Origin of the sequence: Salinimicrobium sp. TH3, from assembly GCF_026676115.1 — a bacterium.
Taxonomy (GTDB): Bacteria; Bacteroidota; Bacteroidia; order Flavobacteriales; family Flavobacteriaceae; genus Salinimicrobium.
On sequence record NZ_JAPONB010000010.1, the window covers coordinates 1 to 57,671 of the forward strand.

Genomic DNA, 57,671 nt, shown 5'->3' on the forward strand with positions numbered 1-57,671 from the left:
AAGGGTTTTTTTATGCCCTAAAACCACCCCGGCCTGCGGCCACCCCTCCTTAAAAAGGAGGGGAACACTACAAAAGTCCAATCTGGAAACGAATGTCAACTCCCCTCCCTTCCAGGGAGAGGAAGTCCGCCACTTGGCGGACGGGGAGGGTCTTACTTCCCCAGAGATTATAACTAACCCAGAACTATTAGGTTCCATGCAACACCCCGACCTTCGGCCACCCCTCCTCAGAGAGTAGGGGAACACTTAAGCAACAAGTTGAATTGGAAACGAATCTCAGCTCCCCTCCCTTCCAGGGAGGGGAAGTCCGGCATTTAGCCGGACGGGGAGGGTGTTCTTTCTTCAAAGTTAAATTCAGGAAAGTAACGAGGGAAGGGTCTTACTTCCCCAGAGATTATAACTAACCTAGAACTATTAGGTTCCATGCACCACCCCGGCCTGCGGCCACCCCTTCTCACACTACAGCGGGGAACTTTACTTCTTCAGTAATGGTACTGGCTTTGATTTTTTAGTTGCTGGACAATACAAAAAAAGCCCGATCTTTTAGATCGGGCTTTACAATATGAATAGAATCCTTGTTCTTAATCCCTCAAAATACTTCTGGAAATAACGATCTTTTGGATCTCTGAAGTCCCTTCATAGATCTGCGTGATCTTTGCATCTCTCATCAACCGCTCTACGTGATATTCTTTCACATATCCATTTCCACCGTGCACCTGTACAGCTTCCACAGTGACATCCATTGCAGTCTGGGAAGCGAATAGTTTTGCCATGGCTCCAGATAGATCATAGTTCTCTCCATTGTCTTTGTCACATGCAGCTTTCATCACCAGGTGACGCGAAGCTTCAATAGAAGTATGCATATCTGCAAGTTTGAAAGCAATTGCCTGGTGGTTCATGATCTCGGTTCCAAAAGCTTTTCTCACTTTGGAATATTCTCTCGCAAGTTCGTAGGCTCCGGCTGCAATACCAAGAGCTTGTGCAGCGATTCCAATACGTCCTCCGGAAAGAGTTTTCATTGCAAATTTAAATCCGAAACCATCCTCGCCAATCCTGTTCTCCTTTGGAACTTTTACATCATTAAAGTTCAAGGAATGAGTATCGCTTCCGCGTATTCCCAGTTTCTGCTCTTTTGGACCAATTTCAAATCCTTTTGAGCCTTTTTCAACAATAAAAGCGTTTATTCCTTTATGTTTTAACTCGGGATGAGTTTGGGCAATTACAATGTAAAAATCTGCCGTGCTACCATTTGTGATCCAGTTCTTGGTACCGTTCAATACATAATGGTCTTCCTTTTCTATAGCCGTTGTTTTCTGAGAAGTGGCATCACTTCCGGCTTCTGGTTCAGAAAGGCAAAATGCACCAATAGATTCTCCTGTGGCTAATTTTGTAAGGTATTTTTGTTTTTGCTCCTCATTTGCAAATTTCTCCAGACCCCAGCAAACAAGTGAATTATTAACCGACATTACTACAGAAGCAGATGCATCGATCTTGGAAATCTCTTCCATAGCAAGTACGTAAGAAACGGTATCCATACCGCCTCCACCATACTCGGGAGAAACCATCATTCCCAGAAAGCCCAATTCCCCCATCTTTTTAATCTGCTCCTTCGGGAATTCCTGTTTTTCGTCTCTTTCAATCACTCTGGGCAGCAATTCATTCTTTGCGAAATCCCGTGCCGCATCGCGAATCATTATATGTTCTTCTGTAAGCTTAAAATCCATTCGGTATATTTTTTAAAAAATGTTCGATTTTGGTAGCCAAAGATACCCTTTTAGTGGCATTTTTTCAATTGAGTTGGCTATTTTTACCCCAATGAACAAAAATAACTATAACGTTGTAGGAGTTATGTCGGGAACGTCCCTTGATGGCATAGACCTGGCGTATGTGAATTTCACTTCTTCTGAAGGTTGGTCCTACAAAATTTTGGCTGCGGAAACAGTTCCCTATCCTTCCGAATGGCAGGAAATACTTTCTGAAGCAGTCAACTATGATGACATACAGCTGAAGGACCTCAATGAGAATTACACGCAGTTTCTTTCAAAAGTCATTACAGAATTTCTTTCCAAAAATGACATTTTTAAACCTGATGCAATTTGCAGTCATGGTCATACCATTAAACATGAGCCCGAAAACGGGTTTACTTTCCAAGTAGGAAACCTTCCGGCCCTGGCTTCAAACCTTGGACACACCGTTGTTTGTGATTTTAGAGTACAGGACGTAGAAATGGGCGGGCAGGGGGCTCCTCTAGTACCCATCGGTGATGAATTGTTGTTTGGATCTTATAACTATTGCCTCAACCTTGGAGGATTTGCGAATATTTCGACCAAACCAAATGGAGACCGATTGGCCTATGATATTTGTGCGGTGAATACGGTTTTAAATTATCTATCTCAAAAGATTGATCTTCCCTACGATAGGGATGGGGAGATAGCAGCCTCGGGAGAACTCAATGAAGAACTATTGGAAGAGCTTCAGAAATTACCTTTTTACGGACTTCGTCCTCCAAAATCTTTGGGGATCGAGTGGGTAAATAAATACATTTTTCCACTTTTAGAAAGGTATGAAAATTCTATTCCCTCTTTGCTTAGAACCTATACCGAACATGCTGCGGAAGTAATTTCGAACGAATTACGGGATACTTCCGAAGAAAAGGTTTTGGTAACCGGCGGTGGTGCGTTCAATGATTTTCTTATTAAAGAAATTCAAAGGCGCACAAAATCTGAAATAATTATTCCTTCAGCAGAAGTAGTGAATTATAAAGAGGCTTTAATATTCGCCTTTTTAGGAGTGCTGAAGTTGAGAGGGGAGAACAATGTTATGAGCTCGGTTACCGGAGCCTCAAAAGACCATTCTTCAGGAGTAATTTTTTTTCCAAAAGGATGAGATAAATCAAGATGTTGCGAAAATTAGTTTTTTATATTTGCCTCAATATTTAATAAGATTATGAAAGAATTATTGAATTTATATCAGAATAAAGCACCTGAAATTGTTTTTAATTGGAAAGATCCAGAAACTGAAGCCGAAGGCTGGGTGGTAATCAACTCTTTGCGCGGTGGTGCTGCAGGTGGTGGGACCAGGATGAGAAAAGGCCTTGATATGAACGAGGTGCTCTCCCTGGCAAAGACCATGGAGGTTAAATTTACCGTTTCGGGACCTGCTATAGGCGGCGCGAAATCGGGAATAAATTTCGATCCAAATGATCCCCGTAAAAAAGGTGTTTTGGAGCGTTGGTATAAAGCAGTATCTCCACTTCTAAAAAGTTACTATGGTACTGGAGGAGATTTGAATGTCGACGAGATCCATGAAGTTATCCCGATTACCGAAGACTCAGGAGTTTGGCATCCGCAGGAGGGGGTTTTTAATGGACATTTCAAACCTACAGAAGCCGATAAGATCAATAGAATTGGACAACTGCGCCAGGGAGTGATCAAGGTGCTTGAAAATAGCAAATTTTCACCCGATGTTTCCCGAAAGTACACCGTGGCCGACATGATCACAGGCTATGGTGTGGCCGAAGCCGTGCGTCACTACTATGATATTTATGGTGGTAATGTGCAAGGCAAAAAAGCAATTGTGCAGGGCTTTGGTAACGTAGGTTCTGCCGCTGCCTATTACCTGGCCCAGATGGGCGCAAAAGTGGTTGGAATCATTGACCGTGAAGGTGGATTGATAAATGAGAACGGTTTCTCCTTCGAAGAGATCCGGGTTTTGTTCCTTAACAAACAGGGCAATGCGTTAAAATCTGCAAACCTTATTCCTTTTGAGGAGATCAATGAACGTGTATGGTCTTTAAATGCTGAAGTTTTTGCTCCTTGCGCCGCCTCCCGGCTAATTACAAGGGAACAGGTAGATAAGATGGTGAATTCGGGACTGGAAGTCATTTCCAGTGGCGCCAATGTACCTTTTGCCGATGAAGAGATCTTTTTTGGACCCATAATGGAATATACAGATGAGCGCATAAGCGTGATACCCGATTTCATCGCTAACTGTGGAATGGCAAGAGTATTTGCTTATTTTATGGAGCGCAGAGTTCAAATGACAGATGAGGCTATCTTCAACGACACCTCAATTACTATTAGAAATGCTATTCAAAATACCTTTAACCATAACAGCAGTAAAACCAATATCAGCAAAACTGCCTTTGAAGTTGCTTTAAAAAAGCTGGTATGATGCTATAGCAATGGTAAGCCTTTTAATTGTCATCTTTATTGTTGGATATTTGGCAATAACGCTGGAACATCCACTACAACTTGATAAAGCGGTTTCTGCCCTCCTAATGGCCACCATTATTTGGGCAGGAATCGCTTTCGGTTTTAATAACGGGATCCTTTCTATTGTAGATTATCATGGGGAAATTTTTAATGTAACTAAAGGGGACCTGGCAGAACAAATGTGGGGATTTAAAGCAAATCTCATGCACCACTTTAGTTCCATAAGTGAGATCCTGTTTTTTCTTATTGGGGCAATGACCATTGTGGAGATAATAGATATTCATCGGGGTTTTGCTATAATAAAGAAAACTATTGTCACTACAGATAAAAAGAAGCTGCTCTGGGTGCTCGGTGCTCTGGCCTTCATTCTTTCTGCAGTTATTGACAATTTAACTGCCACGATCATTCTTGTTACGCTGCTGCGCAAGCTGGTTCCCAAACGGGATTACCGGGTATGGTTCGCTGCGCTCATTGTAATTGCCGCCAATGCGGGGGGAGCCTGGTCGCCAATTGGTGATGTGACCACAACAATGCTCTGGATCAATAATAAAGTAACTGCGGCAGGCCTGGCAGAGCATCTCATAATCCCTGCACTATTCTGCTTTATACTTCCTTTTGCTGCAGCTATGCGGCTTAAAGCATTTAGGGGAGAAACGGTTTTAAAGAAAAAGGTGATAGATGATGATTCGGAAAGGTTGTTAAGTAGCCGAAAAATGCTTTACGCAGGTTTGGGTGCTATTCTTCTGGTTCCAATATTTAAGGGAATTACAGGTTTGCCGCCCTATGTTGGTATGCTGTTTAGCCTAAGCCTTGTTTGGTTGCTTTCAGAATATGTAAAGCCGGTGAAGAATATCAGCAAAAACGAGAAGAATTTATACTCCACTCATAAAGCCCTTTCTAATATTGAATTTTCGAGTATCCTGTTCTTTTTGGGAATATTACTGGCAGTGGCGGGACTTGAAAGCCTTGTTTTTGGAACTCTTCAGGGGCGGCAGGTTGGGACACTTTTTTATGCGGCCAGTCAGCTTTCACAGGCGATTCCAAGTATGGATGCTGTGGTGGTAATTCTAGGGGGACTTTCAGCAGTGATAGATAATGTGCCGCTGGTAGCAGCTTCTATGGCCATGTACGACTTCCCTGTTGATGACCGGACCTGGCATTTTATAGCCTATAGTGCAGGTACAGGAGGTAGTCTTCTTATCATAGGTTCTGCTGCGGGAGTAGCTGCTATGGGAATGGAAAAGATTAACTTTATGTGGTACTTAAAAAACATCGCACCCCTGGCTTTACTGGGATTTCTAGGGGGAGCTGTTAGTTTTATCGTGCTTACTCATTTCTTCTAGATTTATATTCTGCTTTTAGGTTGCATTAAATCAAAGGCTGTTTATCTTTACAATTAAAATTGGATTCTCACGTTACATAAAAAACCACATACACAAATGCTATACTTTATTCAGGAGGATGGTCTTGCCCAGGCGGCACAGGAGACAGAACCTATAGTTGAGGAAAAAACCCTTTCATTGTTTGATTTGTTTCTTAGCGGCGGAATTGGAGGACAGGTTATCATTCTCATCCTTTTCATATTGCTGTTTGCAGCCATTTATATCTATTTCGAAAGATTGTTTGCTATTAAAGCTGCTTCAGAAACCGACAGTAATTTCATGAACCAGATCAAGGACTCCGTTTTACATGGCAATATTGAATCGGCACGAATTCGATGTGCCCAGGCTAACTCGCCTGTAGCACGACTTACAGCCAAGGGGCTTGACCGCATTGGAAGTCCGCTCGAGGATATTAACACAGCGATTGAAAATGCAGGACGTCTTGAAGTTTATAAACTGGAGAAGAACGTGAGTGTACTTGCAACTATTGCAGGTGCCGCGCCTATGATTGGTTTCCTCGGAACAGTGATAGGGATGGTTATTGCTTTCCACGAACTGGCTACCAGTAGCGGCCAGGCAGAAATGGGAGCTCTGGCTGAAGGTATCTATACAGCGATGACTACCACGGTTGCAGGTCTTATTGTAGGTATTATCGCCTATATTGGGTATAACCACCTGGTGGTTAAGACAGATAAGGTAGTGCATCAAATGGAGGCTACGGCTGTAGATTTCCTTGACCTTCTAAACGAACCTGTATAGTATGAACTTAAGAGGCAGAAATAAGATCAGTCCCGAATTCAGCATGAGTTCCATGACAGATATTGTATTCCTGTTGTTGATCTTTTTTATGCTCACCTCGCCGGCTATTACTCCGGAAGCTCTTGATCTTATCCTTCCAAAGGCTAAGGGAAAGACCACGAACAAACAGAACGTGGCAGTGAGTATCACAAAAGACCTTCAGGTTTATATTGATAAGGAGAGAGTAAGTAGCAGCTCTTTGGAATCCAGGCTTAAAGAAGTCCTGGCAGGGGTGGAAGAACCTACCATTATATTACGAGCCGAAGAAGGTGTACCAATTGAAAAGGCTGTAGATGTCATGGATATTGCAAACCGGAACCGCTACAAGATCGTGCTTGCAGTAAAACCCGAATAAACATTCTCTGCTTTATCATTTTTGGTAATTGTGGAACTATGTTTGCTGAATAAAATCTAGAAAAAGAACAGAGTGAAATACCTGGAAACAGAATACGAAAGAAAGTCGATGGCAATCACAGTGGTTCTCCACGTATTGCTAATCCTGCTATTGCTGTTCTTTGGCTTCACTTATCTCGACCCACCACCCGAAAATGGGATAGCTATAAACTTTGGAACTTCAGAGGTTGGTTCGGGCATTGAACAGCCAACCGAGCCTGTTAAAACAGCGCCTCAACAAACCAGTTCTCCGGTAACTCCTGTGGAAACCAATATTAAGGAAGAAGTGGTTACCCAGGAAGTTATTGAAGCTCCAGTAATAGAAAAGAAGAAAGAAGAAAAGGTCGTGCAAAAAGTGGAAACCCCTGTGAAAAAGGTGGAAGAGCCAGTAAAAAAACCCGATCCCAAACCTTCTAAATCTACTACAGATGCCTTGAGCAGTATTCTTAACGGCCCTGCTAATGATGGGCAGGCGAGAGGAGGAGAAGGTAATGATGATGTTGCAGGTGATAAAGGCAGCCCCGACGGTGATCCTAATGCGAAGTCATATTACGGTACAGGAATGGGACTTGATGGCGACGGGAACTATCGACTTGGCGGTAGAAAAGCTCTCAATAAGGAAAAATTTGTACAGGATTGTAATGAATCGGGCCTCGTAGTGGTTCAAATCGAAGTAGACCGAAGTGGTGCTGTAACACGTGCCATTCCGGGGGTAAAAGGCACAACCAATAACGCTACCTGCCTTACTGATCCTGCAAAAAGAGCTGCCCTTGCTACCCGCTTTAACAGTGATCCCGATGCTCCCGCGAAGCAGGTGGGCACCATTATTTACAACTTCAAACTTACCGAATAACTTGATGACCTATACAGAAACTGTTGAATGGATGTTTCAACAGTTGCCCATGTATCAACAGGTTGGAAATAAAGCCTATAAGGTGGATCTTTCCAATATACATAAGTTGATTGCACAGCTGGGAAATCCTCACCATAATTTTAAGACCATTCACGTCGCCGGTACTAACGGCAAAGGTTCCGTTTCTCATATGTTGGCTTCCGTACTTCAGGAAAGCAACTATAAGGTGGGTCTATACACCTCTCCTCATTTAAAGGATTTTAGGGAAAGGATTAAGATCAACGGGGAGATGATTTCCCAGGAGGCAGTGATTGATTTTATTCATCATAATAAAGCCTTTTTTGATACCGAAAGTCTTTCTTTCTTTGAAATGACCGTGGGAATGGCTTTTGAATACTTCTCAAATGAGAAAGTTGATGTTGCTGTAATTGAAGTTGGTCTGGGCGGAAGGCTGGATTCCACCAATATTATTTCTCCTGAAGTTTCTGTTATCACAAATATTGGTTTTGACCATGTGAACATCCTCGGGGATACCCTGGAAAAGATCGCTGCAGAAAAAGGCGGGATTATTAAGCAAGGGACACCGGTTGTCATTGGCGAGTACCATGAAAATACTTTTCCTGTGTTTAAAAGGCTGGCTGAAGCAAATAACGCCCCTTTTTACCTTGCTGAAGATTTTTCCGGTAAACCATTCCTTTCAGATCTTGAAGGACATTATCAGCAAAAGAATATCCGCACCGTTTCCATGGCTCTGGAGGTGCTGAAGGGTCTTGGATGGGAACTTACAGAGGAAGCTGTGGAGAAAGGTCTCAAAAATGTCATTTATAATACCGGCCTTAGAGGAAGATGGGAGGTGTTGCAGGAAGAACCGAAGGTTATTTGTGATACTGCACATAACAAAGAAGGGCTGGTTTATGCGATGAAGCAGTTACAGGAAGAAGAGTTTGAAGATCTACACCTAATAATTGGGGTGGTGAACGACAAAGACCTGGACGCAGTGCTGCCGCTTTTTCCAAAAAATGCAAAATATTATTTTTCCCGACCAAATGTTCCCCGGGGTCTTGATGCCAAAGAACTTCAAAAAAAGGCAGCCGAAAATAGCCTTTTTGGAAGCTTATATAATTCAGTTTCTGAAGCTTATAAAGCTGCGCTGGAAGCCGCTTCGGTTAAGGATATGATCTACGTTGGAGGTAGTACTTTTACAGTTGCAGAAATAATTTAATTTTTTTGAAAATATTCTTTGCAGAATTGAAAATGTGGTCTATATTTGCATCCGCATTCAGAGAGGTACACGCCTTAAAAGATGCGAAAGTTCATAAACAGGTTAGGGCAATTAGCTCAGTTGGTTCAGAGCACCTCGTTTACACCGAGGGGGTCGGGGGTTCGAATCCCTCATTGCCCACAGATTTTTTAAAGGCTTCCTCTTGGAGGCCTTTTTTGATTTCAAGGGTGATTAGCTCAGCTGGTTCAGAGCACTACCTCGACAAGGTAGGGGTCACTGGTTCGAACCCAGTATCACCCACTAAAGTGGGAACTTTCAAGTTCCAAAAAAATACAAAATCCAAAATATCTGCAAACCTAACAGGTCTCCAAGACCTGTTAGGTTTTTCGTTTTCTGACTACCTGTCTTTGGGGCGAGGTTGTGGCTCATTATAAGTAGAATTTAGGTGTTGGTCACTGGTTCTCCCGATAGCTATCGGGACAGTATCACCCACAATTTAATATATAGAAGTTCTATAGACCTTGAGTTTATGGGACTTTTTTGTTTTTAAAGGTTTCTTTACTTGAACTCCTTTAAAGCTGCATTTAAGCGCCTTAATTTAAGCGTGAACTGGGTAGTGTATATAAATCTATGGAGAGCTGTGAAACATGCTTGGAACAACAATTAAATTCAAAGAGATCCTTTGTGCCAAAAAATAGAGACCTCACAGGTTTTAAAAACCTGTAAGGTCTGTTTGAAGGTGAATATTATCTTTTCCGGCGTTTTTTAAATGTCCTTTCAGGCATCAGATATTAAATCAATTCCATTACCCTTTCCAGGGCCATACCTCGAGATCCTTTTATCAATATAGTACCGGCATTGAATTCTGATGGCTGAAACCAGGCCCTAAAAGCTTCAAAACTTTCAAATTTTTTGATCTTTTGAGAGGTGGTTTCTGTCTGGCTAAAATTGGAACCTATTGCGTAGACTTTATCTACAGAAGAGGTGGAGTAGTCGTCCAGTAATTGTTGATGTTCTTTTTTAGCTTCGGGACCCAATTCAAACATGTCTCCTAAAATGGCAATTTTTGGAGAGCCATCCATCCCGCCTAGGTTTTCCAGAGCTGCAGCCATACTGGAAGGATTGGCATTGTATGCGTCCAAAATGATCCTTCGGTTATCTTTTAGAATGATCTGTGATCTATTGTTCTGCGGACTGTATTCTTTTATAGCTGCAATGATCTCTAAGGATGGAATTTCAAAATATGTGCCCACGGTATAGGCAGCCGCCATATTGGTGCCATTGTAAGCACCTGTGAGCTTACCGCAGATCTTTTCTCCTTCTACTTCGATCCCTGCATATGAATCTTCTCTAAAATATTTTAGGGTAACATCGGCTTTTTCAGAAGATCCAAAGCTGAAAACATGTGGATAGGAGGTTTCTTCTTTTTGAAGTGGATCATCCAGGTTCAGGAAAAGCAACTTTTTATGCTCTTTTAGATGGTCATACAGTTCCTTCTTGCCCTTTATTACGCCTTCCACGCTTCCGAAGCCTTCAAGATGGGCTTTACCAAAATTGGTGATGTAACCATAATCTGGCGTTGCGAGACTGCACAGGAATTCAATTTCCTTTTGATGGTTGGCACCCATCTCTACAATACCAATTTCGGTCTTTTCATTCATGGAGAGAAGGGTAATTGGTACTCCAATGTGGTTGTTGAGATTTCCTGTAGTAGCCACAGTTCTGTACCTTTTTGAAAGAACTGCATTAAAAAGTTCTTTGGTGGTAGTTTTACCATTGCTTCCGGTAAGGGCAAGGATTGGGATTCCCAGGTGTTTCCTGTGGAATGATGCCAATTGCTGCAGTGCTTTAAGGCTGTTTTCAACCTGCAGCAACCTTTTATCTTCATTTGAAAGATTTTCGTCAATAACTGCATATAATGCTCCTTTTTCGAGAGCTTCAGCAGCAAATTCATTGGCGTTGAAATTTTCCCCTTTCAAGGCAAAGAAAATACTGTCCTTCCTGATCTTTCTTGTGTCGGTGCTAATTCCGGAGCTCTTTAAAAAAAGCTGGTGGAGTCTATCTATGTTCATAAAATAAAGCTATAAAAAAAGCCCTAATCAAATTAGGGCTTTCACATTTATATTTTCAGGAATATTAATTCTTTGCTGTCTTGTTTTTGTTGAGAGACTTGGAGCCTACTCGTGACATTGCATTTCTAAATCCAATATAATCTGTCGCCATATCCTGCGGGAAATATCTTCTTTGTGCAGGGTCCAACCAGTATGCGCGGTCTCTCCAGCTTCCGCCTTTGTAAACCCGAACGTTGTCATCTATAAGCGTTGTGCGGCCTGTTGAAGTGTCATACTCGAGGCTTTGACCGCCAACACTGTCTACAGTGGCAGTGTGAACCGGAGAATTATACATCCTTTTATTTGGGTCTGCCATATCTTCGTCCCCAAAAGAATCATAGTATCTTGATGATTTCCTGTCACCATCTCTAAAGTTTCTTTGATCGCTTTCGTTGAAATTTGTACGAAGGTAAGTATCTTCGGGTGTGATAGGCACCGTCTTTATTTCTCCCGGAAGATTTCTTGCCACTATTCTTCCATTGCTCAGGGTGTCATATTCAATTTCATCTACCCCAAGTACTTTTACGGTACCATCTTCGGTAATAGCGTGCTTGGTGTAAACGTTACCACGATAGTAGTTGAAGTCGTTGAATTCATCGTCTACGATTGGGCGGTAAACATCGGCAACCCATTCGGCGACGTTTCCGGCCATGTCGTACAGTCCGAAATCATTTGGTTCATAAGATTTAACTTCGGCAGTGATATCGGCACCGTCATCGCTCCATCCTGCAATTCCGCCGTAATCTCCATCGCCTTGCTTGAAGTTTGCCATTTGATCCCCACGTTTTCTAGCGTCACCGCTTCGTGTGTACTGGCTGTCCCATGGATATTTTTTTCTTCCGCGGTAAACATTGTAATTTCTAATCCCTACCAGTGCAAGGGCGGCATATTCCCACTCTGCTTCGGTAGGAAGACGATATTCTGGAAGTAGAACCCCATGCTTACGTTGCACATAAAGGTTTGTACTATCCTCGGTCATATATCGATCTGCCTTATTTCCTCCACGAACAATACTGTCATTCCCGCCATAGGTCATGCTCGGAGCGTTAAGGTAAGTTTCGGTGTTGAAGGTTTCACCAGGTTCGGCAGCAAATCTTGCGCCTTCAAGGGTGAATCCTTCTTTTTCAAGACGAAGTTCGTTCACTCTGTCTGTTCTCCACTTACTGAATTCAACAGCCTGGATCCAGCTCACTCCAACAACAGGATAGTTTGCATATGCAGGGTGACGCAGGTAGTTGTTGGTCATGGTTTCATTATAACCCAGCCTATTTCTCCAAACCAAAGTATCTGGTAAAGCTCCCTGGTAGATATTTCTATATCTCTCTTCACTTGGAGGGTAAACTCTTTTTAAATAATCAAGGTATTCCAAATACATAAGATTTGTTACCTCGGTCTCGTCCATGTAAAAGGACTGAACGTGTTGCTGAGTAGGAGTGTTATTCCAGTCATGCATTACATCATCCTGCACACGTCCCATCGTAAAGGTTCCTCCTTCTACAAATACAAGTCCTGGACCTGCTTCCTGCTCGTCATAGTCGGCATTGTAGTTAAAGCCACCTTCTTTGGAATTGATATCCCAACCGGTAGCACGGGAATTGTCTTTGTAATCTCTGGAGTTGTTACAGCTAAAAAGGCCAACGCTTACAGCGACGGCAAAAAGAGCTTTTACAGCAACTTTATTTCTCATATTCACAATATCTTTTATAGCAATTATGGCTTTGCAATATAGTAATTAACGCAAAACTACCAAGATTATTTCAACCGAAACGAAATCTTGTAGTTTCCTGTAAATCTTTATGATAACGCGACTTATAATGGTTTATTTCATGGCCTGCCACAACCTGAAAGTAAAAACATTGGGGCATTATACGGCAAAAGTAATGGTTTTTTGTCAACTTTTTTCTTTTCTTTAAGCTTCAGTGGAATTGATCTGCCGGTTTGTGGAGCCGATAGAAATGGTCAAAAGTGGGTCAAACTGAAGAAAACACAGGAAAAGTGGAGGCTCTGCATAAGCTTCTGTTAAAATAGACGTTATGTTAGGGTAAAATTGAGAAATTCGGTTCTTATAACTTATTCTAAAGGTTTTCGGGTATATTTGTTAATTATTAATAGTCCTATGAAAAAATTATCACTCTTCACCATTGCGGTGATTTTGCTGTTTAGTGGGAAATCTTTTGCTCAGGAAGAACGTGATCGTGTGATCACCACGGCGGCTTCTACTTTAATGATTGCGGCCGATGCCCGTGCTGCCGGGCTTGGTGACCAGGGAGTGGCAACCTTTCCCGATGCCTATTCGCAACAATGGAATCCTGCAAAATATGTTTTTGTTGAACATCAGCAAGGTTTGGGCGTGAATTATACTCCTTATTTAAGTGAATTGGTGAATGATATATTTCTAGGGAATATCACCTATTATAATAGGATAAGTGAGAGAAGCGCATTTGGGGCAAGTCTAAAGTATTTTAGCATGGGTAATATTGAAGCCCGTGACTATCCAGACGAGGTTGCCAGAATCCTTAGTCCAAACGAATTCACTCTTGATCTTTCTTATGCTCTCAAATTAAGTGAACACTTTTCTATGGCCGTGGCGGGAAGGTTCCTGCGGTCTGATCTTAAAATTGCAGAACTAGATCCAGATGCTTCTGCTGCCAGTACCTTTGGAGTGGATGTGGCAGCTTTTTATCAAAGTGACCGCATTGACTACACAAGTTTTGACGGGCGATGGAGAGCAGGAGCGAATATTTCCAATATTGGACCTAAAATTAAATATGATGCCGGCGGGCAGGAAAATTTTATACCTACCAATTTAAAACTTGGGGGAGGATTTGATTTTATCCTGGACATGTCGAACAGGATAGGAACTTATGTTGAGTTCAATAAACTTCTGGTTCCAACCCCTAAAGATTTTGATCTTGATGGAGATATGGATGCAGAGGACATCCAGGAATACAATTCTATTGGTGCTATTGAAGGTATTTTTAAATCTTTTGGAGATGCTCCAGATGGTTTTAGTGAAGAAATGAAAGAGGTGACCTACGCTGTAGGAGCCGAATATGTTTATGAGGAGGTTTTCTCCCTAAGGACTGGTTATTTCCACGAAAGTCCCGAAAAAGGATCCCGTGAGTTCATTTCTTTCGGGGCAGGATTTAGGCATACTGTGGTAGATATCGACCTGTCTTACCTCTTTTCAACTTCCGAAGTCGTGAGTCCTCTGGAAGGAACACTGAGGTTTGGATTGACCTTTAACTTTGGAAGACAATATGAACAGTACTAGTGAATATTTCAAGCTATAACTGTTTTTTCCAATATGCATATCTTTGAATTACGAAATGAGAACTTAATAACCTCCCGGGCTTTTTAGTCACGGGAGCTTTTTTCTATAGAAACCCCAAAAATGAAAACAATTACAATAAGTGCCGATCTTGAAGTTTACGATAATGAAGCTGAATTACCTGGTGATGTACAAAGTTTGATGGAGCAGGCAATTGAGGCCAGGGAGAAATCCTATTCTCCTTATTCTCAATTTAAAGTTGGAGCGGCAATTCTTCTTGATAATAAAGAAGTGGTTACTGGAAGCAATCAGGAAAATGCATCCTATCCCGCCGGACTTTGCGCCGAGAGGACAGCCATTTTTTATGCGGGAGCAAAATATCCGGAAGCCAAAATTCTCAAAATGGCTTTGACTGCCCGGTCAGAAAATCATCAAATGGAGGTTCCAACCCCGCCGTGTGGTTCGTGCCGCCAGGCTATAGCCGAGTACGAGGTAAAGCAGGAACAGCCCATTGAGATCTTTTTCATGGGCGAGAAAGGGAAGGTGGTAAAATCCAATTCCATTTCAGATCTTTTGCCGCTTATTTTCGACAATTCCTATCTATAACGTTTTCGCGCTTTTTCAAAGAGAAACTGTTTTTAGTTCCTTTTGAAAATAGTATTTTTGTGTTTCGCTTGGCGCAAGCATCGCTTAGCCTTAAAAATAAGTAGTTAAATGAAGAAAATCACAAAAGCCACTTACCTTAAGTGGTATGAGGACATGTTGTTTTGGCGTAAGTTTGAGGACAAACTGGCGCAGGTTTACATTCAGCAAAAAGTTAGAGGCTTTTTACACCTTTATAATGGGCAGGAGGCTATTCTTGCAGGTGCTTTACATGTAATGGATCTATCCAAGGATAAAATGATCACCGCTTATAGAAATCACGTTCAGCCAATTGGAATGGGAGTGGATCCAAGAAAGGTGATGGCCGAGTTGTATGGTAAGAAAACAGGAACTTCTCAGGGAATGGGTGGTTCTATGCATATTTTTTCTAAAGAACACCGTTTTTACGGAGGTCATGGGATCGTAGGAGGTCAAATTCCTCTTGGTGCCGGGCTTGCTTTTGCAGATAAGTATTTCAAAAGAGATGCCGTTACTTTAACTTTTCTTGGAGACGGTGCAGCAAGACAGGGTTCGCTTCATGAGACCTTTACTATGGCTGTAAAATGGAATTTACCTGTAGTCTTTTGTGTAGAGAACAACGGTTATGCCATGGGTACTTCGGTTGCACGTACTTCAAAAAGTACAGAAATATGGAAGCTTGGTCTTGGATATGATATGCCTTGTGGTCCTGTTGATGCAATGAATCCCGAGAAAGTGGCCGAGGCTCTTGATGAAGCAATTAAAAGAGCACGTAAAGGTGAGGGACCAACTTTTCTTGAGTTAAAGACCTATCGTTATCGCGGGCACTCTATGAGTGATGCCCAGCAGTACCGTACAAAAGATGAGGTGGCCGAGTATCAAAAAATCGATCCAATCTCACAGGTTAAGGATATCATCAAAAAAAATAAATACGCTACAGATAAAGAAATAAAAGAGATCGATAAGAAAGTAAAAGATCTTGTTTCTGAATGTGAGAAGTTTGCTGATGAATCTGATTACCCAGAAGTGCAGACCATGTATGACGTAGTTTACGAACAAAAAGATTATCCGTTTTTACCCCATAAATTATAAGAGTTATGGCAGAAGTTATTAAAATGCCGCGTCTTAGCGATACCATGGAAGAAGGTGTCGTTGCAAAGTGGTTAAAACAAAAAGGTGACAAAATTGAAGAAGGGGATATCCTGGCCGAGATCGAAACAGATAAGGCGACCATGGAATTTGAATCTTTCTATGAGGGTACCCTGTTGCATATAGGTATTGAAGAAGGAGAAACTGCACCTGTTGATGCGTTGCTTGCCATTGTAGGAGAAGAAGGAGAGGATATTTCCTCACTTTTGGATGGAAAGGATGATTCATCAAAAGACTCTCCTAAAGCTGACTCTAAGAACGAAGCTAAAGCTGAAGAAAAGGCTGAATCTTCTTCAAAAGAAGATTCAACAGAAGATGCTTCTGAAGAAGGTGAGATCCCTGAAGGAGTAGAAGTGGTTAAAATGCCACGTCTTAGCGACACCATGGAAGAGGGAACTGTTGCTTCCTGGTTGAAGAATGAAGGAGATGAAGTAGAAGAAGGAGAGATTCTTGCTGAAATTGAGACCGATAAAGCAACCATGGAATTTGAGTCTTTCTATTCCGGAACCTTGTTATATATAGGAATTAAAGAAGGGGAGACTGCACCTGTAGATGCAGTTCTTGCTATCATTGGCCCTAAAGGCACAGATGTTTCTTCTATCGTGGAAAGCGGTGGGGCTGCAAAACCTGCAGCTTCCAAAAAGCAGGAAGATAAGAAAGAAGAGAAAGCTGAGGAAACTGAAAAGACTGAGCAGAGCACTACAACTTCAGACGGAAAGCGCATTTTTGCTTCTCCGCTTGCGAAGAAAATGGCCGAAGATCTAGGAATAGACCTTGCCGACGTTAAAGGTTCAGGAGAGAACAATCGAATTGTCAAAAAGGACATCGAGAACTATAAACCTTCAGAAAAAACTGCAGAGGCCAAACCAGCAGCTGCGGCTTCACATGAAGAAAAAGCTCAGCCTTCGGCAGTGCAAACTTATACTCCTGCAGGAGAAGAAAGTTTTGAAGAGGTCAAGAATTCTCAAATGCGTAAAACCATTGCGAAGAGACTTGCCGAATCTAAGTACAACGCACCACATTACTACTTAACCATTGAGGTGGATATGAGTAATGCAATGGCGAACCGTAAGCAGATCAATGAGATTCCAGATGTGAAAGTTTCTTTCAATGATTTGGTGATAAAAGCTTCTGCCATGGCTTTGAGGAAACATCCAAGGGTGAATTCTCAATGGACGGGAGATTCTACTAAAATTGCCAAACACATCCATATGGGGGTTGCAGTTGCAGTAGATGAAGGACTGGTAGTTCCGGTTCTTAAGTATGCAGATCAAATGTCGTTGACACAAATTGGTGGTAACGTAAAGGAACTTGCAGGAAAGGCACGAAATAAAAAGTTACAGCCCCAGGAAATGGAAGGTAGTACTTTTACCGTCTCTAACCTTGGTATGTTTGGTATTACAGAATTTACAAGTATTATCAACCAGCCAAACTCAGCAATCCTTTCTGTTGGAGCAATAGTTGAGAAGCCTGTGGTGAGAAATGGAGAGATCGTGGTAGGAAATACCATGAAGCTTACTCTTGCCTGTGATCATAGAACTGTAGATGGTGCAACGGGAGCACAATTCCTTGAAACACTTAAAACCTATATAGAAAATCCTGTGACCATGTTGGCATAAGGAAACCTGTATACACATACTTAAAAATCCCGCTTTTCGCGGGATTTTTTTATCTTTAGCCACATGGAAAAATTTCACCTATCTGGAATCTGGGGCCTTGGGTTCTTTGTCCTCTTTGGTTGCGGACAAACCCAGAAGATCACAGGAAACCCTGAACCAGGAACTGTCACCAAAACCGAATCTTACACCCAAATGGCTGTTGAAGAAGCCATAACTCAAGATGGAATTAGCAGCATCTTGAAATATCTGTCTTCAGATGAACTGAAAGGGAGAAAAACCGGAAGTGAGGGGATTGATAAAGCAGCCGATTATATACAGACTGTTCTAAGAAAGAGCGGAGTAAAACCCTTTTTTGAGACCTATAGAGATTCTTTCCAGGTGAAGGATATGACAGGCTATAATGTTGTGGGTTTTGTGGAGGGGACAGACCCCGGTTTAAAGGATGAATATATAATTATTGGTGCTCATTATGACCACGTGGGGATAGTGGAGCCTGTAGAAGGCGATTCAATTGCCAATGGAGCTAACGACAATGCGGCAGGAACCACAGCTGTTCTTGAATTGGCCGCATATTTTGCCGAAAACCCTCCTAAAAGGAGCATTCTATTCACTCTTTTTTCCGCAGAAGAATTGGGTCTTGTGGGAGCAAAACATTTGGCAGAAAGGCTGGAAAAAGAAGCTATAGACCTTTATGTGATGTTCAACATCGAGATGGTGGGGATCCCAATGTTAGATAAAGATTATCTGGTTTACCTTACAGGTTATGAAAGGTCAAATTTAGCCGAAAAGTTCAATCTATACTCAAATAATCAGGTTCTGGGTTTTCTTCCCCAGGCGAAAGAATACCAACTTTTTAAAAGGAGTGACAATTATCCTTTTTTTGAAAGGTTTAATGTTCCGGCACAAACAATTTCTTCGTTTGACTTTACCAATTATGAATATTACCATCATGTCAATGATGAATTTGAAGAAATGGATCTTGACCATTTGGAAAATGTTATTGAAAGCCTTATTCCGGGATTGACCGCAATGGCCAATTCTCCCGAGAAGGAAATTAAGATGCACACTAAATGAAAAATATAATCATAACAGGAACCAGCCGTGGGATTGGCCTTGAGCTGGTAAAAAAGCTGGCTAGCGAAGGGCATAGAATATTAGCCCTTTCAAGAAACACTAAGCCGGTTGAGACGCTGAGATTGGAAAATGTACAAACTTTTCCTTTTGATATCACTGCGGAAGCTGATCTTGAAAAAGCAGTGGGATTTGTAAAAGAAAACTGGAGGCAAGTGGATATCCTTATTCACAATGCCGGAGCTATCATAAATAAACCTTTTGAAGAAATAACTTCCGAAGAATTTGAAAAAGTTTACAAGATCAATGTCTTTGGAGTAGCAGCTCTTACGAGAAAAATGCTGCCGTTAATGAACAAAAAGGGACATGTGGTGACGGTAAGCAGCATGGGAGGCGTTCAGGGCAGCATGAAATTCCCCGGCCTTTCTGCTTATAGCTCAAGCAAAGCAGCAGTGATCAACTTAACCGAAATTCTTGCTGAAGAATATAAAGAAACCGGTCCGTCATTTAATGTATTGGCTTTGGGTGCAGTGCAAACGGAAATGCTGGAAGAGGCGTTCCCCGGCTATAAAGCTCCGTTGCAACCTTCGGAAATGGCTAAGTATATAGCGGATTTTTCCCTTACCGGAAATAAATTTTATAACGGAAAATTACTGCAGGTTTCCAGCAGTACCCCCTAGGATAATGAAAAATATTCTCGAGAAATATATACCCACTCATGCAGTCGAGCCAATATTTGGTTTGATTAAAGGGAATAATATACATCTCAAGATCGTGAATGAAAGGAAGACCCGGCATGGGGATTATAGGAATCTGCCTGGAGGAATGCATCAAATCACTGTTAACGCCAACCTCAATAAATACCGTTTCCTTATCACCCTGGTTCATGAAATTGCACATTTGGTAGCTTTTGAGCATTTTGGAAGGCAAATTAAACCTCATGGTGCAGAATGGAAAAGAAGTTTTCAAAAACTAATGTTGCCATTCATTAGGCCCGAGATCTTTCCTGCGCAGTTAGTTCCTTTGATCGCCCGGCATTTTAAGAACCCCAAGGCGAGTAGTGATACAGATGCTCATCTTGCTGTAGCTTTAAAACAGTTTGATGAGGATAACGATAAAAACTACATTTTTGAGATCCCGCATGGTGGAATATTCAGGATCTATAACGGTAAAGTTTTTAAAAAAGGAGAAAGACGTATTAAACGATACGAATGCCTGGAGGTCAAAACAGGAAGAATTTACCTTTTTCAACCCAATGCGGAGGTGGAATTATTAAAAACAGCCAATTAGTATGAAGGAAAATAATTTTGCAGTTTTAATGGCTGGGGGAGTAGGTTCAAGATTTTGGCCGGTAAGTACAGCAGCAAGACCTAAGCAATTCCGGGACCTGTTAGGAAAGGGGGAAACATTGATTCAAACCACCTTCAACCGGCTTAAGGCGCTTGTGCCTCCCGAAAATATTTATGTGCTTACCAATGAAAGTTATGAGGATTTGGTAAAAGAGCAATTACCAAATTTAAGCGCAGAACAAATTGTACTTGAACCTGTAATGAGAAATACGGCACCTGCAGTACTTTTGGCCGCCCTTAAGATTAGAAAAAAAGACAATAATGCAGTAATGATCATGGCGCCCAGTGATCACTGGATAGAAAATGAAAATGCTTTTTTAGAAGACATTACAACTGCTTTTGAAGCTGCAAGAGGTGAGGATAAAATTGTGACTTTGGGAATTAAACCTACATTTCCCAATTCCGGGTATGGCTATATTAAATTCGATCCAACATGGGATGACAAGGTAAAACCTGTTGATGTTTTCACTGAAAAACCTTCATATGAGGTCGCCAGGTCTTTCCTTGATAGTGGTAAGTACCTATGGAATGCGGGAATATTTATATGGAATGTTGATTACATAATCAGATCCTTCCAAAGAAACCTACCCGCGATGTACGAATTGTTTTCAAAAGAAGAAGATGTCCTTAATACTTCCGCAGAAAAGGCTTTTATAAAAGAGAATTTTCCGGCGGCAGAAAACATCTCGATTGACTACGGAATACTTGAGAAGGAAAAGGGGACGGTATATGTCATTCCGGCTTCTTTCGATTGGAACGATCTGGGTACCTGGGGCTCTCTATATGACGAAAGTGTAAAGGATGAAGATAATAATGCAGCTTTAAATGCACGTCTCTATGCCGAGAATGCAACTGGGAATATTGTTTCGTCAGATAAAAATAAAGTAGTGGTTATTGAAGGTTTGAAAGACCACGTCATCGTTGATGAAAATGAAATCCTGCTTATAGTGCCGCGGGCGAAAGAGCAGGATATAAAAGGTCTAAGGGAGCGGGTTCAGAAGAAATTTGGAGAAAATCTAGGTTAGTTAATGGAAAATAATTCAGGGAATACGACCCTAACATCTGGGGAAGAGAGTAAGGGGAGAACAATTTTGAAGGAGATAAAAGAATTCCTTCGGGAGCTTCTGGATATTCACGATGATACCGATCGTGAGACCACTATGGAAACCGTGAAGCGTGATATATCTTTTAAAGGTCATAATGCCTGGATCCTTATTTTTTCAATTTTTGTGGCGTCTATTGGCCTTAACGTAAGTAGTACCGCTGTAGTAATTGGCGCGATGTTAATTTCTCCCTTAATGGGGCCTATTGTCGGAATTGGATTTTCTGTCGCTATTAATGATATTGATACCCTTAAACGCAGCCTGGTAAATTTGGGGGTTATGGTATTCCTAAGTGTGCTTACCGCATATTTTTATTTCCTAATCTCTCCTATTAAGGAGGAAACTCCCGAACTGGTTGCCAGGACTTATCCTACTATTCTGGATGTGCTGGTGGCGATCTTTGGTGGGATGGCTCTTATCGTAGCTAAAACAAAAAAGGGAGCAATCGCGAGTGTAATCATGGGTGTTGCTATTGCTACAGCCCTTATGCCGCCACTGTGTACGGTAGGGTATGGACTTGCCACGGCGAATTGGGAATACGCCGGGGGAGCCTTATACCTGTTTTCCATCAACTCGGTTTTCATCGCTTTATCAACATTTTTGGTCGCAAAGCTTTTGAGGTTTCCACTGGTGAAATATGTTAATAGTAAGCACCGCAGGAATACTGCCCGGCTTGCTTCTCTTATTGCCGTCCTTGTGATGATCCCCAGTATCATATTATTTGTGAACCTGCTTAGGGAGCAGGTGTTTGTAAGTAAGACGAGGGAAATTGTACAGGAAGTGATCAACTATCCTGGGGCTGAGGTGGTAAAGTTTGATCAAAATTATAAAACCAAGATCATTGAGATCTACCTTATTGGTAGAACGGTACCTACAGAGCAGATAGATCAATGGGTGCAGGAGGTAAAGGCTATTCCCAATTTTGAAGAGGTAGTGCTGGAAGTGCATCAAGGCTCCGATCAAAGTTCGGAAATTGCAAGCCGACTTTCAACGCAGGTAAGGGCTGGGATCCTGGAGGACCTTTATGTGAGGAACCAGCAACTGGTGGAGGATAAGGATAAAAGAATACAATTACTCGAGCAGGAACTGCTAAAACACAGAAGTGCTGGTATTCCTTTTGAAAGTATTTCTAAGGAAGCCAGGATCAACTATTCCGAAATTCAGGAGATGAGCTACGCCAACAGTCTTGTAACGAACTTTTCGCGAATAGATACCATCCCTACCTTTAATGTGAAGTGGTCCTCAAAGTTAGGTGCGGCGGCGAAAAGATCTGAAATGAATAAACTGGAGCAATGGCTGCAGTTAAGATTAGCACTCGATACTCTGGTGGTGAGAACAGTTAATTAACCTAAAGCCCCTGTTGCTGTGCTTCACGCACTTTTTTGAACAGGTCTGAGGAATAAACGAAGTCGGTTACTGTTTCATCGTCGGTCTTAAAGATCTTCGATTTATCACCTTTCCAGGCCAGCACTCCATCCTTTAAAAAAGCGATGTTTTCGCCTATTTCCAGGAGAGAGTTCATATCGTGGGTAATGACTACAGTGGTAATATCATATTCCACAGTAAGTTCGTGAATTAAGTTATCAATAACAGTGGCAGTGTGAGGATCAAGACCCGAATTTGGTTCATCACAAAATAAATATTTTGGTCTGTTCACAATAGCACGTGCAATGGCAACCCGCTTTTGCATCCCGCCACTTATTTCTGCAGGGTATTTCTTTCCGGAATCAACCAGATTTACCCTTTCCAGAACCTCATCAACCCTGGTTTTTAATTCACTTTTCTTCTTTTTTGTAAACATCCTCAAAGGAAACATCACATTTTCTTCTACTGTCATAGAATCAAATAAGGCACCGCCCTGAAATAACATTCCCATTTCCTGGCGCAAATCTCTTTTCTGTTCATCGGTAAAGGTAGAATAAGGTTTTCCGTCGTATTCAATAGTACCTTTATCAGGCGTGAAAAGACCAAGCATGCATTTCATCAACACACTTTTTCCCGACCCCGACTGACCTATTACCAGGTTGGTTTTTCCTGTCTCAAAAACAAAATCAATCCCTCTAAGGATATGTTCATCTCCAAAACTCTTATGTAAACCTTTAACTTCTATCATTAGCTAAGTAGTAATTGAGTAACTATGTAATTCGTAACGATAATAACCACACTGGTCCAAACAAAAGAGGTAGTACTCGCTTTCCCTACCTCAAGAGAACCTCCTTTCATATAGTAACCATGGTAAGAGGGGATAGTGGCCAGTATAAAAGCAAAAAGGAAGGTTTTGAAAAAAGCGTAAAATAGATGGAATGGCTCAAATTCTTCCTGAAGCCCCTGTAAGAAAACCTGTGCCGGCACAAATCCGCCCATAACAGCTGCTGTGTACGCTCCAAGGACGCCCAAAAACATCGATATCGCAATGACAAATGGATAGGTGAGCATTGCAATGATCTTGGGGAAAACCAGGTAATTCAGGGAATTTATCCCCATTACTTCGAGTGCATCAATTTGTTCTGTTACCCTCATAGAGCCAATACTGGAAGTGATAAAAGAACCCACTTTTCCTGCCATGATTATGGAAATAAATGTTGGGGAGAACTCAAGAATAATAGATTGCCTTGCCGCAAAAGCAATAAGACTTTTTGGGATCAAAGGGTTATTAAGATTGAGAGCCGTCTGTAATGCTACAACCCCTCCAATAAAGAAGGAAAGGAAAGCCACAATTCCCAGGGAGCCAATTATGATCCCGTCTATTTCCTTAAAAATTAATTCCTTTAAAACCGAGCGTTTGGTCATTCTTCCAAACACGCCCTTCAACATTAAAAAATATTCCCCAATAGACTGCAGGTACCTCATTTTAAGCTTTTGTAGCGGCTAAAATACTAATTTTTTGAAGGAATGTATTTAAGCTTAACTTAATCTTTAAACTCCTCAATCTTTGTATTTTTGAAGCCATAAATTTTTAATAGATGAAATATTATATTCAGGTCCTTCTTTTGACCTTTTATTTTGCAGCAGCTAACGCACAGGAAACCCCTAATAGATCTTTTGACCAAGAAAAAGACCTTTATGCAACCCCTAAACTTGTTGTAGGAGTGGTAGTGGACCAAATGCGCTACGACTATATTACCAGGTTCTGGAATCACTACGGAGATGAAGGATTTAAAAAACTGGTTTCTGAAGGATTTAATTTGAGAAACAACCATTTCAATTATGTCCCTACTTATACAGGACCCGGCCATGCTTCTGTCTATACAGGTGCTGCGCCCGGTACTCACGGCATCATAGGTAATAACTGGTATAACAAATTCGAAAAAGAATATGTGTACTGCGTGGAAGATGCTTCGGTGGAGCCGGTTGGAACTATGGATGAGGCAGGAAAAATGTCTCCTCACCGCCTAATCACTACCACAGTTGCCGATGAAAACCGGCTGCACACTCAAATGAGAGGCAAAACCATTGGAATTGCATTAAAGGATAGGGGGGCGGTGCTACCTGCAGGTCATTCTGCCAATGCGGCCTATTGGTTTCATGGTAAGGGCGAAGGTAAATGGATCACCAGTTCATTTTATACCAACCAACTTCCGGGATGGGTAAAGAGTTTTAACTCCTCTGGAAAAGCAGACTCTTATCTTAAACCCTGGACTACGCTTGCAAATATTGACAGCTACATTGAAAGTGGTGTAGATATTAATGATTTTGAAGGTGGTTTTAGTGGCAAAGCAGATACCGGATTTCCTTATGACCTTCAAGCTCTAAAACATCAAAATGGAGGATACGACATTATAAAAGTGACACCATATGGAAATAGCCTTACCACAGATTTTGCAATAGCCGCAATTGACGGGGAACAACTGGGGAAAGATAATGATACTGATTTTCTTACGGTAAGCTATTCTTCTACAGATTATATTGGCCACAATTTTGGGGTGAACTCAAAGGAGATACAGGATGTTTATCTTCGATTGGATTTAGAGCTCGCACGTCTACTAAAAAACCTGGATGAGAAAGTAGGAAAGGGAAATTATACTTTATTCCTTACTTCAGATCATGGCGGAGTGCACGTTCCCGCTTACTTAGAGACGGTTAATATTCCCTCGGGATATTTTGAATTTGATGAGTTGAAAAACGACCTTAATAATTTTCTTAAGGGAAAATACCCAAAAGAGAACCTGGTAGAGAATATTTCCAACAATCAAATCTTCTTTAATTATGATGAGGTTCTAAAAATGGATGTTTCCTCTGAAGAACTTCAGCAAGAAATAGCGCATTTTCTCTTACAGTACGACAAAATTAACAGGGTATTCACCAGAAGCCAGTTGCAATCTTCCAGTTATTCCGAAAAGATAGCGTCGACTGTTGAGAATGGTTTTAATCAAAAGCGAAGTGGAGATGTTGTTATGGTTCTTGAACCTTCGGTGATCTCCTATTCCCGCACGGGTTCTACTCATGGAAGTGGTAACAATTATGATACTCACGCTCCATTAATATTTTACGGGAAAGGTATAAAACCAGGAAACAGTCTGGAAAGAACAGAGATCGTTGATATAGCGCCAACTATTTCAGCTTTGCTGGGGATTCCCTTTCCTAATGGAGCAACGGGACGGCCTTTGCACATGGTTTTTGAGAAGTAATTAAAAGATCTTCGACAACATCTTTTTGTACCGGAGCCTTCTTATGAAGGCTCCTTCTTTTTTACCCACCAAATATGGCATTTTTGAAGCCTTTGCTCTTCGGAAGCCGTTCAGGTAATCCAACGCAAGCTTAAGATCTCCTTTTTTCATGGCAAGTTTAACTGAAGCAATTCCAGTGATAAACCAACCGTAGCGGAGCTTATAAAAAGCCTCTCCCTGTTTCCATTTTGCTGCTTTATTATAAGTGAAGCCGGTAGGGCGCAGGTGTTTTACCGCCAGGGAAGGATCTGTTTTGATTTTCCAGCCATGGTACTGGGCAAGCAACTCATCAACAGTGTCCCATCCCATGGAAGGCTTTAGGCCGCCTATATCTTCAAAGCACGTTTTTCGATATGCTTTTAAGGCTCCACGAATATGATCTTTATTTGTAAGACTTTCCAGTTTCCAGTTTCCGTTTTTTTCCAAATGACAGAAGCCGCCGGCCATACCCACTTTGGGATCTTCCTCAAAATGTTTTTTTATGGTTTCCAGGTAATTTTCCGGGAAAATAAGATCGGCATCAAATTTACAGATGATATTAAAGTCCCCATCCAGCTGCCCTAAACCAAAATTGAAGGCATTGATCACTTTACTGCCGGGTAAATGTGCTTCGGAAGAAGCAGTGCTCACAAGAGAAATAAAATGGAATTTTTCAGCAAAATTTTTTACAACTTCCGCAGTGTTGTCAGAGGATTGATCATCTACCACCACGATCTTATCCGGTTTCAGGGTTTGTTCTGAAAGTGATTTTAAAGTATATCCGATAAATTCGGCTTCATTATGGGCGGGAATGACAATGTAGAATTTCAATGCTGCAAAAACTTTCAGCTAAAGTACAATTTTTGAATATCTGTTTGCGCAGGAGAGCGAAAACTGAAAGATGTTGGAATATGGAATGAATTAAGGAAACTTCAGGAAAACAGAGGTGTCAAAAAAGGTATTTTTGATTATCCTTTTCTTTCGGCATAAACAGCGTAGTAGCGCGGAGTAAATTTTCGAAGCAGCGGTCTTATGCCAATCTTATTCACAGGATTTGTCCACTTATGGCGTTTCTTTATTTCCCAGCCTGCTTTTTCCAGCAGCCAGTCGAACTGCCAGTCCTCAAATTCATGGTAATGCCTGTCCCACTTATCGGTTTTGCTTCGGTAAGCGGGAGAGAACCAAAGCCTTAAAGGCACACTTGCGACAAGTTTCTTAGCCTGAATATCACTAAGGACATTGAAGGGCGCCACGAGGTGCTCAAAAATCTCAAAAGCGGTAACAATTTCGGCAGTGGAGGTTCTTACGCTCTCGGTATCCACGTCTAGATCTTCTCCATGGGTATTAGTGACTTTGTAGCCGTGTTCTTCCATCACCTGGCTGAATGGATTTCGCACTCCCAGATCCAAGATATTCGCCGGGGCAGGGGCGACACTCGTTAAAAAATCAGTGGTTTCTTTATACCGCTTATTGGGAAATGTTTTTTCGTACATTTTAGAACTGGTACACAATGGCATTGATGTTCATCCCCGCACCAACGCTGGCCAGAATAATAACATCTCCTTTTTCTAAAGATTGCCCCTGCATTTTTCCTTTTAGGATTAGGTCGAGGAGGGTAGGCACCGTTGCAACACTACTGTTGCCCAGTTTGTCAATACTCATTGGCATGATTCCCTCGGGTACCTGTCTTTCGTAAAGCTTGTAAAAACGTTTTAGAATGGCTTCATCCATTTTTTCATTTGCCTGGTGGATGAGGATCTTTTTAACGTCGTCTATATTCTTTCCGCTTTTCTCAAGACAGCTCTTCATAGCATCAGGAACATGGCTTAATGCGAATTCATAGATCTTGCGACCATGCATCTTTATGTATCTGCGTTCGTCTTTTGCTTCGCGGTTGTTCGACTTTCCGAAGAAAATGAAATTTGCTTCTTCAAAAGAATAGGTTGCACTTTCATAAGCAAGAATTCCTCCCTCTTCTTCACTGGCTTCAATAACCGCAGCTCCTGCACCATCTGAATAGATCATGGAATCCCTATCGTGCTTGTCAACCACCCGGGAAAGAGTTTCAGAACCAATCACAAGGCACTTTTTGGCCATCCCGCTTTGAATAAAAGCTTTCGCCTGAATAACTGCTTCCACCCAGCCAGGGCATCCAAAAAGAATGTCATAGGCGACGCATTTAGGATTTTTTATGCGAAGCTTGTGCTTCACCCTGGTGGCAATGCTTGGAACGGTATCGCTCTGCAGGTCGTTATGAAGTACATCGCCATAGTTATGAGCGACAATGAGATAATCCAGTTCTTCGGGGTTGATCCCAGAATCTTCAATGGCACTGTTTGCGGCCAGATAAGCAATGTCTGAATTGTTTAGCTCGTTATCAATATAGCGCCTTTCAGCAATACCGGTTATTGCCTTGAATTTTTCAATTATAACCGTATTCGACTGAGGAAAAACAGATCCGTCTTCATATAAAAACTTATGTTCCTGAAAATCTGAATTCCTTTCAATTCTTTCTGGAATGTAACTTCCTACGCCCGTGATTTTAATGCTCATTCTGTGTTAGTTAAGGTGTCGCCAAGTTTCAAAATTAATAAATGTATGGCCGGTTTCCTTCAATTTTTACTATAAAAATCACCTTTTATGGTATCGCTAAAAGATCATAGGAAATATTTTCTTCTGGTTAAAAAAGGTAAAGGTTTTCTGTCGATTACTTAATAATTTGTTAAAAACAATTTACGAAAAAGAGAAAAGGCTGTTGAAAAACCCTGCGAAAGGTCAATCTGCACTTATTAAAGATTTAAATCTATCCGAAAATCAGATGAAAAAGTCTTTTAAACAAAGCCAGATGAACGATTTCATGATTTTTCAACAGCCTCCTTTTTGTTAATCCTCCATATATTCTTCTATGGGGGCACAGGTACAAATGAGGTTCCTGTCTCCAAAAGCTTCGTCTACTCTTCTTATTGAAGGCCAGAATTTATTTTCGGCCAGGTAATCCATAGGGAAAGCGGCTTTTTGCCTTGTGTATGGGAAATTCCATTCCTCTACGGTCAACATGGCAAGAGTATGCGGAGAATTCTTAAGCACATTATTTGGTTCATCTTCTTTGGCCTCATCAATTTCTTTCCTAATGGAAATAAGTGCGTCACAGAATCTGTCCAGTTCTTTTTTGCTTTCACTCTCGGTAGGCTCTATCATAAGGGTTCCTGCAACAGGGAAAGAAACCGTTGGTGCATGGAAGCCATAGTCAATAAGTCTTTTTGCAATATCTGTAACTTCTATTCCTTTTGCTTTGAAAGGGCGACAGTCCACGATCATTTCGTGTGCTGCTCTGCCGCGCTCTCCACTGTAAAGGGTTTTATAGTGCTCCTCGATTCGCGCTTTGATATAGTTGGCATTCAAAATAGCAAACTGTGTTGCTCTTTTTAGGCCTTCTGCGCCAAGCATCTTAATATAACCATAGGAAATTAGGCATACAAGCGCAGAACCCCATGGCGCCGCAGAAATCGCGGTAATGGCATCATCTCCTCCGGTCTTGATAACAGGATTCCCCGGAAGGAAAGGTACAAGTTGCTCAGCCACACAAATAGGGCCAACTCCAGGGCCACCACCACCGTGTGGGATAGCGAAGGTTTTGTGCAGGTTGAGGTGACAAACATCGGCGCCAATTACTCCGGGACTGGTAAGTCCAACCTGGGCATTCATGTTTGCACCATCCATATAAACCTGTCCGCCGTATTCGTGGATAATATTGATGATCTCAACAATAGCCGATTCAAATACCCCGTGTGTGGAAGGGTAGGTGACCATTAAGGCTGCCAGGTTATCTTTATGTTTCAGAGCTTTTTCTTTAAGATCATCAACATCGATATTTCCGGTTTCGGTAGATTTTGTAACAACTACTTTCATTCCCGCCATTACTGCCGAAGCCGGATTGGTTCCGTGAGCAGATGATGGGATCAGGCAAATATTCCTGTGGGATTCATTTCTGGATTCGTGGTATTTGCGAATGACCATTAGACCCGCGTATTCCCCTTGTGCGCCCGAATTGGGTTGCAGTGACGTACCGGCAAATCCTGTGATTTCTGTTAATTGCTCTTCAAGTTTCTTGAGAACGATTTGGTAACCTTCTGCCTGTTCAACAGGAACAAACGGGTGCAGGTTTCCCCATTGCGGGTAACTAATTGGCAACATCTCGGCAGCTGCATTAAGTTTCATTGTGCAGGAACCAAGGGAGATCATGGAGTGATTAAGGGAAAGATCCTTACGCTCCAGTTTTTTAATATATCTCATCAACTCTGTTTCTGAATGATAGGAGTTGAAAACCTCATTTTTAAGGAATTCTGTTTTGCGTTCTACTGAAGCCGGAATATGACTTTTTTCTGAAAGCTGGGAAACAGTTATGGTTTCTTTACCTGCAGCTTCAGCAAAAATGGAGACGATGGTGTTAATGTCATCGATATTGGTTGCCTCATTTAGAGAGATTGCAACAACATCTGAAGCCGGATAATAGAAATTCACTTCATTTCTTTCAGCAATTTCTTTAACTTTTGCGGCATCAGCCTTTACCAGTACAGTGTCGAAAAAAGTAGAATTGAGCTGTGAATAACCAAGTTTTTCAACACTTTCGGCAACTGTAACGGCACAACTATGAATTTTGTTGGCAATAAACTTCAATCCTCTGGGACCGTGGTAAACCGCGTACATCCCTGCCATGACAGCAAGTAGCACCTGCGCAGTACAAATATTTGATGTAGCCCTGTCTCTTTTAATGTGTTGTTCACGGGTTTGCAAAGCCATACGAAGGGCAAAGTTGCCATCTGTATCTTTTGTAACTCCAATGATCCTTCCCGGAATACTCCTTTTATATTCTTCTTTGGTTGCGAAATAAGCTGCATGTGGACCTCCGTAACCCAGGGGTATACCAAACCGCTGAGTTGTTCCAACAACCACATCAACTCCAAACTCACCGGGAGCACGAAGCTTCACAAGGCTCAAAATATCTGCAGCAACTGCAGTTTTTATATTGTTTTCTTTTGCTTTTGCAACAAAAGGGGCATAATCATAAACCTGTCCCATCTTACCGGGATACTGAAGAAAGGCTCCAAAGAAATCCTTAGAGAAATCAAATTCTTCGTGATCTCCAATTACCAGTTCAATTCCCAGAGGGATTGCACGGGTTTTTAAAACATCAATGGTTTGGGGAAGCACAGCTTCAGAAACAAAGAATTTATTTACTTCATTCTTCTTTTGATCCCGCTCTCTTACTTCAAATAACAAAGACATAGCTTCGGCTGCTGCAGTACCTTCATCAAGCAAAGAAGCATTAGCCAGTTCGAGTCCCGTAAGATCGGCTACTACTGTCTGGAAATTAAGAAGAGCTTCCAGCCTTCCCTGGGCAATCTCGGCCTGGTAGGGAGTATAGGCGGTATACCATCCCGGGTTTTCAAGAATATTTCGCTGAATGACCGGGGGCGTTATAGATTGGTGGTACCCCAGACCAATATAAGTCCTGAAAACCTTATTTTTGGCAGCCAGTGAAATGCTATGAGCGATGTATTCGTGCTCACTCATGGCAGGAGCCAGTTCAAGATCCTTTTTTAGGCGGATATCATCGGGCAGGGTTTCGTAGATTAGCTGGTCTATTGAATCAACTCCAATGGTCTCCAACATATCTTTTAGATCGTGTTCCCGGGGGCCTATATGACGTGTGGCAAAAGAAAAAGTATTCATCAAGTAAAAGTTGTGTTTTGAAGGGCGAAAATACGCAATTTCAACCTAAATTTTAATGATTTAGAGCAGCAAGATTTGCAAAGTTTTTCCATTCTTTATTCTGCTCTTAAACAATCATGAAGAAGATATTCGATTTCTATATTAACAGCAGTATACACGTGGCTTTGGCAGTTGTTTCCCTTTGCCTTGTCACTGTGCTGTATTATGAAGCGGAACTGAATATTTTTCTTCTGTTTTTCCTCTTTTTTGGAGCTGTCTCGGGCTATAACTTTGTGAAGTATGCAGGGGTGGCAGGATTACATCATCGCAGCCTTGCCAGGGAGCTTAAAAACATCCAGGTTTTTTCTATTTTCTGCTTTACAGGATTGGTCTTTACGGTGTTTTTTATTGATCTTAAAATTTTACTTTGGAGTGCCATTTTTGGCGCGCTAACTTTGCTCTACGCTTTACCGGTATTCAGTAAAAAAAGAAATCTTAGAAGTATATCTGGAATTAAGGTCTTCATTATCGCATTCGTATGGGCGGGGGTGACAGTTATACTTCCAGTTTTAGGTGTCAAAAATGCCATTTTAGATGATCTATTATTGGAATTTCTGCAGCGTTTTCTTTTGGTAGTGGTGTGGATCCTTCCGTTTGAAATTCGGGATCTTAAATACGATCTGGAACAACTGGGAACCATACCCCAGCGGGTAGGGGTGACGCCAACAAAAATTCTGGGAATAATTGTACTGGCAGTGGTAGTGATGGTTGAATTTATAAAAGGTGCAGCCACCTTGGAAACGAAACTGGTGCTGGGAATAATTGCAGTAGTGACCGCTATTTTTGTTTGGAAAACCAAAGAAAATCAATCCCGCTACTTTGCTTCTTTTTGGGTTGAGGGAATTCCAGTGCTGTGGTTAATGCTTCTTTTGCTGATTAGAAACCTGTGAGTTTTCTTGTTTGATCTTTTCTTTAAAATTTTCTTTTTCCTGGTGAGAGCAGGCTTTTAAATCGGCTTTTTTCAACAAACCCGAAAGTTTCTTATTGTCCTGATAGTAATTCTTGCACATCCTGCAAAAGTAGAGGTGGAGTTTAAGTTTAATCTTCTCCCGCAGACTTACCTCCTTGTATTCGGCTTTTTCACAGAGTTCTGCTGCTTCTGAACAACTTAGTTTCATAAAACTTATTCCCTTCATATTAAAACCAGTTTTTCTCCAGGCATTTGGCCAGAGCAATTCTGGCCCTGTGAATGATAACCCAGAAGTTAGACGGACTAATATTGAATTCATTACAAATGGCCTCCGTATCTATGCCATCAATAGTTTTCATTTTAAAGATAGTTGCCTGCTTCTCATTAAGCTGGTCAAGGCATTCAAGAATTGCAAGTCCCAGTTCCCGGTTCTCCATTTGATCTTCGGCTGTCATGACAGAGAGATCTGCAACTTTTTCCTCCAGCCAATCACCTTCATTGTCGCTGTTGGGAAAATTCATTTTAACTTCTGCCTGTCCTTTAGACGAATTGTTGCGGCGGTAGTAATCAATGATCTTCCGTTTAAGAATGGAAATAAGCCAGGTTCTTTCCGATGCTTCCCCCTTAAAGTTCTTCATAGAATTTAGCCCGGCCAAAAAGGTTTCAGAAATAATATCATTCGCCACTTCCCGGTCATTTACCCGCACAATGGTATAGTTGAACAGGTAATCTGCATACCGGTCAACCCATTTTTCGGGATTAAGATGGTTCTTTTCCATTTCCTGAACGTGGTCTCTCTCTCAAAAATAACAAAAGATTCGGTTATAATTATCCTAAAACCTTGGGCTGTTGCTGCGGAATTTTTGGTGCTCCTTATTTCTTTGGAAGCAATCCTGCCCGTCGTAAAAGGGCTTCCGGGGCAGCTTCTTTTCCTCTGAAGCGTTTGTAGAGGGTCAATGGATGCTCTGTCCCTCCCTGGGAAAGTATCGTGTCCCTGAACTTTTTAGCGGTTTCCCTGTCGAAAATGCCGTTTTCTGTAAAAAATTCAAAAGCATCGGCGTCCAGTACTTCTGCCCATTTATAGGAGTAATACCCTGCAGCGTAACCACCCTGGAAAATATGTGAGAATGATGTGCTCATGCAGTTCTCCTTCACTTCGGGAAAAAGTTGTGTGGGCTCAAAGACTTTATCTTCATGTGCTTTCACATCTGTAATTCCTGAAGGATCTTTACTGTGCCAGCTCATGTCCAGCATCCCAAAACTCAGCTGCCTTAGAGTGGCCATTCCCTCATGAAAAGTAGCCGAATCTTTTATTTTTTGAATAAGCTCATCGGGAATAACCTCTCCCGTCTTGTAATGTTTGGCAAAGAGCTTAAGAGCATCTTTTTCATAACACCAGTTTTCGAGTACCTGACTTGGAAGTTCAACGAAATCCCAAAAGACATTAGTGCCCGAGATGCTTGGATAAATTGTGTTTGCCAGCATTCCGTGCAGGGCGTGGCCGAATTCGTGGAAAAGGGTGGTAACCTCGTTAAACGTGAGCAGGGATGGTTCCTCGTCTGTAGGTTTTGTGAAGTTGCAGACAATGGAAATATGCGGCCGCTCATTTTTATCGTGCTGGTGGTACTGCGATTTGTATGAAGTCATCCAGGCTCCGCCGCGCTTGCCTTCCCGTGGATGGAAATCTGCATAGAAAAGAGCGATCTCCTTATCCTTCTCATCTGTAACCAGGTATGTTGTTACTTCGGGATGATAAACTTCAACTTCAAAAACCTGTTTGAATTTTAATCCGTAAAGTTTTTCTGCCACTATAAAAACTCCGTTGATGACATTATTCAGTTCAAAATATGGTTTAAGTTGTTCGTCATCAAGGTCAAAAAGTTTTTGCTTCAGCTTTTCGGAATAATAGGCGGCATCCCATTTTTGAAGTTGATCTAATTTGTCGAGGTCTTTGGCGAAATCTTCGAGCTCTTTAAATTCATTTTCGGCTGCCGGTTTAGCTTTATCCAACAGTTCTTCCATAAAGGAATTTACTTTTTCGGGAGTTTCGGCCATTCTTTCCTCCAGTTTAAAGTGGGCGTAGGTTGGGTAGCCGAGGAGATTTGCTTTTTTATGACGCAGCTTAACAATTTGCAGGACATTCTCCCGGTTGTCCAGTTTATCCCCGTGGAATCCTTTTGCACCAAAAGCTATCGCCAGTTCCTTGCGAAGTTCCCTGTTTTTTGCATATTTCATAAAGGGAATGTAGCTGGGATAATGGAGATTAAAGATCCAGCCTTCTTTATTTTTTTCTTTGGCCAGCATTCGTGCTGCGGTTCTAACTCCTTTGGGTAAGCCATCAAGATCTTCTTCCCGGGTGATATGGAGTTCATATTTGTTGGTTTCTGCCAAAACATTTTCCCCGAAGTTGAGACTCAAGGCAGCAAGTTTTTTGTCGAGGTCGCGAAGTTCCTGCTTTTGCTCCGGGTTCAGGTTAGCTCCGTTACGTTTGAACATTTTATACTTCTTGTCCAGCAGGGTAGTTTGCTCTACGTTGAGGTTTAGCGAATCTTTTTGTTCATAGACCTCTTTTACTTTTCTGAAAAGTTCCGGATCCTGGATAATATCATTTTTGAAGTCGGTAAGAACCGGGGAGATCTCCTGTGCCAGCTTTTGGATCTCATCGTTGGTCTCGGCTGAATTTATGTTGAAGAAAATACTCGTAATACGATCCAGCTGTTCCCCTGCAAATTCCAGCGCTTCAACCGTGTTTTTAAAAGTGGGAGGTTCACTTGAATCGGTGATTTTTTTAATATCTTCCTTAGCTCCCTTAATAGCTTCTTCTATAGCAGGCTTATAGTGTTCAGTTTTTATCTTCATAAATGGAGCCGTATCAAATGGCTCCAAAAGTGGATTTCCTTTTATCATAATCACTTATATTTTAACGTCCAGAAACGTGTTTTAACAAATTTTTTTAAATATGTTCGGAAAGTTCTAAAATAATTCTTTACTTCACAGGATCTAAAATATAAAGAAAGTAGCTTTTAGGTTTTTGATTAATATATTTAGAATGGTTAATAAATACTATTAAAACAACAAGACGCTACTTAAAAGCCACGTGAAAACGTGGCTTTACTTTTTTATATTTTTGGCGCCTTCAAGAACTTTCTGCTTTAGGCCTTCCTTATAATCTACTATTTTTTGGAGGATCTGGTTATCGGAACTTCCAAGAATTTGTGCAGCGAGGATTCCGGCATTTTTTGCCCCGTTAAGGGCCACCGTTGCCACAGGAACTCCGCCGGGCATTTGGAGAATGGAGAGGACAGAATCCCATCCATCTATAGAATTACTGGATTTAACGGGAACTCCAATCACCGGAAGTGGTGAAAGGGAGGCGATCATTCCCGGAAGATGGGCTGCACCGCCTGCTCCTGCAATGATTACATTGATCCCGCGGGTATGAGCATTTTTCCCGTAGTCAAAAAGTTTATCGGGTGTACGGTGAGCAGAAACTATGTCTACTTCTACTTCTATTCCAAAAGATTTCAAAATATCTATTGACTCCTGCATTACCGGCATATCGCTGGTACTGCCCATGATGACCCCTACTTTGCTCATATATAGTTTTTTTAAACCTAACAGGTTTCAAAAACCTGTAAGGTTTGATTCATTGGAATTTATTCGCTTATTACTTTAATGGTATTTTTCACCTCTTCGGCAATTCTTCTGGCTTCAGCAAGATCCGCATTTATAATGGTTACATGACCCATTTTTCTGAAAGGCCTGGTGATCTTCTTTCCGTAGATGTGCGGGGTTACCCCCTTTAGCTTTAGTATTTTAGAAATGTTCTTATAAACTACTTTTCCGGTATAGCCTTCTTCACCCACCAGGTTGACCATTATGCCGCCGGTCTTACTTTCGGTTTCGCCTAACGGAAGATCAAGAACTGCCCTTATATGCTGTTCAAACTGGTTGGTAAATGCAGCTTCTATACTATAGTGGCCGCTGTTGTGCGGGCGCGGAGCCACTTCATTGACAAGAATTTCATCATCTTCTGTCTGGAACATTTCTACGGCCAGTAATCCAACGTGCTGATAAGCTCCGGAAACTTTTTCGGCCACTTTTCGGGCTTTTTCGGCTACAGAAGCATCAATTCGCGCAGGGCATATTACATATTCCACCTGGTTTGCTTCAGGATGAAACTCCATCTCCACCACCGGATAAGTTCTCACTTCTCCTGATGGATTTCGCGCCACGATCACTGCCAGCTCATTCTTGAAGGGGATGAGATCTTCTGCTATACAGGGAGTTTCGGGTAAATCTTCGGCAGTATTTGTGTTTTTAATAACACTAACTCCTTTCCCGTCGTAGCCTCCGGTGGTGCTTTTCCAAACAAAAGGTAAGGAAAGATCCCCATTTTGGAGACCTTCTAAAAATGCCTTTTTTGAAGAGTATTTTTTATAGGGAGCAGTGGGAATACCGTGTTTCTCGAAAAAATCTTTTTGAATACCCTTGTCCTGTATCTTCTTCAGGGTTTTTGAAGAGGGGTAAACCTTTATTCCTTCAGATTCAAGTTTTTCGAGTGCCTCAACATTCACTCCCTCAATTTCGAAGGTGAGTACATCTGCTTTTCTTCCAAAGTTCACAACTGTCTCAAAATCCATAAGATCGCCATGTATAAATTCATCGCAGGCAATCCTGCAGGGAGCTTCAGCACTGGGATCGAGCACTACAGTTCTAATGTCAAACTTACGTGTTTCATAAAGCAGCATTTTTCCTAATTGGCCTCCGCCAAGAATTCCGAGGGTAAAATCTGAAGAAAAATAGTTGATCATTAATGAGGTGTTTCAGCAAAAATAATTTTAAAAATCTGAAATGCCGCAAGATTCGGTTATAAATGCACAGGGTTTAGCATCCCGAGTTGAATGGAATATGTATCTTTGCTTCCCAAAAATATTTTTGTTTTGGTACAACTACACGATTTAAAATTCACTCCTTTTATTTCTGAAGCCGAGATCAACACAGGCATCGAAAAAGTGGCAGCGCAGGTAAATGCCGATTTTGAAGGGAAGAACCCGGTTTTCCTGGGCGTCCTTAACGGAGCTTTTCTCTTTGCGGCCGAACTTATTAAAAGATTCAAAGGAGACTGTGAGGTTAATTTTGTGAAGCTTAGGTCCTACGAGGGTACAGATACTACCGGAAAGGTAGAATCTCTCATGGGGCTTACACAGCCTCTAAAAGGCCGAAATGTAATCGTAATTGAAGATATTGTTGATACCGGAAATACACTGGAGAGTATTGATGAAATTCTTAAGAAGGAAAAAGTGAACCAGTATAAGGTCGCGACTTTATTTTACAAACCTGCGTCTTATAAAAAATCTCTTGCCATAGATTATGTTGGTTTGGAAATTCCAAATGATTTTATAGTAGGATATGGACTGGATTATAACGGTCTGGGAAGAAATCTTACCCAGGTTTATAAACTTAAAAATACAAAAATGACAAACCTCGTGTTGTTTGGACCTCCTGGCGCAGGAAAAGGAACCCAGGCGTCAATTCTTAAAGACCATTACAATCTAAGACATATCTCTACAGGGGATGTTTTTAGGTATAACATAAAGAATGAAACTGAACTTGGAAAGCTTGCCAAAGCCTATATGGATAAAGGCCAGCTCGTGCCCGACAGTGTTACCATCGATATGCTTAAAGCTGAAGTAAGGCAGACAAAAGAAGGGAATGGTTTTATATTTGACGGTTTTCCACGTACGGTTGCACAAGCCGAAGCTCTTGAAGAATTTCTAAATGAGGAGGGAACCGAGGTGAGTGCGATGATCGCGCTTGAAGTAGATGATGAGATCCTTGTGGAGCGTTTGCTTGAACGTGGAAAAACCTCTGGCAGGCCAGATGACGCCAACGAACTTGTAATTCGCAAGAGAATTAAGGTTTATTACGAAGAAACTGCTATCTTAAAGCAGTTCTATTTAAAACAGGAAAAATATTACGGGATAAATGGTGTGGGCTCTATTGAAGAGATCACTGCACGATTAAAAAAAGCTATTGACCAGTTGGTTTAAGACCAGTGGGTAAAGAAAAAAGTCATGACTGAAGGGAATTTTGTTGATTACGTAAAGATCCACGTAAGCTCCGGGAACGGAGGAAAAGGATCTGCTCACCTGCACCGCGAAAAATATGTTGCCAAAGGAGGTCCCGATGGTGGAGACGGTGGTAGGGGAGGGCATGTGATCCTCAAAGGAAACAAAAACCTTTGGACTCTTTTCCATTTGAAGTTTAAAAGACATGTAAAAGCAGAGCACGGGGAACACGGCAGTAAACAACGAAGTACCGGTGCCGAGGGTAAGGATGAGATCATAGAAGTGCCTCTTGGTACAGTGATTCGTGATACCGAAACCCAGAATATTCTTCATGAAATAACAGAGGATGGGCAGGAGATTATTATTGCCGAAGGTGGAAAAGGCGGACTTGGAAACTGGCATTTCAAATCTTCCACTAACCAGACTCCCCGATACGCTCAACCTGGGATTCCCGGAGAAGAGCGTGATGTGACGCTGGAATTAAAAATTCTGGCAGATGTTGGGCTTGTTGGTTTTCCTAATGCCGGAAAATCAACTTTACTCTCTGTCATTACTGCCGCCAAACCAAAAATTGCCGATTATGAATTCACTACACTTAAACCTAACCTTGGGATTGTAGAGTATCGCGATTTCAAAACTTTTGTAGTTGCCGATATACCGGGAATCATTGAAGGTGCTGCGGAAGGTAAAGGTATCGGCCATAGATTCCTTAGACATATCGAGAGGAATTCTACTTTACTGTTTCTTATCCCCGCTGATGCAAAGGATATCAAGAAGCAGTACGAGATCCTTGTGGACGAATTAAGACGATACAATCCCGAGATGCTGGATAAGGAAAGGCTTATCGCTATTTCAAAGAGTGATATGTTGGACAGTGAACTAAAACAAGAACTAAAGTTGGAGCTTGATAAGGTTCTTGACACACCATATTTGTTCATTTCTTCTGTCGCCCAACAAGGTTTGACCGAACTAAAGGATAAACTTTGGGAAATGTTGAATAGAGAACCTGTTTAATTCCTGTTAATCTCTCAAGATTCAGAGGTGTTTTCTTTAAATTTAAAGAAAACACCTTATGAAAACTTTTAAACTTCTTCTTATTTGCACCTTAATCTATTCCTGTGGCGGACCCCGCGCGGTTTATGATTATGATGAGCAGGCAAATTTCAATTCTTATTCATCAATAGCCCTATATCCTGAAACAAGGACAGGCCTTAGTGAACTTGACGAAAAGCGACTGCTTTCTAGTGTCGAAAATTTTCTGGCTTCCCAAAACCTGGCCGCAACCGGAGAACCTGATCTTTACCTTAATGTGTATACCGAGCAATATCAAGAACCTAGCCGCACTAATGTTGGGGTAGGGATAGGAGGAACCGGCAGGAATGTTGGAGTAGGAGTGAGCGGGGGAATTCCTTTGGGAGGACCCGAAACCTTTTTAAGGCTTACTTTTGATCTTATTGATGGGGAGAATGATGCCCTTGTTTGGCAGGCAATAGTAGACAGTAAATTTGATTTTGACTGGAGACCTGAGGAAAGGGAGCAACATTTTGCTAAAATTGTGGAGGAAGCTATGGCAGGTTATCCGCCAAAAAAGTGATCCTTGCTTTTTGTTTTTCAACGAAATAAAAAGGCCCCGATCTCTCGGGGCCCTTCTTTTGGCTGGTTAGTTAAAAAAGCCTAGTTTTCGTTTTGCTCTGCAGCTTCAGGCTTATCCTGAAAATAAGGGTTGTCTGCACTCACCTCTGTAAACTCACTTCTTCTGTTCTTGGCATATTCAGCCTCAGTACACATGTTGGGTTTAGTACAGTCATTCAACGGTACTTCTTCACCATATCCTTTTGGAATAAGTCTATCACGACTAATTCCCTGGCTTACCAGATACTCAAGAGTCGATTCAGCACGACGCTGAGAAAGATCCATATTGTACTTGTTAGAACCACGTGCATCTGCGTGAGATCCTATTTCAATTTTAAGCATTGGATAGTTCTTCATGATCTCGGCTACACGGTTAAGGATAGGCTCTGACTCGGGCTTAATGGTGGCCTTATCAAAATCGAAGTAGATATTGCCAACATTTGCAATTTGTCTTCTACCGGTTTCTGGGTTAATTTCCATTACTTCTTTAGGAAGCACCGGAGGAGTATAGTCTTCTCTTGTGAAAGCATAAAGGTTATCAGATCCTCTTCTGTTGGAAGCTAGGTATCCTTTTTCTTCCCCCTCTTTCAGTACAAATGCGAAATCATCGAATTCACTATTTAGAGAATTTCCAAGGTTTTGGGCTTCTCCAAATGAACCATTCTGCTGCTCACTTTTGAAGATATCCAAATTCCCGTAGCCCATATGACCATCAGATGTGAAATATAAAGTGCCGTCATTGGCTATGTAAGGGAACTGCTCACGATGAGCAGTATTTACATTAGGTCCAAGATTAACAGGTTCTCCAAATGTTCCATCTTCGTTAACAGCAACACTGTAGATATCAAAAGATCCCATAGATCCCGGCATGTCACTTGCAAAATACAAAGTAGAGCCATCCTCACTTAAGGTAGGGTGTTCTACAGAGTACTGATCGCTTGTGAAAGGCAATGCTTCGATGTTAGTCCACTCTCCATCAACAAGCTCTGCACGGTAAATCCTTATAGTTGCCACAGGTACTTCTGCCCAGTCAACCTTAACTCTCCTAGAGTTGGTTCTGTCAAAATACATAGTTTGTCCATCACTGGAAAAAGCGGCTGAACTCTCATGAGTGTCTGTGTTGATCTTATCATTGAATAATTCAATGTTGCTCAACTTTCCTTCATCGTCGATATTAGCCAGGTAAAGATCAAGATAAGGTTTCTTGTTCCAGGCGTATATAGGACGATCCTGATTACGGGTAGAGGCAAAAACGATGCGGTCTCCCATAAAAGTGATTCCAAAGTCTGATGACGCAGCATTTTGCATTACCTGGTTCGTAGTGTAGGTATGAGAAACGGCAGTGTCAAGCTTCGAAGTCCACTCTTCAAAATCTACAGTTGAGTTATAGTACTCACTAAAGTACTTATCGGCTTCCTCATCTTGTCCGGTAGCACGAAGAGCGTGAGCAAACCTGAATGAATATTCAGGTGCAACCGTTCCATCATTGTACTTAAGAAAAAGATCGCGGTAGGTTTCCGCTGCATTTCCCATTCTATTGGTAAAGAAATAAGAATCGCCCAATCTTTGTAGGACTTCCTGATCTTTGTCCTGAACTAACCGGTATGCTTCAGAAGCATCCATGTAGGCTCTTTGATTATATAGGCGGTTAGCTTTCTTTACCTGCGAACTCTGGGCCATGGCCGAGAATCCAATAAGGATAGCTAAAAGTGTCGTATAAAGTTTTTTCATGTTTTTTAGGTTTTAGAAGAATCTTGGGGATACGTTGTAACCTTTTGAAAGGCCAAGCAGGTCAAGGTCAAACAGCACCATGATTTCATGAGTACCATCATTAAAGTCACCAAGGTTCCCTGTAGTGTAGTCATAGGCATATCCTATTCTAAGTTCTGGAGTGACTCTAAAATTGACAAGACCACTTACTGTTTCATCAAAGCGATAAGCAGCACCTACCTCGAAACGATTATAAAGTAGGACGTTTGCAGTAATGTCAACAGAAAGAGGCGCTCCTTCTACGGCACGGGCCATAAAGGCTGGTTTTAGCTTTAGATTAGGATTTAAATCGAACACATAACCTCCAGTTAGGAAGTAGTGAATGTTCTCTTCTCCTAGACGTGCCAACCCTGTTTCATTTTCCAGGTGCTTAGCAGTAAAAAGGTTTGGAGCCGATAAACCAACATAGTATTTATCTCCAAACCAGTAGGCACCTACCCCAAAATTTGGGAAAGCTTCACTGATGTTCTGGTTTGCTGCAGGATCGGTAACGGGATTTCCGGTTTCAAGACCTCTAAGATCAGCGTCAAAGAAGGTAACTCCCGCTTTGACCCCAAAAGACAATTTTGAAGTTTCAGTAACAGGAAGAACATACGCTACATCTGCGTAAAGATTGTTCTCCTTTACAACATCTCCAATCTCATCATGAACAATGGAGATACCCGCTTCAAGCCTCTCAGTAAGTCCTGTGTGAGCGAAGAAATTCGCTGTTTCAGGAGCTCCGTCTATTCCGGCCCATTGGTTTCTGTAAATACCACCAACGTTAAGCATGCCCAAGTCATCTATCGCATAAGCGGGGTTGATCACGCTCATGTTATACATATATTGGGTATACATTGGATCTTGTTGTGCATTACCCTTTATTGAAAAAAGGGCAATGCAAGCAACTGTAAGAATTTTTATAAAAGAATTTCTCATTTGTTTTGAATGTTTCAAAATTATCTGCTTAAGTACAATTTACCTTGAGTAGGCGCTGTTTGTCCATCGTTGTAGTATAATATGTAGAAATAAACTCCTACAGGTAATACTCCACTTCCAATCGAACCTTCAGTAGAAGTTCCATCCCATCCCGGGTTTTCTCCTTTACCAACGTATACCGGCTCTCCCCATCTGTTGTAAATTTCCAACATGTGGTTAGGATATTCCGCAGAGATACCTGTGATGGCGAAATAGTCATTAATACCATCCCCATTCGGAGTAAAGATTTCAGGAATAACTATTGGACAGAAATCAGCAGTAACCGCTAATCTTGTTGAACTTTCACAGCCTTCATCGTTTGTAGAAGTTGCGTAGTAAATAGTGCCGTCTGTAAGGGTAGTCATTCTACTCAATGGATCGGTACTTGTTGCAGTAGCATACCAGGTAATATCACCATTAGCAGAAACAATTTCTTCAAGATCAGCAAGTGTTCCATCGATAGGAATGCACTCTGCATTCGGAACGAGAACAGGAGCATCTGAATTTGAGAAAGAAACTGTTAAACTGGCAGCATCAGAGACACAACCGGCAACATTTGTTTGTGTTACATAGTAAGTGCCTTCAGTAAGTTCCTCTGTACTTCCTACTTCGGTTGTTAATGTCTCATCTGAATACACAGTGAAAGTAGCATTAACTTCTCCAGAGATTTCAAGATCGGCTATAGTAGCGCCATCTAAACCACATTGTGTGAAGGGGGTTACAGATGGAGCGGCTGGACTGTCAGACAAAGTCACTGTTACAGAAGGTCTGTCGTCGCAAATTCCTTCAACAGGACCGGCGTAATAAACGCTTCCATCCACAAGAGCAGTGGTTGCATCAAGTGCTTCTGTAGCATCTGTTGAAGAATACCAAAGAACTCCTGCAGGCATAAGATCGGCCACAGTTGGTTCGCTATCACAGAATGTTTGTTCTGTTACGGTTACTTCAGGACAGTTTGGTTCCTGAGTACCTATTACTACAGTAACTGTAGCTGAAGCGGAACATCCGTTGTCGCTCGTTACAGTATAGGTGTAAACTCCTTCTTCGTCGGTTGCAGGGTCAAATGATCCGTCAACTTCTTCTCCGTCAAAAGTCCATGTTCCGTCAGCTTCAGGCGTTCCACCCAATTCATCGAAAAGATTTTGTTCTTCAGTATCGCCTGATTCAACGAATAGTTGCCCAGGAGTTCCTGCATCAGGATTACCTAAAATAGTCACTTCGATTATTGCTTCAGACTCACAATCAGTTCCCTCGCCCACAGTATAAGTTGTAGAATAAGTTGTAGGATAAGAGGTTAAAGCATTGTATGCTGCTGTTATTTCTGGCAAGTTTGAAAAAGTTCCACCACGAGTGGTGTCTGGATTTAGAAGGTCGAGTAGATAATTTCTTACCTCGCCCTGGGTCACCTGGTTTGGCAGCGTATTTCTACATTCTTCTATACCAAGGATATCATCTCCTGCTTCGTCGCCTTCAAGCACAGTAATCAAGAACTGCGAAGAAGCCTCGCCAGTAATGCATTCTGACTCACTTATCGTATAGGTAATTGTATAACCGCTCTGTTGAGCTCCTAAAGCAGCATTGAACATGTTGTTTTCCACACCTTCACCTGAGAAAGTTCCACCTGGAGTTGCGCCTGCTTCTGCTATAAAAGCAGTAAGGTCAATCATTCCATCAGTTGAACAAACCGTTTGGTTTGCAAAATCTCCTGCATTAGCTTCCTCTCCTTGATTTATTGTAACTTCAATAGTGATTACACCCTCCTCACAGACAGTAGTTGCCGGGGTAGTATAAGTAAAGTTAAAAGTTTCAGATTCTGAATCAGGACTTTGGATATAGTTGAATAATCTACCCAGTTCATCGTCATCACCATCGGCAAAATTGACAGGGTTTACACTTACACCCATGTCTTCTAGAATGATGGTAATATATTCTTCGGCATCTGCAGGTACTTGAACAATTTCCTGTGCTTCAGCAATACAAAAGGTCAGGGGAATATTTCCTGAGACTGGTGCATTTTGTACATTGATTGTGAATTGTGAAGATGGTTCACCAGTTAAGCAATCATCTTCAGATTCGTTTACCGTATAGGTAATAGTATAACCGCCCTGTTGAGCTCCTAAAGCAGCATTGAACATGTTGTTTTCCACACCTTCACCTGAGAAAGTTCCACCTGGAGTTGCGCCCGCTTCTGCTATAAAAGCAGTAAGGTCAATCATTCCATCAGTTGAACAAACCGTTTGATTTGCAAAGTCTCCTGCATTAGCTTCCTCTCCTTGATTAATTGTAACTTCAATAGTAATTACACCCTCCTCACAGATAGTAGTTGCCGGGGTAGTATAGGTAAAGTTAAAAGTTTCGGATTCTGAATCAGGATTTTGGATATAGTTGAATAATCTGCCCAGTTCCTCGTCATCACCATCGGCGAAATTGACAGGGTTTACATTAACACCCATGTCTTCTAGAATGATGGTAATATATTCTTCGGCATCTGCAGGTATTTGAACTATTTCCTGTGCTTCAGCAATACAAAAGGTCAGAGGAATATTTCCTGAGACTGGTGCATTTTGCACATTGATTGTGAACTGTGAAGAAGCTTCGCCAGTAACGCATTCTGACTCACTTACCGTATAGGTAATAGAATAACCGCCCTGTTGAGCTCCTAAAGCAGCATTGAACATGTTGTTTTCCACACCTTCACCTGAGAAAGTTCCACCTGGAGTTGCGCCTGCTTCTGCAGTAAAAGCAGTAAGGTCAATCATTCCATCAGTTGAACAAACCGTTTGGTTTGCAAAGTCTCCTGCATTAGCTTCCTCAACATTATTTATAGTTACGTCAATAGTAATTTCTCCACTTTCACAATCTGTATTTTCAGAAGGATTATTATAGATGAAGTTAAATGTTTCAGAGTCAGAAGTGGGAGTTGCAATAAATGCTAATAAATCATTAACCTCGGCAAAAGCATCTGCTTCAAAATTGGCTGGATTAACAACAATTTCTTCCCCTTGAAGTAAAGTAGAAAAATAAATGAAAGCATCTTCAGGAGCCTGTAATAGTTCTCTTGCCTCAGTTACACAAAATTCAAGTGGGAAATTTCCCGAAAATGGTAATGGAGCAACTTCTACCTGCACTTCAAATCGTTCAATACTTTCACAGGGGGGAAGAGGTGAGTTACTTCTATTTATGATCTGACTCACGAAATATGATTCTCCGTTAATTAGCGGAGTGGAAGCATCTAATGCAGGATTAGAAGTTCGGGTGCTATACCATCTAAAATTTTGTGTATTAGGACTAGTCGCTTCAGCCTGTAAATCGCCTACCGTAGCACCTGAGCAAAATGTCTGCAAGGACTCGGCCACTGGGGCCATAACTGGAATAGGATCATATCTCAAAGCTAGTCTGCTTGAAGGACATCCATCATCTGAAAATTGACCAGCAAAATAATTTTCACCTTTTTCAAGAGGTGTATTGTTCGGTAATGGTTCTCCAGAGAACTCTTCTGCATAAATTGCAATATCACTTCCTTCTATTAAATCAATTAATTCTTCAACAGTAGTTGTGTCATCCTCCCCATACTCGCAAGGTTGAAAAGTAATTCCAAAACGGGAAATCGGTGGACCAACATTGTCTACCGTTACTGCGACTTCCACTCTTTCGGTACAATTTCCGCTTGTATTTCCTGCAAAGTAGCTTTCATCCTGTAGAAGTTCGTCAAAAGGAATGGGGGTGGTAGAGGTTGCGGTTCGGTACCAACGAACATCATCTCCACTTGCTGTCGCATCAAGATCAGCTACCGTGGATAGATAGCAGTATTCTTGGGTCTGATCGGATACAGTAGGACAGTTCTGTCCATACGAGTAGGTTCCGCTAAATAAAAATAAGGCAAAAAAGAGTAATGGTACTCCCTTCTTACCTAGAGTAAAAATTCGCATAGGCTTTAAGTGTTAAATTTAATCAATTTGTATTTATGGTTTTCATGGTTCAAATATACAGTATACATGCATATTAAAACTTAAACTCCTGTTAAGTGAGGAGTGTAAGCAGATTGCTTTAAAAACAATTATATGTTGCTGAAGTAGGGGAGGTTAAAAGTACAATTTTTTCATTAATAATATTTTTTTAGGAGTTTTTTTACACGCATAAAGTTAAAAAAGTTTTTTGTCGAACAAATAGGACTCACAGTTGGACATAGGAACTGCTTATTTGTTACAAAAATTCCTAAAATTTTTTACGGAATTCTAAAGTCTGTCTTTCTGCGTATTCCTTTATATTTACTCAAAAATTAAAAAAATGCGGCTACATTTTATAGCAATTGGGGGTAGCGCGATGCACAATCTTGCTCTCGCACTTCATCAAAAAGGATATACGATAACCGGGAGTGATGATATGATCTATGAACCTTCCAGATCCAGACTTAAAAAGGAAGGGCTTCTTCCAGGTGAATATGGTTGGTTTAAGGAAAAAATTTCAGAAGAAATTGATGCTGTTATACTTGGGATGCACGCCAGAGAAGATAACCCGGAACTGGAAAGAGCTCAACAGCTTGGAGTGTCAATTTATTCCTATCCGGAATTTTTATATGAGCAGTCAAAAGAAAAAACCCGGGTAGTTATTGGTGGTTCTCACGGTAAGACTACAATTACTTCCATGATCCTGCATGTTCTCAACTACCACCACAAAAATGTGGATTACATGGTAGGAGCACAACTGGAAGGCTTTGACACTATGGTTCACTTAACTAAAGAGAATGACTTTATCGTGCTGGAGGGGGATGAATACCTTTCTTCGGCCATAGATCGTCGACCAAAGTTTCACATTTATAAACCAAACATAGCCCTGCTTAGCGGAATTGCCTGGGATCATATTAACGTTTTTCCCACTTTAGATGAGTACCTGGAGCAGTTTAAAATTTTTATAGATTCCATAGTTAAAGGAGGTATTCTTGTATATAATGAAGAGGATAAACACCTTAAAAAACTTGTGGAAGAATCTAATAATACCATCAGGAAACATCCTTATAGCACTCCTGAATATCACGTGGAGAATGAACAGACTCTTCTACATACTTCTGAAGGAGATATGCCAGTGTCAATTTTTGGAGAGCACAACCTACAAAATCTGGCAGGAGCAAAATGGATTTGTCAGCACATGGGTATAGACGAAGAAGATTTTTATGAAGCCATTGCCTCTTTTAAAGGAGCTTCAAAAAGGCTGGAAAAGATTGCCGAAACAAAAGGAACTGTAGTGTATAAAGATTTTGCTCATAGCCCGTCAAAGGTTATGGCTACTACAAGAGCAGTAAAACAACAATATCCCGACAGGCATGTTATAGCTTGCCTGGAATTACACACCTACAGCAGTTTGAACTCAGAATTTCTCCTGCAGTATAAATCGTCTTTGGATACCGCCGATGAAGCTGTTGTTTTCTTTTCTCCTGAAGCCGTGGAAAATAAAAAACTTGATCCGATCTCAAAAGAGCAGATATTAGAATCTTTTTCAAGAAAGGATCTTACTGTATATACCAATCCCGTGGACTTTAAAGAATTTCTAAAAGAACAGAATTATGATAATAAAGTGCTCCTGTTAATGAGCAGTGGGAATTATGGTGGTCTGGATTTCGAGGAGATCAAGAATTGGATATCCTAAAATAGCATTTATGAAATAGCTTCATTTTGCTATCTTTAAATAAATTGAACCAATGGATCCTCAAAAATCATCATCTTTTACAATTAAACATTGGGCAGAGGGAGACCGCCCCAGGGAGAAACTTCTTCAAAAAGGCAGACAACACCTCACTGATGCCGAGTTGCTGGCAATTTTAATTGGATCTGGAAATAAGAATGAATCGGCAGTCGAGGTGTGCAAAAAAGTACTTTCCAAAGCTGGTGATAATCTTAATGAATTAGGGAGGTTTACTATAAACCAGCTAATGGAAGTAAGAGGAATAGGGCAGGTGAGAGCTTTGACTATTGTAGCAGCTCTTGAACTTGGCCGTAGACGCCGCTCTTCTGAAGCGTTGGAAAAGAAGAAGATTTCCTCAAGCACTTCAGTCTTTGAACTTATGCAGCCCAAAATAGGAGAATTGCCTCATGAGGAATTCTGGATTCTCTATCTTAATAATTCGAATAAGGTTATCCAGGAGCTGCCACTTAGCAAAGGAGGTATAACGGGAACTTTAGTAGATATTAGACTGGCTTACAAACAGGCATTGAATTTGGGTGCCACGGCCACAATCCTTGTGCATAATCATCCCTCGGGGAATCTTAATCCAAGTGCAGCTGATAAGCAACTGACTCAAAAATTTAAGATAGCGGGAGAGTCCCTCGATATTAAAGTTCTGGACCATCTCATAATTACCGAAAATTCTTACTTCAGCTTTGCCGATGAAGGCTTGCTGTAAAAACTAATCTATGCTGCTGGTATATACCCAGAAAATCACCCCAAGAATTACATATGTGTTTAAACACGTGTGTACACAAATTTTATGTTTACCGGTAGGTTTTACATCAAAAATTGAAGAATTTGTAGCACATGAAGGAATGAAATTATCTTATGGCAAACAAAGTTTGGCAAATGAGGTTTTTATTCAGAATGTAGACCTTTTATTGGAGCAGGGAATAAATGATCTTGAGGTAAAGGTACAGGACTGGGATGAGGTACCTTGTTTCTTTGCAGTGGGGGAGGCTAGTTCTATTCCCTTTGATATTTTTGCGGCTTCATTTTACTTACTAAGCAGATATGAAGAGTATCTTCCCCATGTAAAAGATGAAGAAGGAAGATTCCAGGCCAGTGAGAGTTTGGCTTTTCAGGAAGGTTTCTTAGAAAAACCCATAATAGATATTTGGGCTCGGAAATTTCAACAGGTCCTTGAGGATAAATTCCCTAATCAAAAGTTTCCGAAACGGAATTTTAGCACGCAGACCATTATTGCTGTAACCGAAGCTTATTGCTATAAGAAGAAAGGAATTGTAAGGGTGGTGCTGGGACTGTTGCTGGACCTTTTCAGGTTTAAGCCGAAATATGTATTGCATAGGCTGCAGGTGATGACTAAAATAAAAAAGGATCCCTATGACATCTATTCTAAAGTAATTAGATTTCTTAAAAAATATGATGTTCCAATGAAGTTTATGTTTCAGTTAAGTGACTTTTCCACTTATGACAGAAATATAAATCACAATCGCCTGGAATTTCAGAGTCTTATAAAATCTGTTGCCGATTATGCCGAGGTAGGATTGCAGCCGGGATTTTATGCCAACCAAAAATTTGTGGTTTTAAAAGAAGAAAAAAAGCGGCTGGAACAAATAATCAAGAGACCAGTTATAAGTGCAATAAATAACCATTACAACCTGTTGTTGCCCGATACTTATAATCATATGGTGGAACTTGATTTTCAGGATGATTTCTCCATGGGTTATCCCGAAGCTGTGGGCTTGAGAGCGGGAACCTGTACTCCTTTTCTTTTTTATGATTTGAATTTTGAAATAACCACACCCTTATTAATTCATCCCTATGCTATAAATTCTGAAGCTTTTAGTAAATTAAAAGAAAATGAAATTGAATATAAGGTTCTGGAAATAAAACGACAAATTTCCATGGTAGACGGAAATTTAATTTCAGTATTCACAAATAAAGATTTTTCTGAATATGCCAATGCGAGAAGGAATTTTTCAATTTTAAAGACACTTAATGAAATTCAGTAATATTCGTCATATTTTTTTCGACCTTGACCACACGTTATGGGACTTTGACCGCAACTCGGGATTAGCTTTCAATTCGATTTTTGAAAAGCACAAGATCAAAGTGAGGCTGGAGGAATTTCTCGCCATATACGCTCCTATTAATGCCGATTACTGGAAGTTGTACAGGGAAGACAAGGTCACCAAAGAAGATCTTCGGTATGGCAGGCTAAAAGATTCTTTTGAAGGGATGAAAGTGAATGTTTCAGATTCTCAAATCAAACAATTGAGTATAGATTATATTGATCATTTACCACATCACAATCACCTGCTTCAAGGCGCGGTTGAAATACTTGATTATCTTCAGCCGCAGTATGAGCTTCATATTATCACCAATGGTTTTAAAGAAGTTCAACATAAAAAGTTAGAAAGTTCTGGGATTCTTAAGTATTTCAGAACTATTACAACTTCCGAAGATGTTGGAGTTAAAAAGCCTCACCAGAGGATCTTTGAAGTAGCTCTAAGAAATGCCGCTGCCAAGGTTGATGAAAGTATTATGATAGGTGATAATTTTGAAGCAGACATACTTGGAGCGAAGAATTTTGGAATGCAGGCAATCTTATATAATTACTATAAAGTAGAGTTTTCTCCAGATCATCACCAGGTGATGGAAATGGAAGAATTAAGGGGCTATTTGTAATAAGCCGAGACCAATTTCGTTAGATAGAGAATTGTAAGAACATGTCCCTTAAAAAAACATTGTCTAAAATAGCTTTTTTGACGATCCTTCTCGTGTTTTCTTCTTGTGTGAAAGATGTTGATCTTGACCAGGCCGAAGATATCGTTCTCACCCCTGAAGCGGCTATTGATTTAGTATATTTCACTATAACTTCTGAAGATTTTGCCCCAGGTCCCGGAGTGGTGGAAACAGCAAGAGATGAGACAAGATTGGATTTTCTTGACGACGATTATATTCAGAACAGTCTTGTGCAGGCCGATTTTAATTTTAGGTTTACCAACACTTTTGAAAGTCCTTTGACGGCGACTATTAATTTTGTTTCACCTGGAAATGCGGTGCAGCATACTATTATTATACCTGTTCCACAGGGAAGCATAGGATCACCTGCAACTGTCGATTTTACAGAGATCATTAATGAAAATCAAATAAACAGAGTAAGAAGAAGTATTAAAGTGTCTGTAGAAATTACAAGGCATGAGCCCCTTGCTATTGCAGGATCTTTGCAGCTTGAATCAAAAGGGTTCTACTACTTTGAATTCGAATGATGAGAATAATTTTTTTCCTCCTCATATTGACCCTTTCTATGGCCGCCACGGCCCAGAACAAACAGCTGCTGTATAATTTTGATGACTTACCTCAAACGCTGCTTTTAAATCCTGGTGCAGAAACAAATTTTGATATGCATTTTGGTGTTCCATTTTTTTCGCAAATTCATTTGTCTGCGGGGTCTTCAGGGGTGAATATGTTTGATATTTTTAAAGACGATGGAGGTTCTATTAATGACAGGATAAAAGAATCTCTGCATAAACTTTCCAGGAATGATTTTTTCACCCTCAATCAGCAATTGGAGATTTTCTCCATTGGATGGAGAGATAACAAGAAAAGGTATTATACTGCAGGGGTATATCAGGAGATGGATGCGATAGTATACTTCCCCAAAGATCCTGCAGTACTCGCTTTCGAAGGTAATAAGGATCACATAGGGAAGAATTTCGATTTTTCAGATGCTGCTTTCACTGCCGATGTACTAAACGTGTTCCACATAGGGTTTACAAATTATTATTCTAAAGATCTCAACTACGGCTTTAGAGGGAAAATTTATTCGGGAGTGTTCAATGCTCATAGTGTTGACAACCAAGGAATTTTTAGAACTGAACTTTCTCCTGAAGGCCCCAACCTGTATCGGCATTACATGTCTAATGTTGATGTCTTAATAAAAACAGCAGGTTGGGCCGATCTGCAAGATTCCAAAGATGATATTTCTAACCGGGAGTTAATGAGTAACCTCGTGAAAAAGGCATTTTTGGGAGGTAATATTGGTTTGGGACTTGATGCAGGTTTCACCTGGTATCCCTCAGATCAATATCGTGTCACCGGTAGTATCCTGGACATTGGATTTATGCGCCAATCCAAAAATGTAGAGAATTACAGGTACTATGGCGATTATCAAACCGATGGTATTGAGCTGCTCTTTCCCGGCACCAGGGAGTATTGGGATGAGTGGGAAGATGATCTCGACAGGAATCTCAAAGATGAGACTCTTACTAATTCCTACACCACCTGGCGGCCTGTGAAACTAAATGCCTCCATAGATTATGGTTTTTCTGAGAATGCCGAACCTTGTAATTGCTACCGTCCTATGGGCAGGAGGAGATATTTCAACCATCTTGGAGCGCAGTTTTTTGCAATAAAACGTCCCCGGGGCCTTAATTATGCCACCACCATTTATTATGATAAAACCTTTAATGAAAACTTAAGAGGTAAGATCACCTATACAGCAGACTCCTTTTCCTTTTCCAACATTGGACTTTTGGTTTCCACCAGACTATCGAATTTTAATGTTTATCTTGCTGCAGATAACCTGCTGGATTATACTAATCTTGCTAAAGCTCAAAACGCTTCTATACAGATTGGTTTCCAGCTAATGTTTAGCAGAGAATGAAAAATATAGTATTCTTTTTCACCTTTATGTGTGGAGTGACCGGAAATATTTTTGGGCAGGACTTGAGCCAATATCAATATGTGAAGGTCCCAAAACAATTCGAGTTCCTTAAGCACCAAAATCAATATGAACTTAATGCCCTTACCGCTTTCCTTTTAGAAAAGTATGGTTATGACGCGCTTTATGAAGAGGCAGTTCCGGCGGGTGTTGACCCTTGTAATGTGCTGGAGGCGAATGTTTACAAAAAATCTGGTCTTTTTAGATCCCGTCTTTACCTTACTCTTGAGGATTGTAAGGATGAGGTGGTGTTCACTTCAAAAACAGGTGTGAGCCGGGAAAAAAACTTTAAAAAATCATATCATGAAGCATTAAGAGATGCCTTTACTTCTTTTCAAGAACTTCGGAAGGATCCTGAGGTGATCATCGATCCCATTCCTGCAGCTGAAATGGCCGAAAAAAATACAGCCCCGGCTGAAGTAATCATAGATCCTGTACCGGCCCCCGAAAAAGTTCAGGAAGAACCTTCTGAAGTTATTGTTGATCCTATAGTCACTTCAGAAGAAATGGAAAAGGCTGAAGAGCAAAATTCAGGATTAGATTTTTATGAAGGTCATTTGCAGTTTGTTAATGGAGCTGTTACCTATTTTCTGAAGGAAACACCCGTAGGTTTTGAGTTGTATAGAGAAGGGGAGAAGGAGAAGTTTGGAACACTACTAAAATCGGGAGGGGGAGATAACTTTTTGTACTCCTCAAAAAACCTTTCCGGTAATGCCTTTTTTGATGCTCAGGGAAACCTGGTGGTCGAATATCTTGATCCTAATACCCGGCAACTGGTAAGCGTAATCTACAAGCGTAAGGATCAATAACCGTACTTTCCTTTCCACCTTTTCTGCAGAAAATCACGCTGTGCCTGTTCCCGCTGGTTATTCCCCGGATTAAAGAAAGTGGTGTTGCTAATTTCCTTCGGAAGGAATTCGGCTGCGGCGAAATTTCCTTCGTAACTGTGTGCATATTTATAATCCTCACCATATCCAAGATCCTTCATTAATTTGGTCGGCGCATTCCGTATCGCAAGAGGAACCGGCAGATTTCCTGTCCTTTTAACCGCGGCCTGGGCTTCATTAATGGCCATATAAGTGGCATTTGATTTTGGAGAAGTTGCAAGATAGATACAACACTGGCTTAAGATGATTCGGGCCTCCGGGTGACCTATAGTAGATACCGCCTGGAAAGTATTGTTGGCTAGTATAAGTGCCGTGGGATTAGCGTTGCCTATATCTTCGGCGGCCAGAATCAATAAACGACGGGCAATAAATTTCACATCCTCACCGCCTTCTATCATTCTTGCCAGCCAGTATACTGCGGCATTAGGATCACTCCCACGAATCGATTTAATGAACGCCGAAATTATATCGTAGTGCTGTTCCCCGGTTTTGTCATAGAGAACAGTATTCTGCTGCACTTTATGGAGCACCATTTTATTTGTGATCACAACTTGATCGCCCTCTTCAGAAGTTACCACCAGCTCAAAAATATTCAGAAGCTTCCGGGCATCCCCGCCGCTCAGCCGTAACAGGGCTTCAGTTTCTTCTAATTGGATCTGTTTTTGAGAGATGATTTCATCTTCTTTCATCGCCCGTTTCAGCAATGCAACAAGATCATCTTTAGTGAAAGAGTTAAGGACGTAGACCTGGCTTCGTGAGAGTAAGGCGGGGATCACCTCGAAACTTGGATTTTCTGTGGTGGCACCAATAAGTGTGATCCATCCTTTTTCGACAGCTCCTAAAAGAGAATCCTGTTGTGACTTACTAAATCGATGGATCTCGTCTATGAAGAGAATAGGATTTTTTGTTGTAAAAAGGCCATCACTTTTTTTAGCTTTCTCGATGACCTCCCTCACATCTTTCACCCCACTACTAATGGCACTTAGGGTAAAGAACGGCCGGCCAGATTCGGTAGCAATAATATTAGCTAAGGTAGTTTTTCCTACTCCCGGAGGTCCCCAAAATATTATGCTGGGAATGATGTCTCTCTTGATCTGTTTACGCAGAGCAGCTTCCGGGCCCACAAGGTGTTGTTGACTAAGGTAGTCGTCAAGGTTTTTAGGACGTAATCTTTCAGCTAATGGTTTATTCATGAGGTAAAAATAGTAAATTGAAGTATGGTTCAGAAATGAATAAGATTCTTGTAAGGTTTAATGACTAATTGACATATAAAAAGTCTGTTGCAAGAAAAGAGAGCTGGGAAATGTCATTTTTAAATGCTTTAGCAGCCAATTATTTAAATGGTTGAATTTTTGTAATGAGAACAATATGAGAATTCGGAAAACTGAAAAACATGAGCCGTTTATTTTTACAACAGGAGTTGTAGGGTATCCGCTTTTGTTTGTACTCGCCATCTGGATAGTATTTTGGATGGAGATTAGGTTTGGATGGGATTTCACGAACTTTGGAGTATACCCGCGAACTGTTGAAGGTCTAAGAGGAATAATTTTTTCTCCTTTCATTCACAGCGGGATAAAACACCTTTTTCACAATACGGTACCGCTGTTCGTCCTAACTCTGTCCCTCTTTTATTTTTACAGAAAACTTAGCTGGAAGATCCTCTTTTTAGGACTTTTACTTTCGGGATTTCTTACCTGGCTTATAGGAAGGCCTGCTTTTCATATAGGAGCTTCAGGAATGATCTATGTATTGGCCGGTTTTCTTTTTTTTAAAGGTATCTTTTCAAAATATTACCGGTTGGTAGCTCTTTCTCTAATTGTCGTTTTCCTTTATGGAGGCCTTCTTTGGTATATTACCCCTATTGATCCTAAAATTTCCTGGGAAGGTCATTTATCAGGTCTTCTGTCTGGATTTCTATTTTCGCTTATATACAAGAAGAACATTGCCCGTCCACCAAAATATGAATGGGAAAAAGAAACTTACAAAGAAGAAGAGGATCCTTTTATGCGCCATTTTGATGCAAATGGGAATTTTATTGAAAATCCCGACGAAGGAGAAGAGCCGCAATATATTTACCACTATAAAAAAACTGAGGAGGATAATTCCGGGAAAAGTGGAGATTCATTCTAGGACGGCTATTCAAGCCTTTGCCTCACCACCTCATACAGGAATGCTCCACAGGCTACAGAAACGTTTAAAGAGCCAATGGTGCCCAGCATAGGCAGCTTGGCCTTTGCATCAACCAGCTTAAGCACAGATTCTGAAATTCCTTTGGCCTCGTTACCCATAATTAGGGCAGTGGGTTGCTTAAAATCCACAGAATAGAGAAGGTCGTCTGTTTTCTCTGTGGCAGCTACTACTTTAATCCCCGAACCCTGCATATAAAAAATGGCATCTTTGATGTGGTCAACTTTTATGAGAGGGATCTTGAAAATAGCGCCGGCCGAAGTTTTGACTGTATCGGCAGTTACCGGAGCCCCACCTTTTTTCTGAATAATGATCCCATTTACCCCAGAACATTCAGCTGTTCTAATGATAGCACCAAAATTGCGCACATCATCTACCTGGTCCAGTAAAAGGAAGAGAGGAGCTGTTTCTTTTTGGAGGGATTCTTCTACTATGGTTTCAAGGTCGGCGAATTCAACCGGGGAAATTTTTGCTACCACGCCCTGGTGATTGCCTTTCACTAAACGGTTCAGCTTTTCTACGGGTACGTAAGAAATGTTGTAATCACCCGACTTAGTTTTTTGTTGTAATTCCTGAAACAACTGCCCGCTAAGGCCTTTTTGAATATAGATCTTATCAATGGTCTCGTTGTTCTGCAGCGCTTCAATGACTGCGCGAATTCCAAAAATGGTGGTAGTATCTTCCATGGGGCAAATATAAAGATAAAAAGATGGCTTTGGACAACTCCCAGAGATTACCTTACCTCGCCGGCAGTGACCTTAATGTACTTTTTTACCGAAACCGGTTTTCCTGTGCTGGTGAAACCTTCGAGATGAACTTCAAATGTCCCTGGCAAGTCTGAGGTATAGAAATCCAGATCTTCTGCTGGTGAATCCAACTCAACAGAAGGTGCCCAAAAGAGTTGTGTCCTTCGATCGGGTATTCTTGATAACCGGGCAGCAGACTGATTTTCATATGTTTGTTTGAAATAGTATTTTGTTGGTTCCGGAAGTTTTAAATCTACCTTTTTGATGTAATCCTGGTTGAGGATTTCATTAAAATTACCTTCAATGGTCTTTACATCAACTATTCCCGCAAAAATATGAGAACCATAAAAGAAGTTATCTCTCAGGATTTTGATGCTTTTCACATATTTAGCAGGATAATTAATAAACAGGTCATGGTCCTGTACCATTGCGCCGTCTACTAATAGTAAGGTGGGAAGATTGTAGTTCGTAGCTCCCTGTGGCTGTCTCACTACGATCCTCGACTCCTCTTTGTTCGTGGCTATCC

Annotated in this window: 49 protein-coding genes and 2 tRNA genes (1 of these 51 running past the window's edge); 31 read left to right on the top strand and 20 right to left on the bottom strand. The window is 41.2% G+C overall.

What is annotated here, in order from left to right; translation table 11 throughout:
• Window positions 1-581: 581 nt before the first annotated feature.
• Window positions 582-1,724 carry an acyl-CoA dehydrogenase gene (locus OU683_RS14030; RefSeq protein WP_268139407.1) on the bottom strand — a complete coding sequence of 381 codons (1,143 nt, stop codon included), beginning with the start codon at window positions 1,722-1,724 and terminating at the stop codon, window positions 582-584.
• Between the two features lie 19 nt (window positions 1,725-1,743).
• Between OU683_RS14030 and OU683_RS14035 the strand changes: the two genes are divergently transcribed.
• The 9 genes from OU683_RS14035 (at window position 1,744) to OU683_RS14075 (ending at window position 9,162) form a co-directional block, all read left to right on the top strand.
• A complete protein-coding gene (locus OU683_RS14035) occupies window positions 1,744-2,886 on the top strand; it encodes an anhydro-N-acetylmuramic acid kinase (RefSeq protein WP_326493558.1) in 1,143 nt (380 codons plus the stop codon).
• 60 nt (window positions 2,887-2,946) lie between these two features.
• The gene (locus OU683_RS14040) at window positions 2,947-4,173 is read left to right on the top strand and encodes a Glu/Leu/Phe/Val dehydrogenase dimerization domain-containing protein (protein WP_268139409.1); all 1,227 of its coding nucleotides are present in this window, start codon (window positions 2,947-2,949) and stop codon (window positions 4,171-4,173) included.
• Window positions 4,174-4,183: 10 nt separating this feature from the next.
• Window positions 4,184-5,557 carry a sodium:proton antiporter NhaD gene (gene nhaD, locus OU683_RS14045; protein WP_268139411.1) on the top strand — a complete coding sequence of 458 codons (1,374 nt, stop codon included), beginning with the start codon at window positions 4,184-4,186 and terminating at the stop codon, window positions 5,555-5,557.
• Window positions 5,558-5,653: 96 nt separating this feature from the next.
• Window positions 5,654-6,355, top strand: a complete 702-nt coding sequence (locus OU683_RS14050; protein ID WP_228915811.1) for a MotA/TolQ/ExbB proton channel family protein — start codon at window positions 5,654-5,656, stop codon at window positions 6,353-6,355.
• Between the two features lies 1 nt (window position 6,356).
• Window positions 6,357-6,749: an ExbD/TolR family protein gene (locus OU683_RS14055; protein WP_228915810.1), complete on the top strand. Its 393-nt coding sequence runs from the start codon at window positions 6,357-6,359 to the stop codon at window positions 6,747-6,749.
• Window positions 6,750-6,821: 72 nt separating this feature from the next.
• Entirely contained in the window at window positions 6,822-7,640 is an 819-nt protein-coding gene (locus OU683_RS14060) for an energy transducer TonB (RefSeq protein ID WP_268139413.1), read from the top strand.
• Between the two features lie 4 nt (window positions 7,641-7,644).
• A complete protein-coding gene (locus OU683_RS14065; protein WP_268139415.1) occupies window positions 7,645-8,862 on the top strand; it encodes a bifunctional folylpolyglutamate synthase/dihydrofolate synthase in 1,218 nt (405 codons plus the stop codon).
• 105 nt (window positions 8,863-8,967) lie between these two features.
• Window positions 8,968-9,042: transfer RNA gene (locus OU683_RS14070), tRNA-Val, on the top strand.
• Window positions 9,043-9,087: 45 nt separating this feature from the next.
• Window positions 9,088-9,162, top strand: a tRNA-Val gene (locus tag OU683_RS14075).
• Window positions 9,163-9,653: 491 nt separating this feature from the next.
• Here OU683_RS14075 and OU683_RS14080 read toward each other — a convergent pair.
• Together OU683_RS14080 and gldJ are read right to left on the bottom strand one after the other, a co-directional pair.
• Window positions 9,654-10,934, bottom strand: coding sequence for a UDP-N-acetylmuramoyl-tripeptide--D-alanyl-D-alanine ligase (locus OU683_RS14080; RefSeq protein WP_268139417.1), 1,281 nt, complete (start codon window positions 10,932-10,934; stop codon window positions 9,654-9,656).
• 64 nt (window positions 10,935-10,998) lie between these two features.
• Window positions 10,999-12,660: a gliding motility lipoprotein GldJ gene (gene gldJ / locus OU683_RS14085; protein WP_268139419.1), complete on the bottom strand. Its 1,662-nt coding sequence runs from the start codon at window positions 12,658-12,660 to the stop codon at window positions 10,999-11,001.
• 429 nt (window positions 12,661-13,089) lie between these two features.
• Between gldJ and porV the strand changes: the two genes are divergently transcribed.
• The 9 genes from porV to OU683_RS14130 all read left to right on the top strand — a co-directional run bounded on the left by porV (window position 13,090) and on the right by OU683_RS14130 (window position 22,503).
• Window positions 13,090-14,247: a type IX secretion system outer membrane channel protein PorV gene (gene porV, locus OU683_RS14090; RefSeq protein ID WP_268139421.1), complete on the top strand. Its 1,158-nt coding sequence runs from the start codon at window positions 13,090-13,092 to the stop codon at window positions 14,245-14,247.
• A gap of 120 nt (window positions 14,248-14,367) precedes the next feature.
• Window positions 14,368-14,850, top strand: coding sequence for a cytidine deaminase (gene cdd, locus OU683_RS14095; protein WP_268139423.1), 483 nt, complete (start codon window positions 14,368-14,370; stop codon window positions 14,848-14,850).
• 108 nt (window positions 14,851-14,958) lie between these two features.
• A complete protein-coding gene (gene pdhA / locus OU683_RS14100) occupies window positions 14,959-15,957 on the top strand; it encodes a pyruvate dehydrogenase (acetyl-transferring) E1 component subunit alpha (RefSeq protein WP_268139425.1) in 999 nt (332 codons plus the stop codon).
• 5 nt (window positions 15,958-15,962) lie between these two features.
• Window positions 15,963-17,633 (top strand): pyruvate dehydrogenase complex dihydrolipoamide acetyltransferase, encoded by a 1,671-nt coding sequence (locus OU683_RS14105; RefSeq protein WP_268139427.1) that lies wholly within the window; start codon window positions 15,963-15,965, stop codon window positions 17,631-17,633.
• Window positions 17,634-17,696: 63 nt separating this feature from the next.
• Window positions 17,697-18,707 carry a M28 family metallopeptidase gene (locus OU683_RS14110; RefSeq protein ID WP_268139429.1) on the top strand — a complete coding sequence of 337 codons (1,011 nt, stop codon included), beginning with the start codon at window positions 17,697-17,699 and terminating at the stop codon, window positions 18,705-18,707.
• Window positions 18,704-19,384 carry an SDR family NAD(P)-dependent oxidoreductase gene (locus OU683_RS14115; RefSeq protein WP_268139431.1) on the top strand — a complete coding sequence of 227 codons (681 nt, stop codon included), beginning with the start codon at window positions 18,704-18,706 and terminating at the stop codon, window positions 19,382-19,384. The genes OU683_RS14110 and OU683_RS14115 overlap by 4 nt, the downstream gene beginning before the upstream one ends.
• 4 nt (window positions 19,385-19,388) lie before the next feature.
• Window positions 19,389-19,994: a SprT-like domain-containing protein gene (locus OU683_RS14120; protein ID WP_268139433.1), complete on the top strand. Its 606-nt coding sequence runs from the start codon at window positions 19,389-19,391 to the stop codon at window positions 19,992-19,994.
• A 1-nt stretch (window position 19,995) separates the two neighbouring features.
• Window positions 19,996-21,078 carry a mannose-1-phosphate guanylyltransferase gene (locus OU683_RS14125; RefSeq protein WP_268139435.1) on the top strand — a complete coding sequence of 361 codons (1,083 nt, stop codon included), beginning with the start codon at window positions 19,996-19,998 and terminating at the stop codon, window positions 21,076-21,078.
• A 3-nt stretch (window positions 21,079-21,081) separates the two neighbouring features.
• Entirely contained in the window at window positions 21,082-22,503 is a 1,422-nt protein-coding gene (locus OU683_RS14130) for a DUF389 domain-containing protein (protein ID WP_268139437.1), read from the top strand.
• A gap of 1 nt (window position 22,504) precedes the next feature.
• On the opposite strand, the gene OU683_RS14135 is transcribed toward OU683_RS14130, so the two are convergent.
• Both OU683_RS14135 and OU683_RS14140 read right to left on the bottom strand, forming a co-directional pair.
• Window positions 22,505-23,269: an ABC transporter ATP-binding protein gene (locus tag OU683_RS14135; RefSeq protein WP_268139439.1), complete on the bottom strand. Its 765-nt coding sequence runs from the start codon at window positions 23,267-23,269 to the stop codon at window positions 22,505-22,507.
• Complete coding sequence (locus OU683_RS14140) at window positions 23,269-24,006, bottom strand: MlaE family ABC transporter permease (RefSeq protein WP_268139441.1); 738 nt, start codon at window positions 24,004-24,006, stop codon at window positions 23,269-23,271. The genes OU683_RS14135 and OU683_RS14140 overlap by 1 nt, the downstream gene beginning before the upstream one ends.
• Window positions 24,007-24,119: 113 nt before the next feature.
• Between OU683_RS14140 and pafA the strand changes: the two genes are divergently transcribed.
• Complete coding sequence (gene pafA, locus OU683_RS14145; protein WP_268139443.1) at window positions 24,120-25,784, top strand: alkaline phosphatase PafA; 1,665 nt, start codon at window positions 24,120-24,122, stop codon at window positions 25,782-25,784.
• Here the strand turns inward: pafA and OU683_RS14150 are convergent, their stop codons facing one another.
• From OU683_RS14150 to gcvP, 4 genes are all read right to left on the bottom strand, one after another.
• On the bottom strand, window positions 25,785-26,633 hold the full coding sequence (locus OU683_RS14150) for a glycosyltransferase family 2 protein (RefSeq protein ID WP_268139445.1): 849 nt from the start codon (window positions 26,631-26,633) through the stop codon (window positions 25,785-25,787).
• A gap of 137 nt (window positions 26,634-26,770) precedes the next feature.
• Window positions 26,771-27,295 (bottom strand): methyltransferase, encoded by a 525-nt coding sequence (locus OU683_RS14155; protein ID WP_268139447.1) that lies wholly within the window; start codon window positions 27,293-27,295, stop codon window positions 26,771-26,773.
• A 1-nt stretch (window position 27,296) separates the two neighbouring features.
• Window positions 27,297-28,355 carry a 3-oxoacyl-ACP synthase III family protein gene (locus OU683_RS14160; protein WP_268139449.1) on the bottom strand — a complete coding sequence of 353 codons (1,059 nt, stop codon included), beginning with the start codon at window positions 28,353-28,355 and terminating at the stop codon, window positions 27,297-27,299.
• A gap of 330 nt (window positions 28,356-28,685) precedes the next feature.
• Window positions 28,686-31,535 (bottom strand): aminomethyl-transferring glycine dehydrogenase, encoded by a 2,850-nt coding sequence (gene gcvP / locus OU683_RS14165; RefSeq protein WP_268139451.1) that lies wholly within the window; start codon window positions 31,533-31,535, stop codon window positions 28,686-28,688.
• Between the two features lie 116 nt (window positions 31,536-31,651).
• Between gcvP and OU683_RS14170 the strand changes: the two genes are divergently transcribed.
• Window positions 31,652-32,464, top strand: coding sequence for a UbiA prenyltransferase family protein (locus tag OU683_RS14170; RefSeq protein WP_268139453.1), 813 nt, complete (start codon window positions 31,652-31,654; stop codon window positions 32,462-32,464).
• Here OU683_RS14170 and OU683_RS14175 read toward each other — a convergent pair.
• The 5 genes from OU683_RS14175 to OU683_RS14195 form a co-directional block, all read right to left on the bottom strand.
• Complete coding sequence (locus tag OU683_RS14175) at window positions 32,432-32,710, bottom strand: hypothetical protein (protein WP_268139455.1); 279 nt, start codon at window positions 32,708-32,710, stop codon at window positions 32,432-32,434. The two genes, OU683_RS14170 and OU683_RS14175, sit on opposite strands and share 33 nt — an antisense overlap.
• Before the next feature lies 1 nt (window position 32,711).
• Entirely contained in the window at window positions 32,712-33,263 is a 552-nt protein-coding gene (locus OU683_RS14180) for a sigma-70 family RNA polymerase sigma factor (RefSeq protein WP_228915763.1), read from the bottom strand.
• A gap of 94 nt (window positions 33,264-33,357) precedes the next feature.
• Window positions 33,358-35,391: a M3 family metallopeptidase gene (locus OU683_RS14185; RefSeq protein ID WP_268139458.1), complete on the bottom strand. Its 2,034-nt coding sequence runs from the start codon at window positions 35,389-35,391 to the stop codon at window positions 33,358-33,360.
• Between the two features lie 204 nt (window positions 35,392-35,595).
• On the bottom strand, window positions 35,596-36,081 hold the full coding sequence (gene purE, locus OU683_RS14190) for a 5-(carboxyamino)imidazole ribonucleotide mutase (protein ID WP_268139460.1): 486 nt from the start codon (window positions 36,079-36,081) through the stop codon (window positions 35,596-35,598).
• A gap of 59 nt (window positions 36,082-36,140) precedes the next feature.
• Window positions 36,141-37,298: a 5-(carboxyamino)imidazole ribonucleotide synthase gene (locus tag OU683_RS14195; RefSeq protein ID WP_268139462.1), complete on the bottom strand. Its 1,158-nt coding sequence runs from the start codon at window positions 37,296-37,298 to the stop codon at window positions 36,141-36,143.
• Between the two features lie 129 nt (window positions 37,299-37,427).
• Here OU683_RS14195 and OU683_RS14200 point away from each other — a divergent pair, with 129 nt between their 5' ends.
• The 3 genes from OU683_RS14200 to OU683_RS14210 are packed head-to-tail and all read left to right on the top strand — an operon-like array spanning window position 37,428 to window position 40,149.
• Window positions 37,428-38,537, top strand: coding sequence for an adenylate kinase (locus tag OU683_RS14200; RefSeq protein ID WP_268139464.1), 1,110 nt, complete (start codon window positions 37,428-37,430; stop codon window positions 38,535-38,537).
• Window positions 38,538-38,561: 24 nt separating this feature from the next.
• On the top strand, window positions 38,562-39,569 hold the full coding sequence (obgE, locus tag OU683_RS14205) for a GTPase ObgE (protein ID WP_268139466.1): 1,008 nt from the start codon (window positions 38,562-38,564) through the stop codon (window positions 39,567-39,569).
• A gap of 58 nt (window positions 39,570-39,627) precedes the next feature.
• Window positions 39,628-40,149 carry a DUF4136 domain-containing protein gene (locus OU683_RS14210; protein WP_268139468.1) on the top strand — a complete coding sequence of 174 codons (522 nt, stop codon included), beginning with the start codon at window positions 39,628-39,630 and terminating at the stop codon, window positions 40,147-40,149.
• An 80-nt stretch (window positions 40,150-40,229) separates the two neighbouring features.
• Here the strand turns inward: OU683_RS14210 and OU683_RS14215 are convergent, their stop codons facing one another.
• Genes OU683_RS14215 through OU683_RS14225 form a run of 3 tightly spaced genes read right to left on the bottom strand, consistent with a single transcriptional unit; the run spans window position 40,230 to window position 46,843 of the window.
• Entirely contained in the window at window positions 40,230-41,918 is a 1,689-nt protein-coding gene (locus OU683_RS14215) for an OmpA family protein (RefSeq protein ID WP_268139470.1), read from the bottom strand.
• Window positions 41,919-41,930: 12 nt separating this feature from the next.
• Window positions 41,931-42,875 carry a PorP/SprF family type IX secretion system membrane protein gene (locus OU683_RS14220; protein ID WP_268139472.1) on the bottom strand — a complete coding sequence of 315 codons (945 nt, stop codon included), beginning with the start codon at window positions 42,873-42,875 and terminating at the stop codon, window positions 41,931-41,933.
• A 20-nt stretch (window positions 42,876-42,895) separates the two neighbouring features.
• Entirely contained in the window at window positions 42,896-46,843 is a 3,948-nt protein-coding gene (locus OU683_RS14225; protein ID WP_268139474.1) for a T9SS type B sorting domain-containing protein, read from the bottom strand.
• 358 nt (window positions 46,844-47,201) lie between these two features.
• Between OU683_RS14225 and OU683_RS14230 the strand changes: the two genes are divergently transcribed.
• From OU683_RS14230 to OU683_RS14260, 7 genes are all read left to right on the top strand, one after another.
• Window positions 47,202-48,557 carry a UDP-N-acetylmuramate--L-alanine ligase gene (locus OU683_RS14230; protein ID WP_268139476.1) on the top strand — a complete coding sequence of 452 codons (1,356 nt, stop codon included), beginning with the start codon at window positions 47,202-47,204 and terminating at the stop codon, window positions 48,555-48,557.
• Window positions 48,558-48,609: 52 nt separating this feature from the next.
• Complete coding sequence (gene radC, locus OU683_RS14235; RefSeq protein WP_268139478.1) at window positions 48,610-49,311, top strand: RadC family protein; 702 nt, start codon at window positions 48,610-48,612, stop codon at window positions 49,309-49,311.
• 10 nt (window positions 49,312-49,321) lie between these two features.
• A complete protein-coding gene (locus OU683_RS14240; RefSeq protein WP_268139480.1) occupies window positions 49,322-50,611 on the top strand; it encodes a polysaccharide deacetylase family protein in 1,290 nt (429 codons plus the stop codon).
• Complete coding sequence (locus tag OU683_RS14245; RefSeq protein ID WP_268139482.1) at window positions 50,598-51,287, top strand: YjjG family noncanonical pyrimidine nucleotidase; 690 nt, start codon at window positions 50,598-50,600, stop codon at window positions 51,285-51,287. Before OU683_RS14240 ends, OU683_RS14245 begins: the two co-directional genes overlap by 14 nt.
• A 77-nt stretch (window positions 51,288-51,364) precedes the next feature.
• A complete protein-coding gene (locus OU683_RS14250; RefSeq protein WP_268139484.1) occupies window positions 51,365-51,871 on the top strand; it encodes a hypothetical protein in 507 nt (168 codons plus the stop codon).
• A complete protein-coding gene (locus OU683_RS14255; RefSeq protein WP_268139486.1) occupies window positions 51,868-53,268 on the top strand; it encodes a DUF5723 family protein in 1,401 nt (466 codons plus the stop codon). Before OU683_RS14250 ends, OU683_RS14255 begins: the two co-directional genes overlap by 4 nt.
• Window positions 53,265-54,134 carry a hypothetical protein gene (locus OU683_RS14260; protein WP_268139488.1) on the top strand — a complete coding sequence of 290 codons (870 nt, stop codon included), beginning with the start codon at window positions 53,265-53,267 and terminating at the stop codon, window positions 54,132-54,134. Before OU683_RS14255 ends, OU683_RS14260 begins: the two co-directional genes overlap by 4 nt.
• Here the strand turns inward: OU683_RS14260 and OU683_RS14265 are convergent.
• Window positions 54,128-55,405: a replication-associated recombination protein A gene (locus OU683_RS14265; protein ID WP_268139490.1), complete on the bottom strand. Its 1,278-nt coding sequence runs from the start codon at window positions 55,403-55,405 to the stop codon at window positions 54,128-54,130. The genes OU683_RS14260 and OU683_RS14265 overlap by 7 nt on opposite strands.
• A gap of 175 nt (window positions 55,406-55,580) precedes the next feature.
• Here OU683_RS14265 and OU683_RS14270 point away from each other — a divergent pair, with 175 nt between their 5' ends.
• Window positions 55,581-56,342: a rhomboid family intramembrane serine protease gene (locus tag OU683_RS14270; RefSeq protein WP_268139492.1), complete on the top strand. Its 762-nt coding sequence runs from the start codon at window positions 55,581-55,583 to the stop codon at window positions 56,340-56,342.
• A 5-nt stretch (window positions 56,343-56,347) separates the two neighbouring features.
• Here the strand turns inward: OU683_RS14270 and rlmB are convergent, their stop codons facing one another.
• Together rlmB and OU683_RS14280 are read right to left on the bottom strand one after the other, a co-directional pair.
• Window positions 56,348-57,085 (bottom strand): 23S rRNA (guanosine(2251)-2'-O)-methyltransferase RlmB, encoded by a 738-nt coding sequence (gene rlmB / locus OU683_RS14275; RefSeq protein WP_268139494.1) that lies wholly within the window; start codon window positions 57,083-57,085, stop codon window positions 56,348-56,350.
• A gap of 47 nt (window positions 57,086-57,132) precedes the next feature.
• Window positions 57,133-57,671, bottom strand: partial view of a hypothetical protein gene (locus tag OU683_RS14280; RefSeq protein ID WP_268139496.1) — the final stretch only. It continues 1,219 nt past the right edge of the window; 539 of the gene's 1,758 nt are visible here — the last part of the coding sequence; the start codon falls outside the window, past its right edge; its stop codon occupies window positions 57,133-57,135.

Coding starts and splice junctions, on each gene's coding strand:
- obgE (WP_268139466.1), top strand. CDS start 38,562: ATGACTGAAGGGAATTTTGTTGATTACGTAAAGATCCACGTAAGCTCC.
- OU683_RS14255 (WP_268139486.1), top strand. CDS start 51,868: ATGATGAGAATAATTTTTTTCCTCCTCATATTGACCCTTTCTATGGCC.
- OU683_RS14195 (WP_268139462.1), bottom strand. CDS start 37,298: ATGATCAACTATTTTTCTTCAGATTTTACCCTCGGAATTCTTGGCGGA.
- OU683_RS14065 (WP_268139415.1), top strand. CDS start 7,645: ATGACCTATACAGAAACTGTTGAATGGATGTTTCAACAGTTGCCCATG.
- radC (WP_268139478.1), top strand. CDS start 48,610: ATGGATCCTCAAAAATCATCATCTTTTACAATTAAACATTGGGCAGAG.
- OU683_RS14120 (WP_268139433.1), top strand. CDS start 19,389: ATGAAAAATATTCTCGAGAAATATATACCCACTCATGCAGTCGAGCCA.
- OU683_RS14265 (WP_268139490.1), bottom strand. CDS start 55,405: ATGAATAAACCATTAGCTGAAAGATTACGTCCTAAAAACCTTGACGAC.
- OU683_RS14225 (WP_268139474.1), bottom strand. CDS start 46,843: ATGCGAATTTTTACTCTAGGTAAGAAGGGAGTACCATTACTCTTTTTT.
- OU683_RS14185 (WP_268139458.1), bottom strand. CDS start 35,391: ATGATAAAAGGAAATCCACTTTTGGAGCCATTTGATACGGCTCCATTT.
- OU683_RS14080 (WP_268139417.1), bottom strand. CDS start 10,934: ATGAACATAGATAGACTCCACCAGCTTTTTTTAAAGAGCTCCGGAATT.
- OU683_RS14270 (WP_268139492.1), top strand. CDS start 55,581: ATGAGAATTCGGAAAACTGAAAAACATGAGCCGTTTATTTTTACAACA.
- OU683_RS14230 (WP_268139476.1), top strand. CDS start 47,202: ATGCGGCTACATTTTATAGCAATTGGGGGTAGCGCGATGCACAATCTT.
- OU683_RS14040 (WP_268139409.1), top strand. CDS start 2,947: ATGAAAGAATTATTGAATTTATATCAGAATAAAGCACCTGAAATTGTT.
- OU683_RS14125 (WP_268139435.1), top strand. CDS start 19,996: ATGAAGGAAAATAATTTTGCAGTTTTAATGGCTGGGGGAGTAGGTTCA.
- OU683_RS14155 (WP_268139447.1), bottom strand. CDS start 27,295: ATGTACGAAAAAACATTTCCCAATAAGCGGTATAAAGAAACCACTGAT.
- OU683_RS14130 (WP_268139437.1), top strand. CDS start 21,082: ATGGAAAATAATTCAGGGAATACGACCCTAACATCTGGGGAAGAGAGT.
- OU683_RS14220 (WP_268139472.1), bottom strand. CDS start 42,875: ATGAGAAATTCTTTTATAAAAATTCTTACAGTTGCTTGCATTGCCCTT.
- OU683_RS14135 (WP_268139439.1), bottom strand. CDS start 23,269: ATGATAGAAGTTAAAGGTTTACATAAGAGTTTTGGAGATGAACATATC.
- cdd (WP_268139423.1), top strand. CDS start 14,368: ATGAAAACAATTACAATAAGTGCCGATCTTGAAGTTTACGATAATGAA.
- OU683_RS14210 (WP_268139468.1), top strand. CDS start 39,628: ATGAAAACTTTTAAACTTCTTCTTATTTGCACCTTAATCTATTCCTGT.
- OU683_RS14050 (WP_228915811.1), top strand. CDS start 5,654: ATGCTATACTTTATTCAGGAGGATGGTCTTGCCCAGGCGGCACAGGAG.
- OU683_RS14110 (WP_268139429.1), top strand. CDS start 17,697: ATGGAAAAATTTCACCTATCTGGAATCTGGGGCCTTGGGTTCTTTGTC.
- nhaD (WP_268139411.1), top strand. CDS start 4,184: ATGGTAAGCCTTTTAATTGTCATCTTTATTGTTGGATATTTGGCAATA.
- OU683_RS14105 (WP_268139427.1), top strand. CDS start 15,963: ATGGCAGAAGTTATTAAAATGCCGCGTCTTAGCGATACCATGGAAGAA.
- rlmB (WP_268139494.1), bottom strand. CDS start 57,085: ATGGAAGATACTACCACCATTTTTGGAATTCGCGCAGTCATTGAAGCG.
- OU683_RS14240 (WP_268139480.1), top strand. CDS start 49,322: ATGCTGCTGGTATATACCCAGAAAATCACCCCAAGAATTACATATGTG.
- OU683_RS14055 (WP_228915810.1), top strand. CDS start 6,357: ATGAACTTAAGAGGCAGAAATAAGATCAGTCCCGAATTCAGCATGAGT.
- OU683_RS14030 (WP_268139407.1), bottom strand. CDS start 1,724: ATGGATTTTAAGCTTACAGAAGAACATATAATGATTCGCGATGCGGCA.
- OU683_RS14175 (WP_268139455.1), bottom strand. CDS start 32,710: ATGAAGGGAATAAGTTTTATGAAACTAAGTTGTTCAGAAGCAGCAGAA.
- OU683_RS14115 (WP_268139431.1), top strand. CDS start 18,704: ATGAAAAATATAATCATAACAGGAACCAGCCGTGGGATTGGCCTTGAG.
- purE (WP_268139460.1), bottom strand. CDS start 36,081: ATGAGCAAAGTAGGGGTCATCATGGGCAGTACCAGCGATATGCCGGTA.
- OU683_RS14245 (WP_268139482.1), top strand. CDS start 50,598: ATGAAATTCAGTAATATTCGTCATATTTTTTTCGACCTTGACCACACG.
- OU683_RS14170 (WP_268139453.1), top strand. CDS start 31,652: ATGAAGAAGATATTCGATTTCTATATTAACAGCAGTATACACGTGGCT.
- gldJ (WP_268139419.1), bottom strand. CDS start 12,660: ATGAGAAATAAAGTTGCTGTAAAAGCTCTTTTTGCCGTCGCTGTAAGC.
- pafA (WP_268139443.1), top strand. CDS start 24,120: ATGAAATATTATATTCAGGTCCTTCTTTTGACCTTTTATTTTGCAGCA.
- OU683_RS14140 (WP_268139441.1), bottom strand. CDS start 24,006: ATGAGGTACCTGCAGTCTATTGGGGAATATTTTTTAATGTTGAAGGGC.
- OU683_RS14215 (WP_268139470.1), bottom strand. CDS start 41,918: ATGAAAAAACTTTATACGACACTTTTAGCTATCCTTATTGGATTCTCG.
- gcvP (WP_268139451.1), bottom strand. CDS start 31,535: ATGAATACTTTTTCTTTTGCCACACGTCATATAGGCCCCCGGGAACAC.
- OU683_RS14160 (WP_268139449.1), bottom strand. CDS start 28,355: ATGAGCATTAAAATCACGGGCGTAGGAAGTTACATTCCAGAAAGAATT.
- porV (WP_268139421.1), top strand. CDS start 13,090: ATGAAAAAATTATCACTCTTCACCATTGCGGTGATTTTGCTGTTTAGT.
- pdhA (WP_268139425.1), top strand. CDS start 14,959: ATGAAGAAAATCACAAAAGCCACTTACCTTAAGTGGTATGAGGACATG.
- OU683_RS14035 (WP_326493558.1), top strand. CDS start 1,744: ATGTTCGATTTTGGTAGCCAAAGATACCCTTTTAGTGGCATTTTTTCA.
- OU683_RS14180 (WP_228915763.1), bottom strand. CDS start 33,263: ATGGAAAAGAACCATCTTAATCCCGAAAAATGGGTTGACCGGTATGCA.
- OU683_RS14260 (WP_268139488.1), top strand. CDS start 53,265: ATGAAAAATATAGTATTCTTTTTCACCTTTATGTGTGGAGTGACCGGA.